General features: G+C 64.3%; 51 protein-coding genes (1 of these 51 cut by a window edge). 24 read left to right on the top strand and 27 right to left on the bottom strand.

Annotation, left to right across the window (positions count from 1 at the left end; genetic code table 11):
• The 4 genes from AC0L20_RS28505 to AC0L20_RS28490 all read right to left on the bottom strand — a co-directional run.
• Positions 1–129: the start of an SRPBCC family protein gene (locus AC0L20_RS28505; RefSeq protein ID WP_473294024.1), read on the bottom strand. It extends 303 nt beyond the left edge of the window; only the first 129 of its 432 coding nucleotides appear in the window; it begins with the start codon at positions 127–129; its stop codon lies beyond the left edge, outside the window.
• Positions 126–452 carry an ArsR/SmtB family transcription factor gene (locus tag AC0L20_RS28500; protein ID WP_027570575.1) on the bottom strand — a complete coding sequence of 109 codons (327 nt, stop codon included), beginning with the start codon at positions 450–452 and terminating at the stop codon, positions 126–128. The genes AC0L20_RS28505 and AC0L20_RS28500 overlap by 4 nt, the downstream gene beginning before the upstream one ends.
• Positions 453–656: 204 nt before the next feature.
• Positions 657–1,118, bottom strand: a complete 462-nt coding sequence (locus AC0L20_RS28495) for a DsrE family protein (protein ID WP_473294023.1) — start codon at positions 1,116–1,118, stop codon at positions 657–659.
• 31 nt (positions 1,119–1,149) lie between these two features.
• Positions 1,150–1,776, bottom strand: a complete 627-nt coding sequence (locus AC0L20_RS28490) for a hypothetical protein (RefSeq protein WP_473294022.1) — start codon at positions 1,774–1,776, stop codon at positions 1,150–1,152.
• A gap of 308 nt (positions 1,777–2,084) precedes the next feature.
• On the opposite strand from AC0L20_RS28490, the gene AC0L20_RS28485 reads away from it, so the two are divergent.
• Both AC0L20_RS28485 and AC0L20_RS28480 read left to right on the top strand, forming a co-directional pair.
• Positions 2,085–3,620: an SUMF1/EgtB/PvdO family nonheme iron enzyme gene (locus tag AC0L20_RS28485; protein WP_456768301.1), complete on the top strand. Its 1,536-nt coding sequence runs from the start codon at positions 2,085–2,087 to the stop codon at positions 3,618–3,620.
• Between the two features lie 17 nt (positions 3,621–3,637).
• The gene (locus tag AC0L20_RS28480; RefSeq protein WP_473294021.1) at positions 3,638–4,081 is read left to right on the top strand and encodes a DUF4399 domain-containing protein; all 444 of its coding nucleotides are present in this window, start codon (positions 3,638–3,640) and stop codon (positions 4,079–4,081) included.
• A 3-nt stretch (positions 4,082–4,084) separates the two neighbouring features.
• Here AC0L20_RS28480 and AC0L20_RS28475 read toward each other — a convergent pair whose 3' ends face one another.
• The 10 genes from AC0L20_RS28475 to pqqA all read right to left on the bottom strand — a co-directional run bounded on the left by AC0L20_RS28475 (position 4,085) and on the right by pqqA (position 14,221).
• The gene (locus AC0L20_RS28475) at positions 4,085–5,140 is read right to left on the bottom strand and encodes a 2-oxoacid:ferredoxin oxidoreductase subunit beta (protein ID WP_473294020.1); all 1,056 of its coding nucleotides are present in this window, start codon (positions 5,138–5,140) and stop codon (positions 4,085–4,087) included.
• Positions 5,141–5,270: 130 nt separating this feature from the next.
• Positions 5,271–7,118 carry a 2-oxoacid:acceptor oxidoreductase subunit alpha gene (locus AC0L20_RS28470; protein WP_473294019.1) on the bottom strand — a complete coding sequence of 616 codons (1,848 nt, stop codon included), beginning with the start codon at positions 7,116–7,118 and terminating at the stop codon, positions 5,271–5,273.
• Positions 7,088–8,887, bottom strand: a complete 1,800-nt coding sequence (locus AC0L20_RS28465) for an FAD-dependent oxidoreductase (protein ID WP_473294018.1) — start codon at positions 8,885–8,887, stop codon at positions 7,088–7,090. The genes AC0L20_RS28470 and AC0L20_RS28465 overlap by 31 nt, the downstream gene beginning before the upstream one ends.
• A gap of 234 nt (positions 8,888–9,121) precedes the next feature.
• The gene (locus tag AC0L20_RS28460) at positions 9,122–9,799 is read right to left on the bottom strand and encodes a hypothetical protein (protein WP_473294017.1); all 678 of its coding nucleotides are present in this window, start codon (positions 9,797–9,799) and stop codon (positions 9,122–9,124) included.
• Positions 9,800–9,815: 16 nt separating this feature from the next.
• Positions 9,816–10,802, bottom strand: coding sequence for a prolyl aminopeptidase (pip, locus tag AC0L20_RS28455; protein ID WP_473294016.1), 987 nt, complete (start codon positions 10,800–10,802; stop codon positions 9,816–9,818).
• A complete protein-coding gene (gene pqqE / locus AC0L20_RS28450) occupies positions 10,792–11,991 on the bottom strand; it encodes a pyrroloquinoline quinone biosynthesis protein PqqE (protein WP_473294015.1) in 1,200 nt (399 codons plus the stop codon). The genes pip and pqqE overlap by 11 nt, the downstream gene beginning before the upstream one ends.
• On the bottom strand, positions 11,988–12,299 hold the full coding sequence (pqqD, locus tag AC0L20_RS28445) for a pyrroloquinoline quinone biosynthesis peptide chaperone PqqD (RefSeq protein ID WP_473294014.1): 312 nt from the start codon (positions 12,297–12,299) through the stop codon (positions 11,988–11,990). Before pqqD ends, pqqE begins: the two co-directional genes overlap by 4 nt.
• A 6-nt stretch (positions 12,300–12,305) precedes the next feature.
• Complete coding sequence (pqqC, locus tag AC0L20_RS28440; RefSeq protein ID WP_473294013.1) at positions 12,306–13,097, bottom strand: pyrroloquinoline-quinone synthase PqqC; 792 nt, start codon at positions 13,095–13,097, stop codon at positions 12,306–12,308.
• Positions 13,094–14,023 (bottom strand): pyrroloquinoline quinone biosynthesis protein PqqB, encoded by a 930-nt coding sequence (pqqB, locus tag AC0L20_RS28435; RefSeq protein ID WP_473294012.1) that lies wholly within the window; start codon positions 14,021–14,023, stop codon positions 13,094–13,096. The genes pqqC and pqqB overlap by 4 nt, the downstream gene beginning before the upstream one ends.
• A gap of 117 nt (positions 14,024–14,140) precedes the next feature.
• Complete coding sequence (gene pqqA, locus AC0L20_RS28430) at positions 14,141–14,221, bottom strand: pyrroloquinoline quinone precursor peptide PqqA (RefSeq protein WP_007595659.1); 81 nt, start codon at positions 14,219–14,221, stop codon at positions 14,141–14,143.
• A 249-nt stretch (positions 14,222–14,470) separates the two neighbouring features.
• Between pqqA and AC0L20_RS28425 the strand changes: the two genes are divergently transcribed.
• From AC0L20_RS28425 to AC0L20_RS28400, 6 genes are all read left to right on the top strand, one after another.
• Positions 14,471–14,728 carry a DUF6894 family protein gene (locus AC0L20_RS28425; protein WP_007613759.1) on the top strand — a complete coding sequence of 86 codons (258 nt, stop codon included), beginning with the start codon at positions 14,471–14,473 and terminating at the stop codon, positions 14,726–14,728.
• Positions 14,729–14,935: 207 nt separating this feature from the next.
• Positions 14,936–16,336 carry an amidase family protein gene (locus AC0L20_RS28420; RefSeq protein WP_473294011.1) on the top strand — a complete coding sequence of 467 codons (1,401 nt, stop codon included), beginning with the start codon at positions 14,936–14,938 and terminating at the stop codon, positions 16,334–16,336.
• Between the two features lie 2 nt (positions 16,337–16,338).
• Entirely contained in the window at positions 16,339–16,815 is a 477-nt protein-coding gene (locus tag AC0L20_RS28415) for a glutathione peroxidase (protein ID WP_473294010.1), read from the top strand.
• Positions 16,812–17,069 (top strand): DUF3297 family protein, encoded by a 258-nt coding sequence (locus AC0L20_RS28410; RefSeq protein ID WP_007613756.1) that lies wholly within the window; start codon positions 16,812–16,814, stop codon positions 17,067–17,069. The genes AC0L20_RS28415 and AC0L20_RS28410 overlap by 4 nt, the downstream gene beginning before the upstream one ends.
• Positions 17,070–17,220: 151 nt before the next feature.
• The gene (gene tarD / locus AC0L20_RS28405; protein ID WP_473294066.1) at positions 17,221–18,390 is read left to right on the top strand and encodes a D(-)-tartrate dehydratase; all 1,170 of its coding nucleotides are present in this window, start codon (positions 17,221–17,223) and stop codon (positions 18,388–18,390) included.
• A 195-nt stretch (positions 18,391–18,585) separates the two neighbouring features.
• Positions 18,586–18,873 (top strand): GIY-YIG nuclease family protein, encoded by a 288-nt coding sequence (locus AC0L20_RS28400; RefSeq protein WP_027519749.1) that lies wholly within the window; start codon positions 18,586–18,588, stop codon positions 18,871–18,873.
• 511 nt (positions 18,874–19,384) lie between these two features.
• On the opposite strand, the gene AC0L20_RS28395 is transcribed toward AC0L20_RS28400, so the two are convergent.
• Positions 19,385–20,737 carry a malonyl-CoA decarboxylase gene (locus AC0L20_RS28395; protein WP_027570588.1) on the bottom strand — a complete coding sequence of 451 codons (1,353 nt, stop codon included), beginning with the start codon at positions 20,735–20,737 and terminating at the stop codon, positions 19,385–19,387.
• Between the two features lie 179 nt (positions 20,738–20,916).
• On the bottom strand, positions 20,917–21,768 hold the full coding sequence (locus tag AC0L20_RS28390) for an AraC family transcriptional regulator (protein WP_473294009.1): 852 nt from the start codon (positions 21,766–21,768) through the stop codon (positions 20,917–20,919).
• A 60-nt stretch (positions 21,769–21,828) separates the two neighbouring features.
• On the opposite strand from AC0L20_RS28390, the gene AC0L20_RS28385 reads away from it, so the two are divergent.
• On the top strand, positions 21,829–23,001 hold the full coding sequence (locus tag AC0L20_RS28385) for an MFS transporter (protein ID WP_473294007.1): 1,173 nt from the start codon (positions 21,829–21,831) through the stop codon (positions 22,999–23,001).
• Between the two features lie 401 nt (positions 23,002–23,402).
• Positions 23,403–25,670, top strand: a complete 2,268-nt coding sequence (locus AC0L20_RS28380) for a cation:proton antiporter domain-containing protein (protein ID WP_473294006.1) — start codon at positions 23,403–23,405, stop codon at positions 25,668–25,670.
• Positions 25,671–25,794: 124 nt separating this feature from the next.
• On the opposite strand, the gene AC0L20_RS28375 is transcribed toward AC0L20_RS28380, so the two are convergent.
• Positions 25,795–28,950: an efflux RND transporter permease subunit gene (locus AC0L20_RS28375; RefSeq protein WP_473294005.1), complete on the bottom strand. Its 3,156-nt coding sequence runs from the start codon at positions 28,948–28,950 to the stop codon at positions 25,795–25,797.
• A 15-nt stretch (positions 28,951–28,965) separates the two neighbouring features.
• Positions 28,966–30,159, bottom strand: a complete 1,194-nt coding sequence (locus AC0L20_RS28370; RefSeq protein WP_473294004.1) for an efflux RND transporter periplasmic adaptor subunit — start codon at positions 30,157–30,159, stop codon at positions 28,966–28,968.
• Between the two features lie 255 nt (positions 30,160–30,414).
• On the opposite strand from AC0L20_RS28370, the gene AC0L20_RS28365 reads away from it, so the two are divergent.
• Positions 30,415–31,218, top strand: coding sequence for an ABC transporter substrate-binding protein (locus AC0L20_RS28365; RefSeq protein WP_473294002.1), 804 nt, complete (start codon positions 30,415–30,417; stop codon positions 31,216–31,218).
• A 36-nt stretch (positions 31,219–31,254) separates the two neighbouring features.
• On the opposite strand, the gene AC0L20_RS28360 is transcribed toward AC0L20_RS28365, so the two are convergent.
• From AC0L20_RS28360 to AC0L20_RS28340, 5 genes are all read right to left on the bottom strand, one after another.
• Complete coding sequence (locus AC0L20_RS28360; RefSeq protein WP_473294001.1) at positions 31,255–32,430, bottom strand: beta-propeller fold lactonase family protein; 1,176 nt, start codon at positions 32,428–32,430, stop codon at positions 31,255–31,257.
• A gap of 155 nt (positions 32,431–32,585) precedes the next feature.
• Complete coding sequence (locus AC0L20_RS28355; RefSeq protein WP_473294000.1) at positions 32,586–33,659, bottom strand: hypothetical protein; 1,074 nt, start codon at positions 33,657–33,659, stop codon at positions 32,586–32,588.
• Positions 33,660–33,700: 41 nt separating this feature from the next.
• Complete coding sequence (locus AC0L20_RS28350) at positions 33,701–34,150, bottom strand: cupin domain-containing protein (protein ID WP_473293999.1); 450 nt, start codon at positions 34,148–34,150, stop codon at positions 33,701–33,703.
• 77 nt (positions 34,151–34,227) lie between these two features.
• Positions 34,228–36,069 carry an ATP-binding protein gene (locus AC0L20_RS28345; RefSeq protein ID WP_473293998.1) on the bottom strand — a complete coding sequence of 614 codons (1,842 nt, stop codon included), beginning with the start codon at positions 36,067–36,069 and terminating at the stop codon, positions 34,228–34,230.
• A 140-nt stretch (positions 36,070–36,209) separates the two neighbouring features.
• A complete protein-coding gene (locus AC0L20_RS28340) occupies positions 36,210–36,842 on the bottom strand; it encodes a cupin domain-containing protein (protein WP_473293997.1) in 633 nt (210 codons plus the stop codon).
• A 218-nt stretch (positions 36,843–37,060) separates the two neighbouring features.
• Between AC0L20_RS28340 and AC0L20_RS28335 the strand changes: the two genes are divergently transcribed.
• The 7 genes from AC0L20_RS28335 (at position 37,061) to AC0L20_RS28305 (ending at position 46,009) form a co-directional block, all read left to right on the top strand.
• A complete protein-coding gene (locus AC0L20_RS28335; RefSeq protein ID WP_473293996.1) occupies positions 37,061–38,752 on the top strand; it encodes a peptide ABC transporter substrate-binding protein in 1,692 nt (563 codons plus the stop codon).
• A 27-nt stretch (positions 38,753–38,779) separates the two neighbouring features.
• A complete protein-coding gene (locus AC0L20_RS28330; RefSeq protein WP_247430993.1) occupies positions 38,780–39,730 on the top strand; it encodes an ABC transporter permease in 951 nt (316 codons plus the stop codon).
• Positions 39,731–39,732: 2 nt separating this feature from the next.
• Entirely contained in the window at positions 39,733–40,608 is an 876-nt protein-coding gene (locus AC0L20_RS28325) for an ABC transporter permease (protein ID WP_473293994.1), read from the top strand.
• A gap of 58 nt (positions 40,609–40,666) precedes the next feature.
• Positions 40,667–41,995, top strand: coding sequence for an NAD(P)/FAD-dependent oxidoreductase (locus AC0L20_RS28320; protein ID WP_473293993.1), 1,329 nt, complete (start codon positions 40,667–40,669; stop codon positions 41,993–41,995).
• A gap of 12 nt (positions 41,996–42,007) precedes the next feature.
• Positions 42,008–42,934, top strand: a complete 927-nt coding sequence (locus AC0L20_RS28315) for a 2-hydroxyacid dehydrogenase (protein WP_473293992.1) — start codon at positions 42,008–42,010, stop codon at positions 42,932–42,934.
• Between the two features lie 9 nt (positions 42,935–42,943).
• Complete coding sequence (locus AC0L20_RS28310) at positions 42,944–44,812, top strand: ABC transporter ATP-binding protein (protein ID WP_473293991.1); 1,869 nt, start codon at positions 42,944–42,946, stop codon at positions 44,810–44,812.
• Positions 44,813–45,082: 270 nt separating this feature from the next.
• Positions 45,083–46,009 (top strand): helix-turn-helix domain-containing protein, encoded by a 927-nt coding sequence (locus AC0L20_RS28305; protein WP_473293990.1) that lies wholly within the window; start codon positions 45,083–45,085, stop codon positions 46,007–46,009.
• Here the strand turns inward: AC0L20_RS28305 and AC0L20_RS28300 are convergent, their stop codons facing one another.
• Together AC0L20_RS28300 and AC0L20_RS28295 are read right to left on the bottom strand one after the other, a co-directional pair.
• Positions 46,010–46,933 carry a catalase family peroxidase gene (locus AC0L20_RS28300; protein WP_473293989.1) on the bottom strand — a complete coding sequence of 308 codons (924 nt, stop codon included), beginning with the start codon at positions 46,931–46,933 and terminating at the stop codon, positions 46,010–46,012.
• Between the two features lie 114 nt (positions 46,934–47,047).
• On the bottom strand, positions 47,048–48,271 hold the full coding sequence (locus AC0L20_RS28295; RefSeq protein WP_027519727.1) for a polyhydroxyalkanoate depolymerase: 1,224 nt from the start codon (positions 48,269–48,271) through the stop codon (positions 47,048–47,050).
• A gap of 183 nt (positions 48,272–48,454) precedes the next feature.
• On the opposite strand from AC0L20_RS28295, the gene AC0L20_RS28290 reads away from it, so the two are divergent.
• Positions 48,455–49,111, top strand: coding sequence for a glutathione S-transferase family protein (locus tag AC0L20_RS28290; RefSeq protein WP_473263018.1), 657 nt, complete (start codon positions 48,455–48,457; stop codon positions 49,109–49,111).
• Between the two features lie 279 nt (positions 49,112–49,390).
• On the opposite strand, the gene AC0L20_RS28285 is transcribed toward AC0L20_RS28290, so the two are convergent.
• Positions 49,391–49,615 carry a hypothetical protein gene (locus AC0L20_RS28285; RefSeq protein ID WP_106945261.1) on the bottom strand — a complete coding sequence of 75 codons (225 nt, stop codon included), beginning with the start codon at positions 49,613–49,615 and terminating at the stop codon, positions 49,391–49,393.
• Between the two features lie 180 nt (positions 49,616–49,795).
• On the opposite strand from AC0L20_RS28285, the gene AC0L20_RS28280 reads away from it, so the two are divergent.
• Positions 49,796–50,152 carry a hypothetical protein gene (locus tag AC0L20_RS28280; RefSeq protein ID WP_473293988.1) on the top strand — a complete coding sequence of 119 codons (357 nt, stop codon included), beginning with the start codon at positions 49,796–49,798 and terminating at the stop codon, positions 50,150–50,152.
• A gap of 9 nt (positions 50,153–50,161) precedes the next feature.
• On the opposite strand, the gene AC0L20_RS28275 is transcribed toward AC0L20_RS28280, so the two are convergent.
• Positions 50,162–51,265: a mandelate racemase/muconate lactonizing enzyme family protein gene (locus AC0L20_RS28275; RefSeq protein WP_473293987.1), complete on the bottom strand. Its 1,104-nt coding sequence runs from the start codon at positions 51,263–51,265 to the stop codon at positions 50,162–50,164.
• A 177-nt stretch (positions 51,266–51,442) separates the two neighbouring features.
• Between AC0L20_RS28275 and AC0L20_RS28270 the strand changes: the two genes are divergently transcribed.
• The 4 genes from AC0L20_RS28270 to AC0L20_RS28255 all read left to right on the top strand — a co-directional run bounded on the left by AC0L20_RS28270 (position 51,443) and on the right by AC0L20_RS28255 (position 55,716).
• Positions 51,443–52,276 carry a GyrI-like domain-containing protein gene (locus AC0L20_RS28270; protein WP_473293986.1) on the top strand — a complete coding sequence of 278 codons (834 nt, stop codon included), beginning with the start codon at positions 51,443–51,445 and terminating at the stop codon, positions 52,274–52,276.
• A gap of 134 nt (positions 52,277–52,410) precedes the next feature.
• Entirely contained in the window at positions 52,411–53,337 is a 927-nt protein-coding gene (locus tag AC0L20_RS28265) for an SMP-30/gluconolactonase/LRE family protein (protein WP_473293985.1), read from the top strand.
• Between the two features lie 122 nt (positions 53,338–53,459).
• The gene (locus AC0L20_RS28260) at positions 53,460–54,053 is read left to right on the top strand and encodes a GNAT family N-acetyltransferase (RefSeq protein WP_473293984.1); all 594 of its coding nucleotides are present in this window, start codon (positions 53,460–53,462) and stop codon (positions 54,051–54,053) included.
• Positions 54,054–54,069: 16 nt separating this feature from the next.
• Positions 54,070–55,716, top strand: a complete 1,647-nt coding sequence (locus tag AC0L20_RS28255; RefSeq protein WP_473293983.1) for a GMC family oxidoreductase — start codon at positions 54,070–54,072, stop codon at positions 55,714–55,716.
• Positions 55,717–56,089: the final 373 nt, after the last annotated feature.

Here is a 56,089-nt window from a genome sequence, read left to right as displayed (position 1 = left end):
GAAGTCGTTCTTCATCAGCCATTCCTCGATCAGATGCGGCTGCGTCAGCGCGCGCCAGATCCGCTCTGCCGGAAAGGCAAATTCGCGCTCGACGACGACAGATCGGGTTTCGGCCGCGGATTCGTTCATTGGTCCATCCTCTTCAGGAGATCGTCGAGCGCGTCGAGCCGGTTCTGCCAGAACCCGGCCATCTGGCTGGTCCAGTCGATCAGCGGATTGAGCGCGCCGGGCTGGGCGCTGTAATGCGTCTGCCGCCCTTGATGCCGGTCGCGCACGAGGCCAGCCTGCTTCAGCGCGCCGAGATGTTTTGAGACCGCCGGCTGGGAAACGCCCGACAGTGCCGTCAGAGCCCCGACCGTCTGTTCGCCCTCGCGGCACAAGCGCTCGAAGATCGCCCGACGGGTGGGGTCGGCGAGCGTCCTGAACAGAAGGTCGTGGGCGGCGACGGGCATATAATCCATAACTTGTAAGTTATGGATGTACTCATAACCGTGGAGTTATGGGTAAGTCAAGAGGTTGTCTCGCCCGGCGGCGCCCCACGTTTCCGTCATTGCGAGCGAAGCGAAGCAATCCAGAATCTTTCCGCGGAGGGACTCTGGATTGCTTCGTCGCGAGGGCTCCTCGCAATGACGGCGGGAAGGCTGCGCAAGCGGCCCCTACGGCCGCAGATAGAGATAACCCTGCGACTGGAGCTCGGCCAAACGGACCACGCCGCCCTTCTCCGCGCTGACGAAGCCCGGCAGGAGATCCGTGAGCGTGACGTTCTGCGCCTTCATCGTGTTGCCGCAGGCGGCAAGCTCGACGCCATCCTTGGAGAAATCGCCGACGCGCTTGCTGATGTCAGGGTTGGCCTGCGCCCAGTGAAACGCCTTCAGCGCCGGCCCGTGGATCACCAGCGCGATCGTCACATGCTCGGGGCCGCCGACGCCGTCGATGTGGTTCTGGATGTTGCCGAGCACGAAATTGACCTTCTCGGCATCGCTCAAATGATAGACCACCTTCAGCTTGTTGCCCGCGCCGGCTTCGGTCGCGGCCTCGGTCGCGGCCTTGGCGCTAGAGGCGCCAAGCGCCGCGCCCAGGCCTGAGATGGCGCTCCACAACATGTTCCGGCGGTTCATGACGATCTCCCTCGATTGCGCCGGACACATATCATTTGTGGCGGAGCGCGGCGAGTTCCTTGCGGTCGGTCACGAGCGAGGCGCATTCCTTATTGTCCGTTCGATCCAGGCGGAAAATCCCGTCATCGGCCCCGGCGACCAGCGACAGTTCGGCATCCTCATCCGGCTTGTTGTTCTGCCAGACTCTGACCCGCGCCAGCCGCACGATCGCCGATTTGTCGTCCTTTGAGAGCGCGACGCCGATGCCGCCGCCCTCGCAGTCGACGCCGCAACCGAGGCGGATCTCGGTGCCGTCCTTGGTCAACACGGTGTGATGACAGGAGCCGCTGGAGTCGAAATCGCCGGAGCGGTGACGATATCTGAAGCCGAGGCGGAAGGCGTTATGGAGCTGCTTGTCTTCGGTGTCCAATTCCGCCGAGATCAGCAGCTTCATCGAGGCGACCTTCTGCTTCGGATGGCGCGCCAGATGCTCGGCATCATAGCGCCGCACGAAGCAGGCATAGGCCTTGTTGCCGGGTGCGCCCGCATACATGCGCGCGTTGAAGGTCTCGGCCTCGGCCTCGGCCTTGCTGGCCTCACGGATATCGTCGGCCTCCTCGGCGTAAGCAGCGCCGCCGAGCGCGGTAAGGAAGACGGCAGCAACGAGAGAAAGCTTCATGATGATGGCCTCGCGTGCAGCGGCTGAGCTGTACGCTGTAGACGCGGCCCGGGTGCGACGCGTTCAACGTCCGCACATCTGACAGGATCATCGCTGGGCGGAGCCAGGTGATCAGTTCCACGCCGGGCTTTAGTCATCGGTGGGGTCATGAAGGTTCATTCGACGTGACCCCTTCGCCTTTCGGAACCTGACGCCCTGCGGTTCTTCCGACATTGCCCGACTTCATCGATGTGATAGCCTTCACAGACGATCGCCTCTGGCGGTTGTAGGCTGGGGGCCTGCCTTGTAAGTTTGTGGAGTCCCCCGCGATGGGCGAAATTCGCAACTTCAGATCCGGGAATGACGAGCCGCCCACGCACGGCCCGATGCCTCGTCGTCTCGCGGCCATCATTGTCGGTGACATCGCTTCCTACAGCCGCCTGATGCAGGCCGACGAGGAGGGCACGCACGTCCGCGTCAAGCGGATCGAGCGGGATCTCATCCAGCCCAGCATCGTCGAACACCATGGAAATCTGGTGAAGACGACGGGCGATGGCTTCATCGCGATCTTCGACAGTCCGGTCGAGGCCGTGCGATGCAGCATCGTCATCCAGCAGAATCTCATCGGCCGCAACGCCTCGCTTCCGAAGGAGACGAGGATCGAGTACCGGATTGGTGTCAATCTCGGTGACGTCATCGTGGAGCCGGATGACGTCTACGGCGATGGTGTCAACATCGCGACGCGCATCGAGGGCATCGCCGAGCCAGGCCAGGTCTTTATCTCCGGCGCGATCTACGAGCAGATCAAGCACAAGGTCGTGTGCGGTTACGAGTCGCTCGGGGACCGCAAAGTCAAGAACATCACCGATCCCGTGCGCGTCTATAAAGTGCTGCCGGATGCAGACGCGGTCGGCAGGACGCGGGGACGGCGCGAGAATGCTCTGATCTTTCTCCTGGGAATCACGCTGTCGGTGATGGCCGCCGGCGTGCTGTGGTATCTGCTGGCTCAGGCGCCGGGCAGGGTGGGCGAGCAGGCCGCCGTCACTACCGTTTCTCCTAACGCTTCTTCTGCCGCATCGCCAAGCCCGCAGCCTCTGCGCGAAGCCGCGCCGCAGACGCCGCAGCCTTCTCCTTCGTCGGCTTCGTTACCTCCGTCGCCCGCTCCAGCGCCAACTCAATCGACAACTGCCGTCCGCGAACCCGAGATGGTCGCCATTCGCGGCGGCAGCTTTGCGATGGGAAGCAATGACGACCCGACCGAGCGTCCTGTCCATCAGGTGACGGTCAGACCGTTCTCGATCGGCAAATATCCGGTGACCGTGCAGGAATGGAACGAGTGCGCCGCTGCAAAGGCGTGCGGCTTCACGGCGATCGGCAAGGACGATGCACCGGTCAGCAATGTGAGCTGGACCGACGCGCAGCAATATGCGGCCTATCTCGCGCAGGCGACGAAGAAGACCTATCGGCTTCCGAGCGAAGCCGAATGGGAATATGCCGCGCGTGGCGGAACGCAGACCAAATATTGGTGGGGCGACAAGCTGCAGCCGGGCATGGCCGGTTGCAAGGATTGCGGTGATCTCGCGGCCGAGCAACCGGCGAAGGTCGGCAGCTTCAGGCCGAATCCGTTCGGGCTCCACGACATGGGCGGCGGCGTCGATCAGTGGGTCGAGGACTGCTGGCACAAAACCTATCAGGGCGCGCCCGGTGACGGCTCGGCATGGAGCAGCGGGGACTGCAGCGCTCATGTCCTGCGCTCGGGCTCCTGGAAGAACGATTCGAGATATGTGCGGCCGTCCAACCGCGACGGCTACGACACCAATGTTCGTTATCCCACGCACGGATTCCGCGTGGCGCTCAGTCCCTAAGTGGTGGAGTTGGTTTGATGCAGATATTTCGTTGCGTCGCGCTGGCGGCGGCGCTTGCATTGCTCCCGGCGGTAGCTTTCTCGCAAGGCAAGACCGCGCCCAAGGACGCAAAGCTCTATTTCATCACCCCGCATGACGGGCAGAAGGTCCGCGGCGGATTCTGGGTCCGGTTCGGCTTGCGCAACATGGGAGTGACCCATGCCGGCGACGAGTATCAGAACGCCGGTCATCATCATTTGCTGATTGACGTCAATGACCCCATCGATCCCAAGGAGCCGATCCTGCAGGACAAGTCGCATCTGCATTTCGGGGCGGGGCAGACCGAAACGCTGCTCGAGCTTCCGCCCGGAACGCACACGCTTCAACTCGTGCTGGGCGATGCCAGGCACTATCCGTTCGAGCCGCCCATCGTGTCGGAGAAGATCACCATACGCGTCAGGCAGCCCGCCACGGCACGGTAGCGATCACCGCAGGCTGGCGTTGAACTTGTCCAGCGCCGCGGAGCCCGGGCAGAGCGTGTCCGCTTCCAGCGTGTTGAGCGGCGTTTCGACCGTGTTGAGATGCTCGTGCAGATCTTCCGCATCAGGATCGACGTAGAGCAGGCCGGTGACGATCTGCCCCTTGGCGGCGTGCTTTTGCAGGAAGGTCTGGGCGCCGAGCCGGTCGTGCGGATCGTAGTCGGCGTCGATCTTGCGTAGCGCGATCCTGCTGCCGTCATGCTGCTCGACCATTTGCACCGTGCCGGGTGCGTAATCCACCGCAATCGGATCGCGGCCGACCAGCACGTCGAGCCGGTTCACCGCGTCATTGTGCTCGCGGACATAGTCGAAGCTCTTGGTCGAGCCGGCGTGGTTGTTGAAGGCGATGCAGGGGCTGATGACGTCGATGAACGACGCGCCCTTGTGACGGATCGCGGCCGCGATCAGCGGCACCAGCTGGGTCTTGTCGCCGGAGAAAGAGCGGGCGACGAAAGTCGCGCCCAACTGCAGCGCGATGGCGACGAGGTCGATGGCGTTGTCGGTGTTGGTGACGCCCTTCTTGGACTTCGAGCCGCGGTCGGCGGTGGCCGAGAACTGGCCCTTGGTCAGGCCGTAGACGCCGTTGTTCTCGACGATATAGGTCATGTTGACGCCGCGCCGGATCGAATGCGCGAACTGGCCGAAGCCGATCGAGGCGGAATCGCCGTCGCCGGAGACGCCGAGATAGATCAAATCGCGATTGGCGAGGTTGGCGCCGGTCAGGACCGAGGGCATGCGGCCGTGCACGGAATTGAAGCCGTGCGAATTGCCGAGGAAATAGTCCGGCGTCTTCGACGAGCAGCCGATGCCCGAGATCTTGGCGACCCGGTGCGGCTCGATCGAAAGCTCATAGCAGGCCTCGATGATCGAGGCCGTGATCGAGTCATGGCCGCAGCCGGCGCACAGCGTCGAGATCTTGCCTTCGTAATCGCGATGGGTGTAGCCGAGATCGTTCTTCTTCAGCCCGGGATGGTGGAATTTCGGCTTTGCAATGTAGGTCATGCGAGCACCTGAAGCTTCCGCGGCGTCATGGCCGGGCTTGTCCCGGCCATCCACGTCTTGGCGGCACGGAAGAAAGGCGTGGATGCCCGGGTCAAGCCCGGGCATGACGGAGAGAGTAAATAACCGGTCATCATGACACGGCCTTGCGGAGCGGGGTCACCTTGAGGTGATCCTGGTGGTCGCCAATGGCTTTTGCGATGAAGCGGGCGGTGATCGGCGAGCCGTCGTAATGTACGATCGGCACCAGCCGTACCGGGTCGATGCCGTTCTCGTTCACGATGAGCTGGCGCAGCTGGCTGTCGCGGTTCTGCTCGACCACGTAGACGAAATCGTGCTCGGCGAGGAAGCTCGCCACGCTCGAATGGAACGGGAAGGCGCGGATACGCAGGCGATCGAGCTGATGCCCGCGCGCTTCCAGCAATCCGATCGCCTCGTCCATTGCAGGCGTAGTCGAGCCGAAATAGATCACGCCGTATTTGGTCGGTCGTTCCGCATTGGCCTGGAGCGGCCGCGGCACCAGATCCTGCGCGGTCTCGAACTTGCGCATCAGCCGCTGCATGTTGTCGGCGTAGGCCGAGCCTTCCTCGGAGTAACGCGCATAGCGGTCACGCGACGTGCCGCGGGTAAAAAATGAGCCCTTGGTCGGATGCGTGCCGGGATAGGTTCGGTACGGGATGCCGTCGCCGTCGACGTCAAGATAGCGGCCGAAATCGCGGCCTTCGTCCAGCATCTCCGCGGTCATCACCTTGCCGCGGTCATATTGCTTGGAATCGTCCCATTTCAGCGGACGGCAGAGCCGGTGGTTCATGCCGATGTCGAGGTCGAGCATCAGGAAGATCGTGGTCTGGAGCCGCTCGGCGAGATCGAAGGCTGCGGCCGCGAACTCGAACGCCTCGGCGGGATCCTCAGGGAACAGCAGCACATGCTTGGTGTCGCCATGCGAAGCATAGGCGCAGGCGATGATGTCGCATTGCTGGGTGCGGGTCGGCATGCCGGTCGAGGGACCGGCGCGCTGGATGTTCATGATCACGGCCGGGATTTCGGCGAAGTACGAAAGTCCAATGAACTCGGTCATCAACGAGATGCCGGGGCCGGAGGTCGCGGTGAAGGCGCGGGCGCCGTTCCAGGAGGCGCCGATCACGATGCCGATCGAGGCGAGCTCGTCCTCGCCCTGCACGATGGCGTATTTCGCCTTGCCAGTTTCCGGATCGTGCCGGTACTTCTTGCAATGCGCGGTGAAAGCCTCCGCCACCGACGAGGACGGCGTGATCGGATACCAGGCGCACACCGTGGCGCCGCCATAGACGGCGCCAAGCGCGGCGGCGCTGTTGCCCTCGATGAAGATGCGGTCGCCGACCTTGTCGGACTTCTTCACCCGCAGCCCTGTCGGGCATTTCAGGTTCTGCAGCGCCCAGTCGCGGCCGAGATGCAGCGCGTGGACATTAGACGAAAGCAGCTTCTCCTTGCCCTTGTACTGCTCGCCGATCAGCTGCTCGATCAGCTTCGGATCCATGTCGAGCAGCGCCGAGAGCGCCCCGAGATAGATGATGTTCTTGAACAGCTGGCGCTGGCGCGGATCGGTGTAGGTCGAGTTGGTGATCGCGGTCAGGGGGACGCCGATTACGGTGATGTCGTCGCGGAATTTGGTCGACGGCATTGGCTTGGTGGAATCATAGAACAGATAGCCGCCGGGCTCGATGCCGGCGACGTCCTTGTCCCAGGTCTGCGGGTTCATGGCGACCATCATGTCGACGCCGCCGCGGGCGCCGAGATGGCCGTCTTCCGTCACCCGCACCTCGTACCAGGTCGGCAGGCCCTGGATGTTGGAGGGGAAGATGTTACGGGGGCTCACCGGAACGCCATGGCGCAGGATCGCGCGCGCAAACATCTCGTTGGCGCTGGCCGAGCCCGATCCGTTGACGTTGGCGAAGCGGACGACGAAGTCGTTTACGCTGCTGATCGGCTTTTTGTCGGACATGTCGAACCCGCTTGAGTCATCTCGATCAAATATTTCTGCATGTCCCAGGCGCCGGTGGGACAGCGCTCGGCGCAGAGCCCGCAATGCAGGCAGACATCCTCGTCCTTGACCATCACGCGCCCGGTCTTGAGGTCGCTGGACACATAGAGATCCTGGTCCGGATGCAGCGAGGGCGCTTTCAGGCGCTGACGGAGATCGCCTTCCTCGCCATTGTCCGTGAAGGTGATGCAATCCATCGGACAGATGTCGACGCAGGCGTCGCACTCGATACAGAGCGAGGTCGAGAACACGGTCTGGACGTCGCAGTTCAGGCAGCGGTGAGCCTCGCCCAGCGCCAGCTTGACGTCGTAACCGAGCTCGACCTCGGTGCGGATGTCCTTCAGCGCGATCACCTTGTCGCGATGCGGCACCTTGTAGCGCTTGTCGTTGGAGATGTCGTTGTCATAGCTCCATTCGTGGATGCCCATCTTCTGCGAGGAGATGTGCACCTCCGGCAATGGACGCTCGGTGACGTCTTCGCCCGAAAGCATCTTGTGGATCGACAGCGCGGCGTCATGGCCCTGCGCCACCGCCCAGATGATGTTCTTCGGCCCGAACGCGGCGTCGCCGCCGAAGAACACTTTTGGATTGGTGGATACGAACGTCTTCGGATCGACCTTGGGCATGTGCCATTTGTCGAACTCGATGCCGCAATCCTGCTCGATCCAGGGAAAAGCGTTCTCCTGGCCGACCGCGACCAGCACGTCGTCGCATTCGATGGTCTGGTCCGGCTCGCCCGAGGGCACGAGGTTGCGGCGGCCCTTGGCGTCGTATTCGGCCTTCACCTTCTGGAAGGTGATACCGGTGAGCTTGCCGTTGTCATGGATGAAAGCCGTGGGCACGAGGAAGTTGAGGATCGGAATGTCCTCGTGCAGCGCGTCTTCCTTCTCCCAGGGCGAGGCCTTCATTTCCTCGAAGCCGGAGCGCACGACGACTTTCACCTCTTCGCCGCCGAGGCGGCGCGCGGTGCGGCAGCAATCCATCGCCGTGTTGCCGCCGCCGAGCACGACCACGCGCTTGCCGATCTTGTCAGTATGACCGAACGAGACCGAGGACAGCCAGTCGATGCCGATATGGACGTTGGCGGCGGCTTCCTTGCGTCCGGGAATGTCGAGCTCGCGGCCGCGCGGTGCGCCGGAGCCGACGAAGATCGCGTCGTACTTCTCCGCGAGCAGCGCCTTCATGCTCTCGATGCGGTGGCCGCCCTTGAAGTCGACGCCGAGACCCAAGATGTAGCCGGTCTCCTCGTCGATGACTGAATCCGGCAGGCGGAATTTCGGGATCTGCGAGCGCATCATGCCGCCGGCTTGCGGATCGCCGTCGAACACGGTGCAGTGATAGCCGAGCGGCGCGAGATCGCGCGCCACCGTCAGCGAAGCGGGACCGCCGCCGACGAATGCAACGCGCTTGCCGTTCTTGGCCGAGGGCCGCGGCAGGCGTTGCGTGATGTCGTCCTTGAAGTCGGCGGCGACGCGCTTGAGGCGGCAGATCGCGACCGGCGTCTCCTCGACGCGTCCGCGGCGGCACGCCGGCTCGCATGGACGATCGCAGGTGCGTCCCAGAATTCCGGGAAACACGTTCGATTTCCAATTGATCATATAGGCGTCGCTGTAGCGGCCTTGGGCGATCAGTCGGATGTATTCGGGAACGGGAGTGTGCGCAGGACAGGCCCATTGGCAATCGACCACTTTGTGAAAGTAGTCGGGGGCCGCAATATCGGTCGGTTTCATTCCTACCCTGTCCGCGCAGGCTCAAAGACCCCGCGGCCTTTTCTTGAGCTTGGCGAACGCTAACGCGCGGCGATCTGGTTTCTGAATGACGTCATTGGGTTAGCTTATTAGAACCGCTCCGAAGTACAACGGCAAATTTCGCGCTTCCCCTCTTTCATGGGAGCTACGCGCGCACAGCATTAACGACCGCGCGCAGTATGTGGCGGTGCAGCATGTTGCGATGCGTCCGGTGGCCTAGTTGCGCGCGATGTCGCTCTTCGCGAGGTCCCAGATCAGGCTGTAGGTGCCGACCGACACGGGAAGCGGGAATGGCGCGGCGGCAGGGCCGGTGAAGCGCGCGGCAATCACGGCCGAGACCGCGCCGACATGCGTGCCGTCGATCAGCACGAACCAGTCGCGCGCGCCTTCGTTGCGGACCGCCGGGATGTCCGCGGTCGCGCCCGACAATTCCGGCTCGCTCTCGAGCAGATGCATCGAGATGATGCCGTCGTGCTTGTCCGGCGCCAGCCTGTCTTGCAGTGCGTCACGCCACGCGGCTGCATTGTCCGGCGTCGGCCGCAGCAGCACGAGGCCGAGCGCCGCGCCGCGTCCGGTACCATTGCTGATCGTGATGCGCGCGACCACCCGCAGCATGTCCTTGAAATGCGCCATGCTCCGCCGCGACCATTCGGTTTGATTGGCGAGCCGCGCCCGGTAGGCGGGACTGTCGAGCACGTCGAGCGTCGCGGTCGAATACAGCGAGAGATATTTGGGATTGGCGGCGTGCGCGACATAGCGCCGCGCTTCGAGAAAGCCCTCGATCGCAACGCGCTCTTCCAGATGCTCGCGATCGTACCAGCGATTGAAATCGGCTTCGGCAGCCGCATCGATGTTCATCGACGTCAGCAGCATGCCCTTCCCGGCGAGTGGCATTTTTCTTGTTGTCCTGTTATCGCGAGATCTTCGAAGCGATATCCGCGATCGACTTCATGACCGCGTCCCGCACGCCCGCATCATAGAGCGAGTGGCCGGCTTCTTCCACGATGCGAATCTCGGAACCCGGCCACGCTTTCGCGAGCGCCTGCGATGTCTCGGGAGGGCACAACAGATCGTAGCGGCCCTGGACGATGATGCCGGGAATGCCGTCGAGCTTGCCGGCGTTCCGCAACAACTGGTTCTCCGTCATGAAGCTGTCGTGAATGAAATAATGCGCCTCCATGAACGGCGTCGCCGGCAATGTGCGCCAGACGTTCAGCGACGCCAGGTCGATCCGCGTCTTTGCCGCCTTGTGCTCCGACAAGACGCGCTCGGTGTCGTACCAGGCGCGCGATGCCGGGCCATGCACGGCCGGATCGGGATCGAGGATGCGGCGATAGTAGGCTTCCACCGGCCGCGCGCGCTCCTCGACCGGCAGCACGCTGAGGAAATCCTCGTAGAGGGCGGGATAGAATTGCGACAGGCGCGAGGTGAAGGCGATCTCGACTTCAGCACGCGTGCCGAGAAACGTCGCGCGGAGCGCAATCCCGGAGACGCGCTCGGGATGGGCCTGCGCATAAGCCAGCGCCAGCGTCGCGCCCCAGGAGCCGCCGACCACCATCCAGCGCGCGATCCCGAATTTCTCGCGGATTTTTTCCATGTCCGCGATCAGATGCTGCGTGGTGTTGTGCTGGCGCGATCCCTTCGGCCGGCTGCGGCCGCAGCCGCGCTGGTCGAACAGCACGGCGTGAAAACGGTCGGGATCAAACAGCCGGCGGTGGTCGGGCTGGCAACCGCTGCCGGGGCCGCCATGCAGATAGACTGCGGGGATTCCGTCCGTGCGGCCGACGCTCTCGACATAGAGCTCGTGGCCGTCGCCGACGTCGAGCGTTTCGGAGGTCAGCGGTGCAAAGGGATCGGCGCGCTTGACTGAGCTGGCCGCGTCGGCGTCAGGCATCATTCCCGGATTCCAGAGTGCCGCCGGCGAAATTGCGATAGACGAAGCGGTTGGTGTCGCCCTCGGCCTCGCGCTCGGCCTGCTTGAAGATGGTCTCGTGCAGCGGCGACAGCGCGCAGGCAGGATCGGTGTTGGCGGCGTCACCGGTCAGCGCAAAGGCCTGGCAGCGGCAGCCGCCGAAATCGATCTCGCGGAATTCGCAACTCTTGCACGGCTCCCTCATCCAGCCGGTGCCGCGATAGCGGTTGAAGGCCTCCGAGTTCTGCCAGATCCAGGCGATCGAATGGTTGGAGCGCACTGATTCGAAGTCGAGCCCGGTGATGCTCTCGGCGGCGTGGCAGGGCAGCACCTTGCCGGCCGGCGAAATGTTGAAGAACTGCCGGCCCCAGCCGCCCATGCACTTCTTCGGCCGCAGCGCGTAATAATCGGGCACGACATAGTCGATCGTGAGCCGGCCCTTCAGCCGCTCGCGCGCCTCCTCGACGATGCGGGTGCACTCGTCGAGCTGCGCCACTGTCGGCATCAAGGCGGCGCGGTTCTTCAGCGCCCAGCCGTAATATTGCACATTGGCGACCTCGAGCCGGTCGGCGTCGAGATCGACCGACATCTGGATGATCTCGGGCAACTGGTGCAGGTTCTGCCGGTGCATCACCGCATTCACGGTGAGCGGCAAATCGAGCTCGCGCGTCCATTTTGCCACTTCGAGCTTCTTGCGGTGCCCGTTTTTGTAACCGCCGACGCGATCGGCGAGGGCTTCTTCAACGCCCTGGAAACTGATCTGGACGTGGCAGAGCCCGGCATCGGCAAGTTCGCTCAGCCGCTCGCGCGTCAGCAGCACGGCCGAGGTGATGAGGTTGGTGTAGAGGCCGACATCGCTGGCATGCTTGACCAGCTCGACCAGATCCTTGCGCGCCGTGGGCTCGCCGCCGGAGAAATGCACCTGGAGCACGCCGATCTCGGCGAGCTCGCTCAGGACCTTCTTCCATTCCTCGGTGGTCAGCTCCTTGCCCGAGCGGTCGAGCTCGACCGGGTTGGAGCAATAGGGACATTGCAGCGGGCAGCGATGGGTGATCTCGAGCAGCACGGCGAGCGGAATGCCGAACGTCTCCGCCGTCGAGCGGCTCTTCTCCAGCACCGCGAGGCTGTCGCTGGCGTCGGGCGGGATGATGGGATTGCCGAGTACATCGCTCATGCCGTCTTCTCCCGGGCCTCCGTGAGAAAGCCCTTGTCGGCGAGATCCTGCAGCATGACGATGACGTCGGCCAGGATCGCCTCGCGCGGCGCGGCGTATTTTGCCGCCAGCTGGTCGGATATGTCGCCGACATTGCGCTCGCCGTCGCAGAGCTGCAAGACCTCGACCGCGATCTCGTCTGGCGCCAGCACGCGTTCGGGCGCCAGGATCACCCAGACTTTTCGCGTCTCGTCATATTTCAGCTTGGCGTGCCGCGGCAGCACCGGCCGGCTGGTCTCACTGACGCTGATGTTGCGCGGCCCGGCCATTGTTCCTCAGCTCGCTTTTTGGTGTTCTTGGGGCACGAACGCGCCCGGCGGAATGTGGCCCTCGACATAGGCGTGCTGGAGCGCGTCGAGCTGCACCCAGAGCACGTTGGTCTTGAAGATCAGCGCGTTGCAGACCGACGCGCGTTGTTCGGGCGTGGTGGCATGCGCCTTGACATAGTCGAGCGCAAACCCGGCGTCGCGCGGCGCCTGTGCCAGCCGGCGCTTGAAGTAGCTCATGATGTCAGGATTGACGAAGTCATAGTGCTCCAGCATTCCGGAGATGCGCTCTTCGTGCAGGTTCGGCGCGAACAATTCGGTGAGCGAGGAGGCGATCGCTTCCAGTGGCGACTTCTCGCGGCAATAATGCACATAGGCTTCCACCGCAAAGCGCGTCGCCGGCAGGATGCCTTCGGTCGATTCCACATAGGCCGTGTCCAGCCCGAGGCCGTCGGTCAGCTTCAGCCAGCGCTCGATACCGCCTTCGGAGCCGATATCGCCGTCATGATCCTCGATGCGGTGGCGCCATTCCACGCGCGTGGCGCGGTCGCGGAAGCGCGAGATCACCACCGCGTCCTTGATCGGGATCGTGCTCTGGTAATAGTAGCGATTCAGCGCCCAGGCCTGGACCTGGCCCTTGTTCAGCTTGCCGCCGTGCAGCATCTTATGGAACGGATGCAGGCTGTGATAGCGCGTCGCACCGATATGGCGCAGCGCCGCCTCCAGCTCCTCGGCGCTGGTGAGCCTGATGTCCTTGCCGATCGAGAGCGCGGTCATTCCAGTCAGCGACGCGGCATTCACAGCACGATCTCCGTTCCGTCAGCGGGTATCTGCCAGCCCGCCGCTTCAGCGGCCTTGCGCTCGGGGGAAGCGGGCAGCAGCGCCGGGTTCGAGTTATTGATATGCAGAAATATCTTCCTGTCGAGTGCGAGGTCCGCGAGCCGCGCGATGGCGCCGTGGTCGCCGGACATCGCGACATGGCCCATGCTCTTTCCGGTCTTGTGGCTAAGCCCGCACCTGATCATCTCGTCGTCCTGCCACACCGTGCCGTCGAAGAACACCAGCGCGGCGCCGTCGATCTCGGCCTTGAGCGCGTCGGTGATTTCGGCGCAGGCGGCGATGAAGTAGAAGCATTTGCCGGTCGATTTATCGGTGATCTTCAGCCCCAGCGTATCGCCCTCGCCGGCGTCGCCGCCCGGATGCGCCTTGCCTTCCAGGTACCAGGCCGATTTGCCCGAGACCGCGAAGGGCAGCACCTCGATGCCTGAGCGCGCCCCGTCCGGCAGCCGCGGCTCGAACGGCTCGTTGATGTCGACCGGCAGGCGCTGCACGTTCTTCTCGTTCAGCACGTTGAAGATGCTGTTCGCCTTCAGGATCGCCAGCACCTTCTCATGCGCATAGACCGTGAAGGGCGAGCCCTCGCGCATCGACAGCAGGCCTGCCACCGCGTCCACTTCGCTGTTGGTCAGGATCACGCCTGCGATCGGCGTATGGCGCAGCGCGCCTGCCTTCGGATGCAGCTGCGGCGTGGCATTCAATTGCTGGCGGAGGTCGGGGGAGGCGTTGATCAAGAACCAGTGCTCGCCGTCGCCACTGAAGGCGACCGAGGCTTGGGTCCGCTGTAGCTCTTGGCCGTTTTCACGGGCCGCCCGGCAGCCCTCGCAGCCGCAATTCCATTGCGGCACTCCGCCGCCGGCTGCGGCGCCCAGGACGACGACGCGAAGCATGATCCGTCTCCTGGAGGGAACGCTGCGAGGTGGGTCTCAGGCCAACACAGTTTCCGTCGTTCGGAAACCTGCCGTGACCGAAAGACCCACCTGCGCTGAACGCAGATCGCCAGCCACTTACTTGCGGGTGGCGCTCACATACATGTTGATTTCCATGCCGCAGGGCACTTCGACGATCTTCGGGGCTTTCCAGGCCATTTCGGCTCTCCATTTTCGAGAATTCGGACGTATCCGCCCAACCCTTAAGTTAGTGCGGGTGGAAAAGTTCGCCAGTGAAATTTTCCCGAGAAAGCCATGTTGCGGCGCGAAAAATGCTGCCGGAACAATACTTGCTGGTGAAGCTGCCTTGCGCCCGGCGCATTCGGTCGCGAACCCTGTCCTGATAAAGCAGTTGTGAGTGCAGTGCAGCTTTCAATCCGGTACAGGCGACCCAACTGGAACTTCGTGATGCCCAGATATTTCTTCAACACCCGTATCGGCGACGAACTGATCGTGGATCCCGAGGGAGAGGATTTGCGCAATCCCGACCGTGCCTGGGAGGTCGCCCGCCAGATGATCCTGGAGGTGCTGAGATCGGAAGGCACCCAGCCGGCCCTGCTCGAGGCCGTCATCGAGGTTACCGACCGCGAAGGCGAGATCGTGCTCGAATTCCCCTTCACCGAGGCATTGCTGGACATCCCGGACCAGTCCGCGACGCGGCACTAGCCCCCGACTCTCTCCCCGTTATTGCGAGGAGCCCTTGCGACGAAGCAATCCAGACTGCTTCCGCGGAGGCAGTCTGGATTGCTTCGCTTCGCTCGCAATGACGGCGAATGAGCCTCACCCGGCATCCCCCGCCCTTCGCCCCTGCGAAATCCGCATGGCTTTGCCGCGTTCCCGGGGCTAAAAGACGCCGGTTAAACGGAGCAAGCCATGCAAGATCTCTGGCGCCTGTCGGCGGCCGACCTCGCCAACCTCGTCAAAACCAAGAAGGTCTCGGCCAGGGAGGCCGCGCAGGCCGGCCTGGCCCGGCTCGACGCCGTCAATCCCAGCCTCAACGCCGTGATCGACCACCGGCCGGAGGACGTGCTCAAGCAGGCCGACGCCGTCGATGCCGCCATTGCGCGGGGCGAGGACCCAGGCCCGCTCGCCGGCGTGCCCGTCACCATCAAGGCCAATGTCGATCAGGAGGGCTTTGCCACCACCAACGGCCTCAAGCTCCAGCGCGACCTGATCGCGCGCGAGGACAATCCGGTGGTCGCCAATTTCCGCAAAGCCGGCGCCGTTCTGCTGGGGCGCACCAATTGCCCGGCCTTCTCCTATCGCTGGTTCACCACCAATCTAGTCCACGGCGACACCAAGAATCCTCGCGACGCCTCGCTGACGCCGGGCGGCTCGTCCGGCGGCGCCGGTTCGGCGGTCGCGGCCGGCATCGGCCATATCGCCCACGGCACCGATATTGCCGGCTCGATCCGCTATCCCGCCTATGCCTGCGGCGTGCATGGCCTGCGCCCGACGCTCGGCCGCATCCCGGCCTTCAATCCGGCCCTGCCGGAGCGCCCGATCGGGCCGCAGATCATGGCGGTGTCGGGACCGCTGGCGCGCACCGTCAACGACATCAGGATTTCGCTTGCGGCGATGTCGGCCCGCGACATCCGCGATCCCTGGTTCGTGCCGGCGCCGCTGGAAGGCCCCGCGCGTCCGAAGCGCGCCGCGCTCTGCCTCAACCCGGACGGCCTGGCCACCGCGCCCGAGGTGAAGGCGGCCGTCATTGATTCCGGCAAGCGGCTCGAGCGTGCCGGCTGGACCGTCGAGACAATCGAGAACACCCCGCCGATGCGCGAAGCGGTCGAGTGGCAGATCAAGCTGTGGCTCGGCGACGGCTACGAGGCGCAACTCGAAATGGCCGAGCGTGAAGGCGATCCCGGCGCGCTGGCGTGCCTCAACGGCAACCGCGGCAGGGTCACGCCGATGGACCAGGCCAATTACGCCAAGGCATTGACCCGCCGCGCCACGTTGACCCGCGACTGGATGCTGTTCTTCGAGACCTATGCCGTGCTGCTGACGCCGGTTTCCGGCGAATTGCCGTTCCCGGATCATCTCGACCGCAAGGACGAGTCTTCCTTCAAACGCGTCTGGGAAGCGCAGTTGCCGCAGATCGCCATTCCCTTCATGGGCCTGCCGGGCCTCGTGGTCTCCACGGGTCTCGTCGGCAGGGCGCCGGTCGGCGTGCACATCGTGTCCGGCCGCTATCGCGAGGATCTCTGTCTGCTCGCGGGCGAGGCGATCGAGGCGGGCGGCGTGCCACCGTCGCCGATCGATCCCGTGGGTTAGCGATGTCCGTGATCTACGACTTCAAGGCCAACTCGCTTCTCGGCGAAGAAGTGCCGATGCGCAGCTTCGAGGGACAGGTGCTGCTGATCGTTAACACCGCGAGCAAATGCGGCTTCACGCCGCAATATCGCGGGCTGGAGGATCTGCATCGCGACCTGTCCCCGCGCGGCTTCTCGGTGCTCGGCTTTCCCTGCAACCAGTTCGGTGCGCAGGAGCCTGGACCGGCGAGCGAGATCCAGGCGTTCTGCTCGACCAATTACGACGTCACCTTTCCCCTGTTCGAGAAGATCGAGGTCAACGGCAGCAATGCGCATCCGTTGTATGAGTACCTGAAACGCCAGCAATCCGGCCTGCTGGGCGCCTCCATCAAATGGAATTTCACCAAATTCCTGGTGGATCGCGCCGGCAAGGTGGTTTCGCGCTATGCGCCGACCGCGCGGCCCGAAGGATTGCGGCAGCAAATCGAGACCCTGTTATGAGCGAGACAATCATGAGCGACGAATTTCCGGACCGCCTCTCGGTCGATCCGAACAGCCCCTTTTACAATGCGGACATCCTGGCGCGGGACGTCGGCATCCGCTTCAAGGGTGTCGAGAAGACCAATGTCGAGGAATACTGCATCAGCGAAGGCTGGGTTCGCGTCACCGCAGGCAACGCCAAGGACCGTCACGGCAATCCGCTGACCATCAAGGTGCACGGCCCGGTCGAGCCGTATTTCAGGGATAAGAAGTAAGAGCGCGCGCTCTCTCCACTCGTCGTCGCGAGCGCTCTCTCCTCGTCATTGCGAGCGTAGCGAAGCAATCCAGGATCTTTCCGCGAAGGCAGTCTGGATTGCTTCGTCGCAAGAGCTCCTCGCAATGACGAAAGTGAAAGGCCAAAACCCCATGTCCGTCCGCATCGTCGACGTCCGCGAGATCACGAAACCGATCTCTTCGCCGATCCGCAACGCCTATATCGATTTCACCAAGATGACGACGAGCCTGGTTGCGGTCGTCACCGATGTCGTCCGCGACGGCAAGCGCGTCGTCGGCTACGGCTTCAACTCCAACGGCCGCTACGGCCAGGGCGGCCTGATCCGCGAGCGCTTTGCTGCGCGCATCCTGGAGGCCGATCCGAAATCGCTGCTGAACGCGGTCGGCGACAATCTCGACCCCGACAAGGTCTGGGGCGCGATGATGATCAACGAGAAGCCGGGCGGTCACGGCGAGCGCTCCGTCGCGGTCGGCACCATCGATATGGCGGTGTGGGATGCCGTGGCGAAGATCGCAGGCCAGCCGCTGTTCCGGCTGCTGGCCGAGCGTCATGGCGTCAAAGCCAATCCGCGCGTGTTCGTCTACGCCGCCGGCGGCTATTATTATCCCGGCAAGGACCTTTCGATGTTGCGCGGCGAGATGCGCGGCTATCTCGATCGCGGCTACAACGTCGTGAAGATGAAGATCGGCGGCGCCGATATCGGGGACGATCGCACCCGCATCGAGGCGGTGCTGAAGGAGATCGGCAAGGACGCGCAGCTCGCCGTCGACGCCAACGGCCGCTTCGATCTCGAGACCGGCATCGCCTACGCCAAGATGCTGCGGGATTATCCCTTGTTCTGGTACGAGGAGGTCGGCGATCCCCTCGACTACGCGCTGCAGGCAGCGCTTGCCGAATTCTATCCGGGACCGATGGCCACAGGCGAAAACCTGTTCAGCCACCAGGACGCCCGTAATTTGATTCGCTACGGCGGCATGCGGCCCGACCGCGACTGGCTGCAATTCGACTGCGCGTTGTCCTACGGCCTGTGCGAATACCAGCGCACGCTTGAGGTGTTGAAAACTCATGGCTGGTCGCCGAGCCGCTGCATCCCGCACGGCGGCCACCAGATGTCGCTCAACATCGCAGCCGGCTTAGGCCTCGGCGGCAACGAGAGCTACCCCGACCTGTTTCAGCCCTATGGCGGTTTCCCCGACGGTGTCCGTGTCGAGAACGGCCACATCACCATGCCCGACCTGCCGGGCATCGGCTTCGAAGGCAAGTCGGATCTCTACAAGGAGATGAAGGCGCTGGCGGAGTAGGGCAACGCGAGGGGCGCGACGGCCGCGCCGCACACTCCGTCATTGCGAGCGCAGCGAAGCAATCCAGAGTGTTTCCACGGAGGCAGTCTGGATTGCTTCGTCGCAAGAGCTCCTCGCAATGACGGTGTCGGCGAAAGTCTCGCAATCATCTCTTGGTTGTGATATCATGAAAGCTCTCCTCAGCTGAGCACGATCATGAAGCAGCCTTGCGTGTACATGTTCGCCAATCGCCGCAACGGGACGATCTATACAGGCGTCACGTCCAATCCACCGCGCCGCGCGTTCGAGCACCGCGAGGGCTTGGTGAAAGGGTTCTCGTCAAAGTATGGCTGCAAGCTTCTCGTCTGGTACGAGCTGCATGCGACGATGACCGACGCGATCACACGCGAGAAGCAGATCAAGGCCGGCAGCCGGGAAAAGAAGCTTGCACTGATCGAGAGCGTCAATCCGGATTGGATGGATTTGTACGAGACGCTAATCTGATTGCACCAGGTGTCACCACACACTCCGTCATTGCGAGCGCAGCGAAGCAATCCAGAGTGTTTCCACGGAAGCAGTCTGGATTGCTTCGTCGCAAGAGCTCTTCGCAATGACGGCGGCGAGAGGGGAACTCTTCGACGGGCGCTTTGGCTGCTGCGGGCGAATTGCTGAGAGTGCGCGAGGTGTCGCCACAATCTCCGTCATTGCGAGCGCAGCGAAGCAATCCAGAATCGTTCTGCGGAAACAGTCTGGATTGCTTCGTCGCAAGGCTCCTCGCAATGACGGCGGCGAGAGGGGGACTCTTCGACGGGCGCTTTGGCTGCTGCGGGCGAATTTGCTGGGAGTGCGCGAGGTGTCGCCACATTCTCCGTCATTGCGAGCGCAGCGAAGCAATCCAGAATCTTTCCGCGGGCGCAATCTGGATTGCTTCGTCGCAAGAGCTCCTCGCAATGACGGCGGAGAGTGCGTCGTCGGCTGCGTTCGCATTGACGATGTGGCGTGAGCCGGACGTCTCCTACGACAACCGCATATCCAGCAGCCGTCGCCCTTCGCCCTTCAAGAGCTTCTTCACCGCGCTCGACGCCACGACCTCGCCGTCATTCGCATAAGCTTCGTGGTTCTTCTCGATGTCGTCGAGGCGGTAGAGGTAGTTGACCATCACGCCGGCGGATTCGCGCACGCCCTTCGGCGAGAGATCGCCAAGCCAGTTGATGCGCTCGAGGCGGGCGCCGTTGCCGAGATGGAAGCGCGCGACGGAGTCGATCAGCTTGCCTTTCGGCGTGCGCGCCTTGAGGAAGTAGTGCGCCGCGAGCGGTTCGATCACGCCACGCAGCAGCGTGGTCGTCTCGGGGTTCTCGAACCATTTGGGATCGTCGAGGCGCTTCAGCACTTCGCGGTCCTCATCCGACAGCGGCAAATCCTTGTCCTGCTTCACCCATGGCATGAAGCCCGGCACCGGCGACAGCGTCACGAAATTGTCGAGCTTGGGCAATTCGCGGCGCAGCTCCTCCACCACCTGCTTGATCAGGAAGCTGCCGAAGGAGATGCCGCCGAGACCGCGCTGGGTGTTGGAAATCGAGTAGAACACGGCGGTGCGGGCGCGCTCGATCGGGACGGAGGGGCGATCGACCGCGAGTAGCGGCGCGATCGCGCCGGGGATCGTCTCCGTCAGCGCCACCTCGACGAAGATCAGGGGCTCGTCGACCATCGCGGGATGGAAGAAGGCGTAGCAGCGGCGGTCGACCGGATCGATGCGGCGGCGCAGATCGTCCCAGTCGCTGATCTCGTGCACGGCCTCATAACGGATGATCTTTTCGAGGATGTTGGCCGGCGTCGACCAGTCGATCCTGCGCAGCACGAGAAACCCCCTGTTGAACCACGAAGAAAGAAGATGCGAGACGTCGCGATCGAGTGCGGCGAGATCGGTGTGCCCGTTCCTCATGTCGAGCAGGTCGGCGCGCATCTTGACGAGATCGCCCGTGCCGCCAGGCGCGCGGTTGAGGCGGCGAATCAGCTCCTGCCGGCGCGGCTCGGAGGCGAAATGAAGCGCGCTGGCATCCTCGTCGGCCGGCTTGGCACGCCATGTCTCGATCGCCTTGGACAGGCGTTCCCGATCCGGGCCGAAATCGCGCACCAGTGCTTCGAAGAAGGCGCGACGTCCCGCCGCATCCAACTCCTGGTAGATGTCGAGCACCTCACGCGCCATGGCGGTGCCCGAAGCTTCGCCCCGGCCCGACAGCAGCGCGCCGCAGAGCTCGATGAGCCCATCGGCGTCCGGCTTGGTGTCAGCAGAATCCCCGCGGCGAAGCAGCGTGCGGCCGCGCTCGGAGATGGTGGTGAGCAGGTCGGAGAAGAAAGCGTTGGCCATCGGGGCTTTCGTGTCGGGTTTGTGCGGTGCGGGAATCTTACACGGGATTTGGGCGGAAGCCGATCACAATCAAGCGGGGGAGTTTGGCAAGTTTAGCGGGGCGGGCGTTTCGAAAACCCAAAGAAAGCTGTCATGCCCCGGCTTGACCGTGGCATCCATTACGCCGCAGCTTTTCGGTTCTAGCCGCGCCGTCCCAGAGTACTGGATCGCCCGGTCAAGCCGGGCGATGACACGGAGTGTGTGGCAAACTCCGTCGGCGTCCGCCCCGTCACCTGACGGAACGCTGCGGAAAATGCCGGCACGCTGGCATAGCCGAGCTGGGTCGCGAGCTGCTTCACCGACACATTGGCATCGGTCGACAGCCGCTGGATCGCCGCCGCGATTCTTGCGCGCTGGCACCAGCTCTTGAAGCTCAGCTGCGTCTCTGTCGAAAACAGCCGCGATAGCGTGCGCGCGGAGGTTCCGACCTCGCGCGCCAGCGCGTCGATGTCGTGCAGGCCGGTGGGATCGTCGAGCACCATCATGGCGGCGCGCCGGCAGCGCGGCTCGTGCGGCAGCGGCACGAAGGTCGCGGAATCCTCGGCCTGGACCAGTTCCAGCATCACCAGGCGCACCAGCAGATCGGTCCGCTCCTCGGTATTGCGCGCGTCGAACAGCGCGAGGATCGCCTGATTCAGCAGCGGCGACACGCGCACCACGAATTCCCTGGTCAGTCCCTCATGGCGCTGCTCGCGCTTCAGCCAGGCGAGGTCGAAATACAGCGTCCGCATCTCGATGTCGGCGAGCAGATCGATGGCGTGCTGGAGCCCGGCCGGCACCCAGACCGCGCGGTCCGGCGGCACCAGCCAGCGTCCGCCGGGCGTCGTCACCTGCATGGTGCCCCTGGCGGCATAGATCAGCTGCGCCTCGCGGTGCAAATGCGGATCGATCCGCATGCCCTTGGGGTAGTCGCGGGCGACCAGATGCACGCCCGCGGGCGAGCGATGGTTGCTCCGGACCGCCCGGAGGATTGGCGTCTCGACGACAGTCATTGGCGGCATCCCGTCATGCCCAAGACATATAACTCATTTCGGAGCAGGAGAGGATTCGGAATGAACAGCCCCAGCCGGGTGATCAGTTTCGTCAACGCGGGCCATTTCATCGACCATTACGCGATGCTGATTTTCGCCGCCGCAGTGATCATCATGGGACCGGCGCTCGGCATGGCTTATTCGGAACTCCTGCCTTATGCGACGCCGGGCTTCGTCGCCTTCGGCGCGGGCTCGCTGCTCACCGGCTGGCTCGGCGACCGCTGGAGCCGTCGCCACATGATGCTGATCTTCTTCGTCGGCATCGGCGCCTCCATGATCTCGGTCGGCTTCGTGCAGACGCAGGCGCAGCTCGGCGCGGCGCTGTTCGCGATCGGCATTTTTGCCTCGATCTATCATCCCGTCGGCACCGCCATGATCGTCTCCTACGCTGACAGGCTCGGCCGCGAGATGGGCATCAACGGCGTCTGGGGCAATCTCGGCGTCGCATCATCGGCGCTGGTCACCGGCGTGATCGGCCAATATCTCGGCTGGCGCTTGGCCTTCATCGTCCCGGGCATCGTCACCATCCTGATCGGCATCGCGTTTGCGATGATGGTCGTGCACGAGGACCGCAAGGGCTCGAAGCAGGCGGCAGCGCAAGCGCGGGTCGCCAAGCAGGACATGTGGCGCGTGATCCTGTCGCTGTTGATCGTGGTGATCGCGATTTCCACCACGTTCAACGCCGTCACCGTGGCGCTGCCAAAGCTGTTCGCGGAGCGGCTCGCCGATCTCACCAAAAGCCCGGCGCTGCTCGGCGTCATCGCGGCCTGTGTCTACGTGTTCGGCGCGATGACGCAGTACACGATCGGCCGGCTGCTCGACCGCTATTCGCTGAAGACGGTGGCGCTGCCGCTGTCCTTCATGCTGGCGCCGTTCCTGTATCTGGCCGCGAGCCTGTCCAATCTGCCGCTGATTTTAGTTTCGATCGGCATCGTCATGGGCGCGTTCGGGCAGGTCACGGTCAACGACGCCATGGTCGGCAAATACACCAGCGAGGAATGGCGCTCGCGCGCCTATGCCGTGCGCTATTTCATCGGCTTCACCGCGGCAGGCGCCTCGGTCGGCCTGGTCGCCTGGCTCTACGAGCAGGGCGGCTTCGTTACCATGCTGCATGCCTTCGCCGCCCTCTGCCTGCTCGCGATCGCAGCCGCGATCATTCTCCCGCGCGAGATCAGGACACCGGCGGCGGTGTGAGGGATCGGCGCGAGGCGCGCGGCTGCCTCCACATCGTCATTGCGAGCGCAGCGAAGCAATCCAGAATCTTTCCGCGGCGGCAGTCTGGATTGCTTCGCTGCGCTCGCAATGACGGGGGATGAGGAGGCACCCTGCGCACACCACCCATGATGCCATCATGCCAGTGTTTTGCCCGACGGAGCAAGCAGCTTTCGGCAAAGACGAAATCTGATTTCGGCAAAGACAAAATTTTATCCAGCCTTTTCAACCTCATCCCTACTGTGCATGGGGTTGTTTTTCGCGTTTTTTGATGTTGCCTCCCGAACCCGCCGCAAGCGACAGGAACCCGCTGCGCCTGCCGCGGGTTCTATCCCCGTCATCCCGGCACCTCGCCGGGCCAGATGAAGGGGGAAAATTCCTGCATGCAGTGGAGCCTGCTCCGACCGGTCGGCCTTGTCGCCGCGGCTCTTGTCCTCACCACCGTTGCGGCCAGTGCCGAGGGCGGCAAATCGGCCGGTCCCTCGGAATTCCTGCTGGTGGCCCAGATCGTGCTGTTGATCGCGGTCGGCCGTGGTCTCGGCGAGATCATGCAGCGCCTCGGCCAGCCCTCGGTGATCGGCGAATTGCTCGCCGGCATCCTGCTCGGTCCCTCGCTGTTCGGTTGGGTCTGGCCTGACGCACAGCACGCGATCTTCCCCAAAACGCCCGAGCAGAAAGCGATGATCGACGGCATCGCCCAGTTCGGCATCCTGCTTCTGCTGCTGCTGACCGGCATGGAGACCGACCTCAAGCTGGTCAGGAAGGTCGGCAAGGCCGCGATCGCGATCTCGATCGCGGGCATCCTCGTGCCCTTCGCCTGCGGCTTTGCGCTCGGCGAGTTCCTGCCGGATGCGCTGTTGCCGAATCCGCAAGCCCGCCTGGTTGCGTCGCTGTTCATGGGCACGGCACTGTCGATCTCCTCGGTGAAGATCGTCGCAGTGGTGGTGCGCGAGATGAACTTCATGCGCCGCAATGTCGGCCAGATCATCGTCGCCACCGCCGTCATCGACGACACCATCGGCTGGATCATCATCGCCGTCATCTTCAGCCTGGCCTCGCACGGCACGCTGGATATCGCCTCGGTGGCGAAAGCCGTGCTGGGCACACTGGCCTTCCTCGCCATCAGCTTCACCATCGGCCGCCGCCTCGCGTTCCAGCTCATTCGCTGGGCCAACGACACTCTCGTCAGCACCGCGCCCGTCATCACGGTGATCCTGCTGATGATGTGCGCCATGGCGCTGATCACGCATCTGATCGGCGTCCACACCGTGCTCGGTGCCTTCGTCGCCGGCATTCTGGTCGGCGAGTCCCCGATCCTGACGCGGCAGATCGACGAGCGCCTGCGCGGGCTGATCTCGAGCTTCTTCATGCCGGTGTTCTTCGGTCTGGCCGGCTTGAGCGCCGACCTCACGGTGCTCCGCGATCCCCATCTGCTGATGCTCACCGGCCTGCTGGTCGTGATCGCCAGCGTCGGCAAGTTCGGTGGCGCCTTCGTCGGCGGAACCGTGGGCGGGCTGAACACACGGGAGTCGCTGGCGCTCGCAAGCGGGATGAACGCGCGCGGCTCGACCGAGGTGATCATCGCCACCATCGGTCTTTCGATCGGCGTGCTCAGCCAGAACCTGTTCACGATGATCGTGACGATGGCGATCGTGACCACGATGGCCATGCCGCCGATGCTGCGCGCGGCGCTGGCGAAGCTGCCGATGAACAAGGAGGAGCAAGAGCGCCTGGAACGCGAAGAGTTCGAGAGGCGCGGCTTCGTCGCCAATCTCGAGCGTCCGTTGCTGGCAGTGGACGAAAGCGTCAACGCCACCTTCGCCGCCCACATCGCCGGCCTGATCGCCGGCATGCGCGGCCTGCCGATCACCGTGCTGCACATCGGCAAGCGCGCCAAGGAGCAGGAGAAGGGTCGCGACGAAGAGGAGAGCCCCGAAGCGGTGGTGAAGAAAGCCGCCGAAGCGGTATCTGCCCATGGCGATGGCGATGTCGGCAGCGTCGATGTCGTCACCCGGGCAAGGCGTGCGGAGCTCGGCGAGTCCATTGCCGACGAAGCGCGCAAGGGCTTCGATCTCCTGGTCATCGGCGTCGACAAGGTTGCTGCCGCCAAGGATCGCTTCGATCGGCGGATCGAAGACATCGCAGCGAAGTTCGAAGGACCGCTCGCTATCGTGGCGGCCAAGGGCAAGCACCTGAAGCAGCCGATGCCCGAGGCGCTCAACATCCTCGTTCCGGTCTCCGGCAGCGGTGTCTCCAAGCGCGGCGCCGAGGTCGCGGTCGCGCTGGCGCAGGCGGGATCAGGCTCGCTCCGGGTGATCTATGTCGCGACGACGCGCGACAAGGGCGCGCAGCGCGGCGCCTCTCGTGGTCTGAGCCACGAGGCCGGCATCCTGAAGGACGCCAGCGATCTCGCCGCCCGCTACGAGGTCGACATCACCACGACCTTGCGCGCGAACCGGGCGCCGGAAGCGGCGATCCTGCGCGAGATCGAGACCACCGACGTCGATCTCGTGGTGATGGGCGTCGATCGCATCCAGGCCGATCACCTCTCCTTCGGCGGCGTCGCCGACGCCGTGCTCAGGCAGGCAAAGGTCTCGGTGCTGCTGGTCTCGAGCGGCGAGGCGCGGCAGGTCCCTGCGGAGAAGGCGTAACGGGGTCTCATTGCCGTCATTGCGAGGAGCTCTTGCGACGAAGCAATCCAGAGTTTCTCCGTGGAAAGATTCTGGATTGCTTCGCTGCGCTCGCAATGACGGCTGTGGTAGATGGTCGCGTCTTTTACTTCGCCTCGGCCACTGCCACCGGCTTCGGCGTCTTCTTCGACGCACGCCAGTTCTCGAAGCGCTGCACCAGCACGAAGAACGCCGGCACGAACAGCACCGCGAGGCAGGTCGAGGCCAGCATGCCCGAGAACACCGTGATGCCGATCGACTTGCGCGCGCTGGCGCCGGCGCCGGTCGCGATCACGAGCGGCACCACGCCGAGGATGAAGGCGAACGACGTCATCAGGATCGGGCGGAAGCGGGCGCGCGCAGCTTCGATCGCGGATTCCAGCACCGGCTTGCCGTCGCGGCCGTGCAGCTCGAGCCCGACCTCGACGATCAGGATGGCGTTCTTGGCCGCCAGCGCGATCAAGAGGATCAGGCCGATCTGGCAATAGAGGTTGTTGTCGATCTTCAGTGCGTTGAGGATCAGCATGGGCCCGAGCAACGACAGCGGCACCGCCAGGATCACCGAGATCGGTGCGTACCAGCTCTCGTACTGGCCGGCGAGCACGAGATAGACCAGCAGCATGGCCAGACCGAAGACCCAGTAGATCTGGTTGGAGACGGCCTTCTCCTGATAGGACATCGCGGTCCATTCGAAGCCGGTGCCCGGCGGCAGCGTCTTGTCCGCGATCTCCTCCATCAGCTTCAGCGACTGGCCCGAGGAATAGCCCTGCGCTGGCAGGCCGATCACGGTCGACGAGGGATAGAGATTGTAGAGGCTGATCAGCGAGGGGCCGGTGGCCGGCGTGATGGTGGCGACGGTGCCGATCGGGATCATGTCGCCGTTCGAGTTGCGCACCATCATGTTGGCGATGTCGCGCTCGGTGACGCGGAAGGCGGGATCGGCTTGGCTGTAGACCTGGAACACGCGGCCGAACTTGTTGAACTGGTTGACATAGGACGAGCCGAGATAGGTCGACAGCGCGGCGAACACCTGGTCCGTCGTGACGTGCAGCGTCTGGGTCTTGATGCGGTCGATCTCGACGTTGAACTGCGGCACCGAGGAGCGGAACGAGGACTGGACGCGTTGCAGCGCGCTCTGGCTCTGGCCATTGCTGACCATCGCGCCGGTGACGGCCTGGAGCTTGGCGAAATCGCTGTTGCCATCGCGCAGCTCGACCTGCATCGAGAAGCCGGCGGCGTTGCCGATGCCCTGGATCGGCGGCGGCGGCAGCACCAGCGTGCGTGCCTCCATGATCACCGCGAGCTTGTCGTTCAGCCCGTACACCAGCGAACGCAGATCCTCGCCCGGTCCTTTGCGCGCGTCCCAGTCCTTCAGGATGATGTAGGCGACACCTGCATTGGCAAGGCTGGCGCTGTTATCGAGCGCGGAGATGCCGGCGATGGTGATGACCTGCTGGACTCCCGGCGTGTTCTTGATCAGCTCGCTCGCTCTGTCGAGCACCTTCTGGGTCCGCTCCAATGCGGCGCCGTCGGGCAGTTGCACGGCGGCGATCAGATAGCCCTGGTCCTCGATCGGCAGGAAACCGGTCGGCACCCGGGACAGGCCGTAGCCGCCGATCCCGATCAGCACCAGCGCGAATGCGACCGAGATCGTGGCATGCCTGCACAGGAAGCCGATCAGCTTCGTGTAGCCACGCTCGACGCGGTTGTAGACCGCGTTGAAGCCGCGATAGAAGAAGTTGCGTTGCTCCGGCGGCACCGTCGGCCGCAGCCAGAGCGCGCATTGTGTCGGCTTCAGCGTCGCGGCGTTGATGGCGGACAGAAGCGCGGTTGCCGCGATCACCAGTGCGAATTGCGAATAGATCCGGCCCGTGAGGCCCGCGAGGAACGAGGCTGGCAAGAACACGGAGATCAGCACGAGCGTGATGCCGACGATCGGCGCGAACAGCTGGTCCATCGCCTTGATCGCTGCGTCATGGCCGTTCATGCCCTGCTCGATGTTGTGAGCCGCGCCCTCGACTACGACGATGGCATCGTCGACGACGATGCCGATTGCGAGCACGATCGCGAACAGCGTCGACATGTTGATGGTGAAGCCGAGCGCCGCCATCGCGGCGAACGCGCCGATGATGGTGACGGGAACGGTGGTCGCCGGCACCAGCATCGCGCGCCAGTCCTGCAGGAACACCAGGATCACGACCAGCACCAGTAGACCGGCCTCGATCAGCGTCATGTAGACCTCGTGCACCGAGGCCTGCACGAATTTGGTGGTGTCGAACGGCGTGTCGTATTTCATCCCTTGCGGGAACGCCTTTGCAAGCTCCGCCATCTTCTTCTCGACGGCCTGCTCGACCTGAAGTGCATTGGCGCCGGGCGACTGGAACACGCCGATGCCGGTGGCCGGCTGCTTGTTCAGGGAGAATATCTGGCTGTAGGTCTGCGCGCCGAGCTCAACCCAACCGACGTCGCGCACCCGCGTGACGTCACCGCTGGTGCCCGATTTGACGATGATGTTCTCGAACTCGGCGGTGTCGTCGAGCCTGCCGTTGACGTTGAGGGTATACTGGAACGCCTGTCCCGGCGGTGTCGGTGGGGCGCCGACCTGGCCGGCGGAGACCTGCTGGCTCTGCTGCTGGATCGCCTGGATGACGTCCTGCGGCACCAGGCCACGGACCTGCAGCTTGTTCGGATCGAGCCACACCCGCATCGAATACTGGCCGGCACCGAACACGGTGACGTTGCCGACGCCGGGCAGGCGCGAGAGTTCGTCGCGGAGGTTGATGGTGGCGTAGTTGCTCAGATAAAGGCTGTCGAACGTCTTGTCGGGCGAGGTCAGCGTCACGAACAGCAGGATCGACGTCGATCGCTTCTGCACGGTGACGCCCTGGTTCTGCACGGACGACGGCAGTTGCGACAGCGCGCTGGAGACGCGGTTCTGCACCAGCACCTGCGCGAAGTTGAGGTCGGTGCCGATCTTGAAGGTCACGGTCAGCGTATAGGTGCCGTCGGAGCCGCTGTAGGACTGCATGTAGAGCATATCCTCGACGCCGTTGACCTGTTGCTCGATCGGCAAGGCAACCGTGTCGATCACGGTCTTGGCGCTCGCGCCGGGATAGCGGGTCGTGACCTGCACCGTCGGCGGCACCACGTCGGGATATTGCGCGATCGCGAGGTTGAACAGCGCGACGCCGCCGATCAGGATCATCAGCAGTGCGATGACGTTCGAGAGGACCGGCCGTTCGATGAAGAACTTTGAGATCACGGAAGGCGCTCCTACTTACTTGGCAGACGCCTGCGGCTGCTCGATCTTTGTCACCTGCGGGTCGATCTTCTGGCCCGGAATCACGCGCAAGAGCCCTGCGGTCACCACGCGATCATCCGGCTTCAAGCCGCTTTCGATCACGCGCAGGCCGTTGTCCACGGGACCGATCTGCACCTTGCGTTGCTCGACAACGTTGTCGCCGTTGACGACGAGGAGATAGCGGCCGCCCTGGTCGCTGCCGAGCGCGGTGTCGGGCACGAGCAGGGCGTCCTTCTCCTGGGTGAAGGGCACGCGGACGCGGACGAAATAGCCGGGCAGCAGCACCCGCTTGTCGTTGGGCACGAGACCGCGCACCGCGAGCGTGCCGGTCGATTGGGTGAGGGTCGGAGCGACATAGTCGAGCTTGCCCTCATGCGGATAGCCGGCCTCGGTCTGCAGGCCGACTTGAATTGGAAATTGCTTCATGTCGGCGGCGGTGAGCCCCCGGCGGGCGGCCTCGGCGCGGATGCGCAGCACGTCCTGCTCGTTGACGGTGAAGTTCACATAGATCGGATCCATCGCGACGATGGAGGCGAGTTGAGTCGGCGAAGAGACCCCGACGAGCTCGCCGATCGAGACCATATGCGCGCTGACGACGCCGTCGAATGGTGCGCTCACCTTGGTGTAGCCGTAGTTGACTTCGGCGAGGCGGGTATTGGCCTGGGCTTGCTGGAGGTTGGCCTGTGCGTTGTCGCGGTTCGAGGTCGAGCTGTCCAAAGTCGCTTGCGAGACGGCTTGCCGCTGCACGAGATCGCTCTGCCGCTTGAAGTCGGCTTCCGCCTGCCGGAGCGAGGCCTGCGCGCCGGCCTCGGCCGCCTGCGCCTGATCGAGCTTGAGCTTGTAGGTCTCGGGCTCGATCGTGAACAGCTGGGTGCCTTGCTTGACGAAGGCGCCGTCCTGGTAATCGATCGATTGCAGGAATCCCTGCACGCGCGCAACGAGATCGACATTCTTGACCGGCGCGGTGTTGCCGGTGGCCTCGACATACCGCGTCACCGGGCGCTGCACCGGCGCGGCGACGTCCACCTTGGGCGGCGGCGGGGCGACGAACGTATTCTTGTCCTCACAGCCGGCGAGCGCGGCCACGGCCATCGCGGCGGCCAGTGCCCGCCCGACATGTCTCCGCGCTGCGTTGCGTCGTGCGGGAGATGCGGGATTCGCGCAGGTCATTCGGTGGCCCCCGGTTGCTGTCTGTCGGGGCGGGAGGCTATCAACAAATGCCCGGACGTGGAACACCATAGCCATGGCAGTCGTCGGCCTTGCACTGCAGACCGCGCTGTGGCCTTTGACAGTTTTGCCATCACAAACCGCTTTCCATCGCGCGCACGATCGACCAGAATTATGTCAAGGGCCCTGCGGCGGCACGCGAAACAGTCGGGACGAACAAGAGAAGAATAAAAGAAGAAAAGGTCGGGAGATCATGACATGCCCACGTCTCTCCAGTCGGTCCTTAAGTCGGTCCTTGCCGGCCTCGTTCTCGCCGCGGCCGTTGCCATGCCCGCGCTAGCCGATGGTCTGAAGGACGAGATCGCACCGACCGGCAAGCTGCGGGTCGCGATCGCAATCAGCCCGGCTGGCGGCGCGTTCTGGTCCACCAAGACCGAAGCCGGTTATGCCGGCGTGCCCGTCGATCTCGGCAGGGAGATGGCCGCCCAGCTCGGCGTCCCCGTCGAATATGTCGTGCACCAGAATTCCGGCCAGATCACCGATGCGGCCGGCAAGAACACTTGGGACGTCACCTGGCTCCCCAAGGATCCCGAGCGCGAGACCAGGATGATGTTCGGCCCGATCTACGAGGTCGCGGACGCCACCTACATCGTCAAATCAGGCTCGATCGTCACCAATTTCGCCACGCTTGACCAGGGGGGCATCAAGGTCGCCGCCGTCAACGCCACCACCACGATGCGCGGCGCGGTCGCGCATCTGAAAAATGCAAAGGTCACGGGCTATCAGACCTATGACGAGATCTTCGGGCTCCTCAGCAGGGGCGAGATCGACGCCTTTGCGCTGTCGCGCGACCAGCTTAACAAGATGGTGCAGAAGATCCCGGGCACGCGCGTGCTCGACGAGACCTTCAAGAAGACCGTCACCGCCGTCGCAGTGCCGCTCGGCCATAGCCATGCATTGGCGTTCGTGAGCAAATTCATGAACGACGCGGTGACGAACGGCACCTTGCGCAAGGCCTATGACAACAATGGCCTGAAGGACACGCCGATCCGCACCGAATAGGACGGCGGCGCAAGATGGCTGCGCCGCGCTCCGGCCCTACGGTTCCGCGGTGCGGATGCCCGCGGGGCTCACCTGCATCTTGAGCGTGGATGTCTTGTTCAGCGCTTTGCCGTCGAACGAGAAGGCGATCAGCTCGTTTTCGACCATGCACTGGGCCACGACATATTTGGAGTCCTTCGACCACACCATGCCCTGGCACCAATGGCCGATCTTCGCTTCCGTCACCGGCGTAAGGTCAGTGCCCGAAATTTTGTAGACCTTGAGCAGGCCGAAATCGTTGAAGAACGGCGAGGCAGACGGCTTGTTCGAACCGTTCATGACGGTCACGGCCACATGGCTGCCGTCCGGGGACATCTTCACGGCTTCCGGCGTCTGCCCGACGGTGACTGTCGTGACGACGCGGATCGGTTTCGCCGTCATGTCGATCAGGCTGATCGAGTCGTTGTCACCGCTGCTGGCGCCGACATTGCCGACGATTGCCGTAGCGCTGCCGGTGAGATCGATGTCGTAGGGGCGGATGCCCGCGGAGAGATCGCGCTTGGCGTACTCGACCTTGCTCCCGTCCACGGTCAGAAGCGAGATCTTGCTGTCTCCGTCGCGGGTGACCAGCGCGGTCGCGCCGTCATGGGAAAAGACCGCGTGGCTGGGTCCTGATTTGGCGTCGCCGAGCTGGATCTTGCCGGCCGGCGTCAGCGTGCTCCCGCTGATCGTGAAGACCGAGACCGTGCCTTCGCTGCGGTTCGCGACCAGTGCCAGCGTGCCCGCGCGGTTGATCGAAACGCCGGCAGCGCCGGCGCCTGCTTGCAAGGTCGCCAGCACTTTGGGCGGCGTGGATTTCAGGTCGATGACCGAGAGCTTGTCGTCGGGCACCGTCTTCGTCGGATCCGCAGGATCGAGCTTCATCGCGCCGGTGACGAGGGCGAACGCACCATCCGGTGCAATTGCCACGCTCGGCGGCGGGCCGACGACGCTGGCGGGGGCGGGCACCTCGCCTAGAAGTTTCAAGGCACCGTCGGTGAAGTCGATGACGCTCACCGTGTCGGGCAGCGGCTGCTTGCGCACCACGGCGGTGCCGTTCTCGAGCACCATCTTGCCGTCATTGGCCGTGACGACGATCTCGGCATGCGCGGCGAAATTGGCCAGGCCCGCCAGGGATGTTGAGATCAAGGCCCATGCGGCACGGTGCGTGCGCTTGCGAAGAGCGGCTGTCATGTGTCCCCCCTGGATTTGTTCTTGTCCGGAGAAGCTAAATGCACCGGGCGCAGGACGCAATGACCAGGCGGACCGTTTTGCCTTTGAAGACCCTGATGGACGGCTACAAGGCGGGAGCTAGCCTCTCACCCGCGTGCCACGCGGCGAGCAGCCCCTCAGCGCGGCTTGATCTCCGCATACTTCGCCATCGCCTTCTCGAACTTCCGCTTGAACAGCCACATCGCGCCAAGGATTTCCCGGAAGCTTGCCGAGCTGCGCGCCCGGTCGGCCTGTCCGAATGCGAAGATGCTGTTGTTGCGCAGGTGCTTCATGATCGTCGGACTGGACACCCTGTAGTTCAGGAGATCGCCGGACTTGAGCGCCGACCGTGTCGGCGTGGGTACGATCTGGATCAGCTCGAACAGCTTCATCTGGTCGATCGGGTCGGGCAGCGTCTTCACGATTCCCGGGATCTCCCGGAAAACATCCGCATGCGCGTTCATCAGCCCGTCGCGCACGTTGGTCCAGTGATTGAAACGATGATCGGTGCCGCTGGCGCGTGCCTCCTCTTTATCGTCGCGCGCGCTCAACCCGGGATCGGCCGCCGCGATCTCGGCCTTGATGGTCTCCCATTTCCTGCGGCCGTTGCGGTCCTCGGACGGGCCGGTCTGGAAGCTGCCCATATAGGTGTTGGAGCGCCCGTTGCGGACGTTCTGCTTGCCGTTGGTCTCGGCAAAGAACAGCCCGAGGCTGATCCGGCCCGCGGCTTCGGCGTGGTCAGGCGCAAGCCCCTTGGCCCGCGCGATCGCAACCGCGAGATCGACCACGTCCTTGAACGGCGTCGCCGAGTTCTGCGCGCCGGCCGGCGGCGCTTCCATGATCTCGAACAGCTTTGAGTATTCGTCGACCAGCGGCTCGATGTCGGCATCGAAATAGGCCGGAGGTATCTCGAACTTGTTGGGCCTGCCGATCCGCGACGGCATGACGTCGGTGAGATCCTTGTAAGCACTGATCACGGCGACGCGTGCCAGATACAGCGCCTGGCCCGGCAGGTTCGGCAGCGGCTGCTTGGCGTCGATCTGGCGGCGACGCTCAGACAGAATCGCCTTGAAATCGCCGAGCGCACGCTCGTAGGTCGCAACCGCCTCCGATTGCCTGGCGGTGAGCGTTTGCGCCCGGCTCGGGACCAATGTCGCAAGGACCAGCCCAAGCGCCGCGATGATTGCGAGGAGTTGACGTCGTGCAGGCATGGCCGGTTCCCCCAACGATTCGTCGGTCGGGGGATCGTAGCCTAGTCGTTGGCTTCGGGAGGCAGGAAGTCGACCTCGTGCAGCGCCGAGATGCGCACGACCTCGGCCGGGTCGGTCAGGTCATGGAGCTGGTTGAACAGCGCCTCCAGCTTCTGCATCGGCGAGACCCAGAACAACGCACGGGCCGGTTTGTCGGATTTGTTGAAATAGCCGTGCGGGATGCCGCGCGGCAGGCGCACGAGGTCGCCGGCGTGGGCCTTGACCCATTTGCCGTCGAGCTTGAGGTCGAGCGTGCCTTCCTGCACCAGGATGAATTCGTCCTGGGTCGGATGGATGTGCACCGGCACGAACTGGCCCGGATCGCTGTTGGTCTCGAACGCGAAGGTGGACTCGGTGACGGCCTTAGGGAAGTAGACCTGGCCGAGGATGTTCCAGGTCTTGCCGCCATAGCCCGTACCAACAGCGGTGATGCCCTTTTCGAGTGCAGTCATGGCTCGCCTCCAATGGGATTGTAACTGAGACGGAGTGTTGCGCAGCAGCCATGCGCTGTCCATGCGCAAGACTCGCACTAACGCCTGTCGCGTTCAGCCGCCTGCCTGCGCAGAAAGCCTTCGAGATCGGCCTGCACGGAATAGGGCGTCGGGATCGGATCGCCCGCGTCGTCGACGGCGGTGTCGAGAGAGCGGCGCAGCATGCGAGCGAGCTCGGCCTTGCGGTAGGGCTTTGTCAAAAGCGGCGCGCCCTTGGTGGCGCGTCCCTGCGCATGCGGGGCGTCGTAGGCATAGCCCGACGTGAACAGCACCCGCAGCGAGGGGCGCGCTGCCACCATCTCGTCGGCGAGCTCTCGTCCATTCAAGCTGCCGGCCATCACGATGTCGGTGAAAAGCAGGTCGAAGGGCGTGCCTTCGGCCGCGATGGCGAGCGCCTCGGCCGCATTGGCGGCCGGGATGATCTTGTAGCCGAGGCTTTCGAGCTGGACCGTAACGTACTGGCGGACGTCGCGGTCGTCCTCGACACAAAGGATGGTTTCCGTCCCGCCCATGACCTTGCGCTCGTCATAGCCGGTGGGGCGAAGCGTGCTCGCCTCCGCCTTCGGCAGGTAGATCGTGAAAATCGTGCCGCGTCCTTCTTCGGAAGCGACCTTGATGCCGCCGCCGGACTGCTTGATGAATCCGAACACCATGCTGAGCCCGAGTCCCGTGCCCTTGCCGACGTCCTTGGTCGAGAAGAAGGGATCGAAGATCCGCTCCAGAATGGCTGACGGAATGCCGGTGCCGGTGTCGGCTATCTCGATCTCGACATAGTCGCCGGCATAGCCGGCCCCGACCGCCACGGCCTCGCGGACGCCGAACACGACGTTGCGCGTCGTCAACGTCAGTCTGCCGCCGTCCTGCATCGCATCGCGGGCGTTGATCGCGAGGTTGAGAAGTGCCGAGCTCAATTGGCCGCGATCGACCAGCGCGAGCCAGATGTTGCCGTCGAGCCGGGTCACGATCTCGATCTTCTTGTCGAAGGTTGCCCGAAGCAGCTTTGCGAGCTCTTCGAGCAGTTCGTTGACGTCGCTCTCGGCCGGCTTGAGCGCCTGCTTGCGGGCAAAGGACAACAGGCTCGAGGTCAGTGCGGCGCCGCGGTCGGCGGCGTCGCTGATCAGCTTGGTGATGGTCGCGAGCGGCGGATTGTCCTTCACGGCGTCGGCGAGGATCTCGATCGTGCCCGTGATCACGGTGAGCATGTTGTTGAATTCGTGCGCGATGCCGCCGGTGAGCTGGCCGATCGCCTCCATCTTCTGGGCCTGGATCAGCTGCTCCGCGGCGGCGCGCTTCTGGGTGACGTCCTTGACGAAATTGTTGATGAGGGTGCGCCCCCCGATGTGGAGCGCCGTGCTGGAAGCCTCGATCAGGATCTCGTCGCCGTCCCGGTGCAGCAGGGTCGCTTCGAACCGGATGCCGATCGGCGTATCCGACAATTCCGGCAGCAGCCGCATCATGCGTTGCCTGAAGCCGTCGCGCAGCGGCTCGGCGATGAGGAGGTTGACGACGTCGGTGCCGAGCGCCTCCTTGCGCGTCCATCCGGTCAGGGCCTCGGCCTGAAGGCTCCATTCCAGCACGATGCCGCTCTGGTCGGTCTGAATGAAGGCGTCGAGCGCGGTCTTGATGACGGCTTGCGTCATCTGTGCGCTGGCCTGCGCCTGCTCGGCCAGTTGCGCGGCGGCACGTTTTTCCTGCGCCGTTTCGATCGCGCGCGTGCACAGACGAGCGAGCAGGACGGCAATGGCGCCGCTTGCGAGCAGGGCGACGATCTGGGCAATGCCGAACCCGGCGCCGGTCGCGGCATAGGAGACGAGGAGAGCCGCCGCGGTCACGATGACCTGCGCGGTCATCGCGAGTGTCAGAAGCCCCCTGAGTTTCATGGTCTCACACCAACGCGTCAGTCGCGGCCCCCGTGTCCGCCCTGTCAATGACCGGCTCCACGTCAGCGACAGATGTGAGCTACAGATTCCGCGCGGCGGCGTCGAGGGGCAATTTGCGGTGGTGCCGGTTTGGCGGCGCTTCAACCTGCCGGCGAATCGGTCTGGCGCAGCGTGGTCACCCAGATTACGCGGGCCGTCTGCTGGGTCGGGTTGTCGAACATATGCGGCACGATGCTCGGAAAGCGAAAGCTGTCGCCGGCCTCGAGCAGATGGGCCTGGTTGTCGAGCCACAGCCGCAGGCTTCCCGAGAGGATATAGCCCGCCTTCTCGCCAGTGTGCTGCAGGAAATCGGTGCCGGACGAGGCGCCGGGATTGAGCGTGAGCTCGTAGAGTTCGAGCTGGCCTTTGTCCGCCGGCGTCAGCGCTTCCTTGACGACGCCGCTGGCGGTGAGCCGCAGCAGGCGCCGGCTGTTCTTGCGCACGATGTAGCGCTGCACGTCGGTGGGATCGGTGGTCTCGAAGAAATAGGAGATGGGAACGTCGAGCGCGATGCTGAGCAGGCGCAACGTGCGTATCGACGGCATGGCGCGCGCGCGTTCGAGCTGGCTGATCATCCCGTTGGAGAGGCCGGTCTTGTTGGCGACGTCCTGGATCGACAGGCCTGCACGTTGCCGCAGCAGCCGCACGGTCTCGCCGAGGCGCTGGTCGACGGCATCGTCGGCTTCGGGCGCCGGGGCATCCTTCGGATCGTTGATCTCGCCGCGACCATCCATGTCGCTCTCCCATGCATCATTTCAGCCCCGGACAACGACGGTCCGGAGCTTCAGTCGGAGTGAATAGGTCGCGCATCCTAGCAATGCGATTGACAGCTGTATTTAGTCGTGATGAACTTTTGGTAGAAAAATTTAGAAGCACTAAAGCCCACTCCTGTCCCTTTGCCGGGGATCTCGGGCGCGGGAGACGGTGCCGCGTGCGAAAACGGAGAGTGGTCATGGCGGACGACACCGGGAAGTTCGGCGTTGGAGCACTGCATCTCGGCAATCCGAATCGCCGTCAGATCTTTCAGCTCGGCGCGGGCGCCGCGGCGGGATGGACGCTTTCGGGCAGCGCATTCGCGCAGACCGAACGCCCGACCAATCCGCCGGACAAGCCGCGCGGACAGGTGATCGCGGCGCTGTCGCAGGAGCCGACGGTCTTTCATCCCCTGATGCCGGGCATCGAAGTCGATCAGGGCATCTGGTGGCAGGTGTTCTCGCCGCTCTGGTTCATCGATCCCGACGGCAAGTTCGTTCCCGACCTCGCCCGCGAAGTCCCGACCCTCGAGAACGGCGGCCTGTCGGCCGACGGCCTGACCTGGAAGATCAAGCTCCGCAGCGACGTGAAATGGCACGACGGCACGCCGTTCACGGCCGACGACGTCAAGTTCTCGCTCGAGCTGATCAACAATCCCGATTTTCGCGCGCGCAGCCGCGTCGGCCATAGCCTCGTGAAAGACATCAAGGTCGTCGCGCCCGACGAGATTCACTGGCGCATGGAAGCTCCCTATTCGCCCTACGTGTCGATCCTGGGATCGCTGACCTTTATCGTGCCCAAGCACATCCTGGAGAAGGTGACCGATCCGAACGCCTCGCCGTTCCACAACGCGCCTGTCGGCACCGGACCGTTCCGCTGGGGCGAGCGCGTGCCGGGTGACCACATTCAGTTGAATGCCCATACCGGCTATCACGGCAAGGGGCCGTACGTCGAACGCGTGGTGTTCAAATACATTCCCGATCTCACCGTCCTCTACACCCAGTTCCGCACCGGACAGGTCGACTACACCGGCCTGCAAGGCATTCTGCCGAACTTCGTGCAGGAGGCGAAGACCCTGAAGGGCCGCAAGATCTTCGTCTCCTCGACGTCGTCGGTGGAGCACATCGCGCCCAATCTGGAGTTCGGCGCGTTGGCGGACCGCACCGTGCGCGAGGCGCTTTATCTCGCGATCAACAAGCAGGCGATCATCGATGCGCTGAACTACGGCTTGCCGACGCAGACCGAAAGCTTCGTGCCGCAACAGGCCTGGTCGTTCCAGCAGGGACTGCCGCAGCACAAATACGATCCGGCCAAGGCCAACACGCTGCTCGATGCGGCCGGTTGGGTCCGCGGCGCCGGTGGGGTGCGCGAGAAGGGCGGCGTCAAGCTCGAATTCGCCAATTCCACGACGTCGGGCAACGCGGTGCGGGAGCAGACCCAGCAGTTGCTGATCCAGGACTGGCGCGCGATCGGTGCCGCGATGCGCGTCAACAACATGCCGGCCGCCGTGATCTGGGGCGACTTCTGGCAGCAATCGAAATTCAACTCGGTGATCGTGGGGGTGAATTTCATGCTCGGCAGCGACCCCGACGTGACGCCCCGCTTCGGCTCCGGCGCCATTCCTGCCAAGGGTGGCCGCGGCTACAACACCTATCAGTATCGCAACCCGGAGGCGGATCGGCTTCTCGCAGAAGGTGCCAAGCAGTTCGATCTGGCGCAGCGCAAGACGACCTATGGCAATCTGCAAAAGCTGATCCGCGACGACCTCGCGATCCTGCCGCTGTTCCAGGGCTTCATCGCCGAAGGCGTGAAGGAAGGGCTGCAGGGTTTCCGCCCCAACATCAACATGTCGATCAACTGCTGGAACATCCGCGAATGGTATTGGGCCTGATGGTTCAGGTGCGCGAGATCGCCTGAGATGGCCCGTTACGTCGCCAATCGCCTGGCGCAGGCGATCATGCTGCTGGTGATCGTGTCCGCGATCGGCTTCGCCATCCTGCATCTGGCGCCGGGCGGCCCGCTCTCGCAATTCGCGGCGTCCGCGCAGATGACCCAGGAGGATCTCGATCGCGTCACCCGGCAGCTTGGCCTCGATCGTTCGCTGCCGATCCAGTATCTCGACTGGTTCGGCCGGATGCTGAGGGGCGATTGGGGCCGCTCGTATCGCGACGGCGAGCCGGTGCTGGCGGTGATCTCCTCGCATCTCGGCGCGACCCTGGAGTTGATGGCGACGGCGACCATCATCGCGGTCCTGCTCGGTTGCTGGATTGGCGTGCTCGGTGCGCTGCGCCGCTATTCGCTGTTCGATTCGCTGGCGACCGTCGGCGCCATGATCGCATTGTCGATCCCGACCTTCTGGTTCGGCCTCGTCACCATCTATGTGTTCTCGGTGAAGCTCGGCTGGCTGCCGGCCGGCAACCGGCAGACCGTCGGCGACGGCTCACCGCTCGATCTCCTCCATCATCTCATTGCGCCGGCGCTGGTGCTGGCGCTGGTGGAGACCGCGATGTGGGGCCGCTTCATGCGCTCCTCGATGCTCGAAGTCATCAACCAGGACTACATCCGCACCGCGCGCGCCAAGGGCATGCCGGAATGGCGAATCCTTACGGTTCACGCCTTGCGGAACGCGCTGCTGCCGATGATCACGGTGGGCGGCCTTCAGTTTCCGACGCTGCTCGGTGGTGCGCTGGTCGCCGAGACCGTGTTCACCTGGCCTGGCATGGGCCGGCTGTTCCTCGATTCCATCGGCTACCGCGACTATCCGGTAGTGATGGGCATCCTGATGTTCTCGGCGATCATGGTGCTGATCGGCTCCCTCCTCGCCGACATCCTTTATGCCGTCGTCGATCCGCGCATCCGGGTGGGCTAGGGATGACGACTGCCGCCCTCTCCACCGATCAAGTTGCGCCGGGCCAGGCGGCGTGGCGGCGCTTCCGCCGGCATCGGCTTGCGCTCGCGGGCGCGTTGATCATTCTGCTTCTCATCCTCGGTTCGGCATTCGGCCCGTATCTCCTGCCGTTCGACGACACCTATATCGACATCATGAAGCGGTTCGCGCCGCCGCTGTCGGGCGCGCACATCCTCGGCACCGACGAGCTCGGCCGCGACGTGCTGGCGCGGCTGATGATGGGCGCGCGTATCTCGCTGTCGATCGGCTTCGTCGCGATGGTGATCGCGATGGCAGTGGGCATCGCCGTCGGCGCCTTTGCCGGCTTCTATGGCGGCATGGTCGGCGCGGTGCTGATGCGGCTCGTCGACGCCATGCTGTGCTTTCCGACCATCTTCCTGCTGCTCGCGCTCGCGGCGCTCATCGAGCCCGGCTTCGTCACCACCACCGTGCTGATCGCGGCAACCGCCTGGATGTGGGTGGCCCGCGTCGTCGAGGCCCAGGTGCGCTCGCTGCGGGAACGCGAGTTTGCGGTTGCTGCACTCGCGTTCGGCTCGTCGAACCTGCGGATCATGTTCCGCGAGCTCGTGCCCAACGCGGTCGCGCCGATCGTGGTGGCGGCGACGCTGAACGTCGCCAAGGCAATTCTGCTGGAATCCTATCTCAGCTATCTCGGTTACGGCATCCAGCCGCCGGCCGCGAGCCTCGGCAACATGCTCAACAATGCGCAGATCTATCTCACCAGTGCGCCCTGGCTCGCGATTGCGCCGGGCCTCGCCATCACGCTGGCGGTGACGAGCTTCAACTTCCTTGGCGACGGCCTGCGCGACGCGCTCGATCCGCGAATGAACATCCCATGATCTGCAAACGAGCGACGAGCCGAGCTGTCTCGATCGAACTGAATTTCTGGAGTGTCCCATGTCCCCGCCGCTCACCCGTATAAACAGTGACGAGCGCCTGCCGGCGCAGGTGGATGTCGTCGTCATCGGCGGCGGCGTCATCGGCGTGTCCGCAGCCTATCATCTCGCGAAGAAGGGCCTTTCCGTCGCCCTGGTCGAGAAGGGCCATGTCGGCGGCGAGCAGTCGAGCCGCAATTGGGGCTGGTGCCGCCAGCAGGGCCGCGCGCGTGAGGAGATCCCGCTCGCCCGCGAGGCGCTGCGGCTGTGGGAAGACATGCAGAACGACGCCGGCGTAGATGCCGGCTTCCGCCGTACCGGCGTGCTGTTCCTGACCAAGAGCAAGGACGAACTCGCCAGCTGGGAGCGATGGGCCGCGACGGCGCGCGAGATGCAGGTGCACTCCACGGTCCTGACGCCAGCGGAGGTCGCCGAGCGCCTGCCCGGCAACGCCGAAAAATGGGTCGGCGGATTGCACACGCCGAGCGACGGGCGCGCCGAGCCCTCGATGGCGGTGCCTGCGCTTGCGACCGCCGCGCGAAAACACGGCGTCACCATTCATCAGGGCTGCGCCGCGCGTGGGCTAGAGACACAGGGTGGGCGCGTGAGCGCCGTCGTCACCGAGAAGGGCACCATTCGCACGCAATCGGTGCTGCTGTCCGGCGGCGCGTGGTCGTCGCTGTTCTGCCGACGCCACGGCATCGAGCTGCCGATCGGCCTCGTCAACGCCACCGCGTGCCGGACCACGCCGGGGCCGGAGATCACCTCCGGCGCGCTCGGTACCGACTTCTATTGCATCCGCCGCCGCCTCGACGGCGGCTTTACGCTGGCGCTTCGCAATCGCGGCACGGTCGAACTGTCGCCCGATCTGTTCCGCTACGCGCGGACCTTCTGGCCGACCTATCGTCATCGCAAGAACGGATTGAAACTGTCGTTCGGCAAATCCTTCTTCGACCAGCTCATGCGCGGCACGAGCTGGAGCTTGGACAAGCCGTCGCCGTTCGAGACCGAGCGCGTGCGCGACCCCGCGCCTGACATGTCGCTGGTCAATGCCGCGCTGGCTTCGCTGATCAAGTCGAACCCTGAATTGAAGGACATCGAGATCGCGGAAGCCTGGGGCGGTACGATCGACTGCACGCCGGATACCATTCCGGTCATCTCTCCGGTCGATGCCATGCCCGGCTTCTTCCTGGCCACCGGCTTCTCCGGCCACGGCTTTGGCATCGGCCCTGCGGCCGGCAAGCTCGCCGCCGACATCGTGACGGGCGCGACGCCGCTGGTCGATCCGGCGGCCTACAGCCACAAGCGCCTGATCGACGGCCGCCGGCTCGCGCCGGTCAGCCCGTTCTGAGGATCTTGCGGCATGACGGTTCTGTACAAGGCCAACATGGTTCGCGGCGCGGAGTGGGCGGGCTTCTTCGCCCAGCGCGCGCCCGATGTGCCATTCCGGCTCTGGCCCGACATCGGCGATCCCGCCGACGTCCGCTATCTCGTGGCGTGGGTGCCGCCGGACGACATCGCGACGACGTTCCCAAATCTCGAGCTGGTCTTCTCGGTCGGTGCGGGTGTCGACCAGTTCGACGCGTCAAAAGTTCCGCCGCACATTCCGCTGGTGCGCATGCTGGAGCCGGGCATCGCGGAGACCATGGTCGAATACGTCACCATGGCGGTGCTCGCCCTGCATCGCGATCTCCTGCACTTCATCGGCCAGCAGAAGGCGCAGGTCTGGCGCGAGATCCGGATCACGCCGGCCAAACGTCGTCGCGTCGGCGTGATGGGCCTCGGCCAGCTCGGCCAGGCCGTGGTCGAACGCCTCACGGCGTTCGGCTTTCCGCTTCTCGGCTGGAACCGCTCGCCGCGCGAGATCGACGGCGTCACCTGTTACGCGGGCATGGAGACGTTGCCGGATTTCCTTGCGCAGACCGACATTCTCGTCTGCCTATTGCCTCTGACCGACGAGACCCGCGGCATCCTGAATGCGGATCTGTTCGCGCGCCTACCGCGCGGCGCGTCGCTGGTCAATGTCGGGCGAGGCCCGCATCTGGTCGAAGCCGACTTTCTCGCGGCGCTCGACAGTGGCGCATTGTCGGGTGCCGTCCTCGATGTCGCCGAGCCGGAGCCGCTGCTTGCGGGTCACCCTTTCTGGAGCCACCCGCGCATCCTGGTCACGCCGCACAATGCCAGTATGACGACGCCGGATACGGCGGTCGATTTCGTGCTGGACGTGATCGCACGCCACCGCCGCGGCGAGGATTTGCCGGGGCGTGTCGATCGTAGTCGTGGCTATTAGGACATCGGCATGAGCATGGGCGCAAGCGGAGCTGATCAAGTCGCGGACCACGCTCAGTCGCCGGTGCTGTCGGTTTCCGGCCTGACGACGTCCTTCCTCCGCGAACGGCAATGGAGTCCCGTCGTCCGCGACGTGTCGTTCGATATTGCCTCGCGGGAAACCGTGGCGATCGTCGGCGAGTCCGGTTCGGGCAAGAGCGTCACCGCGCTCTCGATCATGTGGCTCATTCCGAAGGAGAACGGCCGGGTCGAAGGCAGCGTCCGGCTTGCCGGTCGCGACCTGCTGACGCTGCCCGAAGCGAGCATGAAGGATGTTCGTGGCAACGACATCGCCATGATCTTCCAGGAGCCGATGACGAGCCTCAATCCGGTGCTGACCATCGGCTTCCAGATTGCGGAAGCACTGATCCAGCACCGCGGTCTGTCGCGCGCGGCGGCGGAGGTCGAGACCATCCGCCTGCTCGACCGCGTGCGGATACCTGCGGCGAAATCGCGCTTCCACGAGCATCCGCATCGCTTCTCCGGCGGCATGCGCCAGCGTGTGATGATCGCGATGGCGCTGGCCTGCAAGCCGAGGCTGCTGATCGCGGACGAGCCGACCACCGCGCTCGATGTCACGATCCAGGCCCAGATTCTGGAGCTCCTGAAGGAGCTTCAGCAGGAAGAGGAGATGTCGATCCTCTTCATCACCCACGACATGGGCGTGGTGGCCGAGATCGCGGACCGCACCGTGGTGATGTATGGCGGCCAGGCGGTGGAGACTGACGCGACCGCGCGTATCTTCGCAGCCCCTTCGCATCCTTATACAAGGGCACTGCTCGCGGCCGTGCCCCGCCTCGGCTCGATGGATGGGCGGACGCGGCCGATGCGTTTTCCGATCGTCGACAAGCTAACGGGGACCTCGGACGAGCCGGCGGAGACGCCCGACACGGTCTCGATTGCCGAGCGACCGCTGCTCGAAGTCTCCAATCTCACGACGCGCTTTCCAATCCGCTCAGGCCTGTTCGGCAAGCTCTCGGGCCGCGTCCACGCGGTCGAGAACGTCTCCTTCACCTTGCGCGCCGGGGAGACGCTGGCGCTGGTCGGCGAATCCGGCTGCGGCAAGTCGACGACGGGCCGCTCCATTCTCAAGCTGACGGAGCCGGACAGCGGCACCGTTCTGGTCGACGGGCAGGATGTGCTGGCGATGAATGCCCGCACCTTGCGTGATTTTCGCAAGCAGATGCAGATCGTGTTCCAGGATCCGTTCGCGAGCCTCAACCCGCGCATGTCGGTGGGTACGGCGATTGCGGCCCCATTGCTCGCCAACGGGCTCGCAACGGCGTCGCAGGCGCGGGAGAAGGTCGCCGACCTGCTCGTTCGCGTTGGTCTCACCGCCGACATGGCCGCGCGCTTTCCGCACGAATTCTCCGGTGGCCAGCGCCAGCGCATCTGCATTGCCCGCGCGCTCGCGCTCGGACCGAAGCTGATCGTCGCGGACGAAGCGGTCTCGGCGCTCGACGTTTCGGTCAAGGCGCAGGTCGTCAACCTGATGTTGGACCTTCAGGCCAGCATGGGACTTGCCTATCTGTTCATTTCCCACGATATCGCGGTGGTCGAGCGCATGAGCCATCGCGTCGCGGTGATGTATCTCGGCGAGATCGTCGAGACCGGTCCGCGCGCGGCCCTGTTCGGAAATCCGCAGCATCCTTATACGAAGAAGCTGATGGCGGCCGTGCCGGTGCCCGATCCAGCGCGCCGCGGCACCAGGCGCGAGGTAGCGAACGACGAGATCAGAAGCCCGGTGCGCGCGCCGGATTACCAGCCGCCCGTTCGGCAATATCGCGAGGTGTCGCCGGGCCACGTCGTCCAGGTCTGGGGCGAGGAATGGTCCGCCTGACGTGCGCAGGCCGCAATTCATTTCCAAAATGCACGATGAAATCGCGCAGCAATCTGTCGGGCAGGTCAACGGTGTTGTCCTTCGCCCTGCCGGGCCTGTGACATCACGCTGAAATCACAATGAAATCATCGCGGCGCGGCCCGGTGCGACGGCCGGCCGCGCCAGCTTCGTGCTATGCGCTGCAGCTGGACCGTCGGCCGGCGATCTCCGATAATGCGCGGATCTCGGGAAGGCCGGCGAAGACGTGCCTTTACGGATGGATTTACTAGAATGACACACGCAGGCGTCTACGGGCAGAGGCTCGGGCAGGGCCTTCGCTCGAAGCAAGCACCGGTCCTGATCACGCGTTCGCTGCACAGTGCCGAGCTTGCGGTCACCGAAGTCCGCAACGACGATCCGACACCGGATATTTCCGGCTCGCTGGCTGCGGAAGATGCCTATCTCCTCAGCCTGAAACTCCGCGACTATCCGGATTGCGAATGCTGGGAGGAGGGCCGCTGTGTCAACAAGGCGGATGTTCGCGCAGGTGCGACCTATCTGTACGACCTCAAGCGCGACCCGCGCTATGTGATCGACAAGCCGTTTCACTCGCTCTTCTTCTATTTGCCGCGCTCGGCGCTCAACGGTGTTGCCAGGCATCCGGGCGGGCCGCGGGTTGGCGAGCTCAGCTACGAGCCCGGTGTCGGTCATGACGACGCGGTCGTTCGACATGTTGGCGCCTCGTTGCAGCACGGACTGCGTCGGCCCGACGAGACCAACCAGCTTTTCGTCGATCACATGATGCTTGCGCTCACCGCCCATGTCGCCCAGACCTATGGCGGGCTGAAGCCAGCCGCAGAACCGAGCCGCGGCGGTCTCGCGCCATGGCAGGTGAAGCGTGCATGTGACCGGCTCGATTCCGATCTCTCGGGCAAGATCGCGCTACAGCTGATCGCAACCGAGCTTGGCCTGTCAGTCAGCCACTTCTCACGCGCATTCCGGATCTCCACCGGCCTGCCGCCGCATCAATGGCTGCTCCAGCAGCGCGTCAAGGCGGCCAAGCAACTGATGACAGTCCGCGACCTGCCGTTGTCCGAGATTGCCATCTCCGCCGGATTTGCCAATCAGAGCCATTTCACGCGGGTGTTCTCGTCCATCGTCGGCGTCAGTCCGGGCGCGTGGCGCCGCGAAACGGATGGCGGACGGGAAAAGATCTAGTCAGCGCCGCGTTTCCAGCGAATAGGTGTAGGCCGTGCGGCGCGCCGCAAAGATCTCGTCCGGCGGATGGCCGATGCCGTCGGCAAGATTGGCGGGATTGAAGATGGAGCCGTCGCAGGCCTCGTTGGCCTCGAGGCTGGTGATGACGATCGTCCCTAGCCGCACCTGCTCACGGTTGTCCTCGTCCGGCCATCGCAGGGTCACGTTCATGGTGGGATCGCCGGGACGGTCGAGCAAAGCCACCACGTTGAAGCGGACATCGCCGGCTGCGATCCTCCGCGCGAGATCGTCATGCAGGAAATCGGCTGACTTTGTCCTGGCTTCGTCTTCGCTCAAGGTGACGTCGCCACCGACAGGCGCGACCTTGAACTTGATGAAGCGAGTCTCGCCCTTTGCGTTCGTCGCGGGAAAGGCGTGTACGCCCCAATAGGTCGTGCCGGCAAAACTGCCGGGCAGCCGGCGCGCCGCGATGTACTTCGCCTGGTTCAGTGTTTCAGGATTGGCCGCGGAAAAAGCCCGGACCTTCTCGCTGTCGGGCTTGCCGTCCGCGCCCGGAATGCGCGCCTCGAGGAAGGCGAGCATCTGGTCGAGCGTCCGTGCAAAATGCACCGGAGCGCTTTCCAACAGGATGTCCGAGCGATGCGCGTCGTCGCCAAGCCTGAAGCTGAAGCCGCGCAGGACGAGATTGTTGCTGTCGGTCACCCCGGGATTGCCGCCGCCGACGGAGAAACGCGCCAGCACGCGCGAGGGCTTGGTGAAGCTCAGCGATCGCGTGATCTCTGCCGCGCGGTCGGACGGGGCATAGGTCCCGCGCACGCATCGACCCTTGGCGAAGCTCGCACGCACCTTTGGCGGATTGCCTGCGACCGCCTTCAATGCATCGACGATCGCGGCGGGTGTTACAGCGAGGGGGAGTTCGGACATGGCTTGGCCTCCGGCGCGAGCGGCATGTCCGTGTGTTAGGGTTGGTGCAGCGCCGGCGTCTTTCCCAAAGCCGCGCTGCCTTGTCCGATCCTGCTGAAGAAATTTGGCGGAGCTTCAGGAGTTCACGTGCACGAAATCCCGCAGCAGCGGATAGATTTCGTTGTTCCAGCGCTTGCCCGAGAACACGCCGTAATGGCCGACGCCGGCCTGCATGTGGTGCACACGGCGGTAGGCGCGCACGCCGGTGCAGAGGTCTTGCGCGGCCAGCGTCTGGCCGATCGAGCAGATGTCGTCCTTCTCGCCCTCGACCGTCATCAGCCCCATGCGGCTGACGGCCTTGGTGTCCACCGGACGTCCCCGATGCATCAGCTTGCCCTGGGGCAGAAGATGCTCCTGGAACACGTCGCGCACGGTCTCGATATAGAATTCCGCAGGCAGGTCCATCACGGCGAAATATTCGTCGTAGAAGGTCTTGATGCTGGCCGCCTTCTCCTTCTCGCCCTTGGCGATGTGATCGGCGAGATCGATGTGCTGCTTGATGTGGCGCTCGAGATTCATCGAGACGAAGGCGGTGAGCTGCACGAAGCCGGGATAGACTTTCCGCAAGGCACCGCGGCACTGCATCGGCACGTAGTTGATCAGGTTCTGCTCGAACCAGTCGATCGGCCTGCTCTTGGCGAATTCGTTGACCCTGGTCGGCAGGATGCGCGTGTCGATCGGCCCGGCCATCAGCGTCAGCGTCGCCGGCCGCGAAGGATGGTTGCCCTCGCACATGATCGCGGCGGCCGCGAGCGCCGAGACCGAGGGCTGGCAGATCGCGACCATATGCGGGCGCGGGCCCAATTGGCCGAGGAAGTCGATGAGATGCTCGGTGTAGTCGTCGAGCCCGAAACGGCCCTCGCTGCGGGGAATGTCGCGCGGATTGTGCCAGTCGGTGATGTAGACGTCGTGGTCCTGGAGCAGCGTCTTCACGGTGCCGCGCAGCAGCGTCGCGAAATGGCCGGACATCGGCGCCACCAGCAGCATGCGCGGCTGCTCGCCCACGCCTTCCTTCTTGAAACGCAGCAGCGAGCCGAACGGGGTCGCGTAAGCGATCTCCTCGGTCACGGCGACCTCGCGATTGCCGACCATGACGCTGTCGATGCCGTAGGCGGGGCGGTGGTAGGTGAGGGTGGAGCGGGAGATCAGCTCCAGCGCGGCCGACAGCCGGCCGACGACCTGATCCGATAAGCCCTGCGGCACCAGATTGAGGAATTTGAGCGCGGAGGAGGCCCCCGACCGCCACGGCGCCGTCAAGTCCATATGGTTCTGAAAGGCCTGATAATACATCGACATCATACTGAAAAGCCCACCTGTCCCCGTCCTGTTATGCAATATCGAAGCCAAACCCGGGATGAGCCGCTCTCAAGATTGGCACGTCGCTTGCTGCTCTTTTCGCGGGAAGCACAGGCGGTGCGCACTCCCGCAGCCCGGGCGGGGTGCAAGTCTTAGGCGTGAGTCACAGGCGTGAGGGAAGGCCACATGGCGAAGGCGACACTGACCATCAGCAGCAAGAACTATTCGTCCTGGTCACTGCGTGGCTGGCTGCTGACGAAATTTTCCGGGCTCGATTTCGAGGAGATCGTCACCGCACCGGACGACGCGTCGGCGCGCGCCGAAATCCTGCTGTTGTCGTCGTCGATCCTGGTGCCGTGCCTGCGGCACGACGGCGCGATCGTCTGGGATACGCTGGCGATCGCCGAATATCTCAACGAGGCGATGCCGGATGCCGGGCTGTTGCCCGCGGATCGCGTCCAGCGCGCGCATTGCCGCTCGATCTGCGGTGAAATCCATTCCGGCTTCACCACCTTGCGCGCCTCGCTGCCCGTCAACCTGAAGGGGCACTTCCCCGGCTTCAAGATCTGGTCGCGCGCGCAGGCTGACATCGATCGCGTCTGGGCGATCTGGCGCGACTGCCTGGATAAATCGGGCGGTCCCTTCCTGTTCGGCGAGACCCGCACCATGGCTGATGCGATGTACGCCCCGGTGGTGACGCGCTTCGTGACCTATAACGTCAAGCTCGAGCCGCAGCTGCAGGCCTATGCCGATACCATCATGGCCATGCCGGAGATGAAGGAATGGATCGCGGCGGCAAAGGACGAGCCGGCTGAGATCGAGGAGCTCGAGGTCGAATATTAGGCAGGCCGGGTGCCATCTGCCTGTTTTGGGAGCGCGCATCCAACCGCCGCACCCCCGCAGTCATGTCATTGAAGCCGTTAACTTTTGACGCCCGCGGCCGGCTGGGCTGGCTCACGCGCTGCGCAGATATTGTGTGCGCGCGCTGGCTGGTTGCGACATCTAGCCGTGAACAGGCGCGTACGGGGGCCTGCGGCTGATTCGGACGTGATTCGTTCGGGCCGCGTTCCGAAGGTTAAGCCGGGACGCGGCCCCGTAGCATTTTGAGACAGAAATCAGTGCTCAGGCCACGCCCGAATGCTTCATGCGTGGGACGCGCCAGCCGATGACGGTTGCTTCGACTGCGACGCCGGCTGCGTGGTTCTGCCAACGTCCCTCGACATAGCGGCAGGCGAACGGCAGCTGATACGTCCCGCTGTGGTCCTCGCACAGCACTTCGACTACAAGGCCAGGCGGCGGTTCTCCGGCGCCGTCGAATTCAGCCAGTCGTCTGTCGCGCGTTGCCATCAGAAACTCCCCTAAACAAAGCCGCAGAAGGAGCGCCCATTTCCTCCGCGTGCAGATCATCGCTCCCCGTCCGAGGGAACAGCGCAAGCTCAACGCGAGAATGCGGTGCGAGTGTGGTAGCCTCGACAGGCTGCGTGCAAAAAGCGCACATTGCCGTGATTGATTTGACGAGGAACCTGCATGCTGCTTCGAAGCGCCGGCGTCTGTTTCGCGATGTCACTGCTCGCCACGCTGGCGATTGCGCCGGTCCGCGCGCAGGACGTGCCCGGCATCGAGATCTGCACCGTCGAGAAGACCATGGAGCGCCGCACCAGCTGCCTCCAGAGCAACGTCGACTTCCTCCAGAAGACGATCACCAAGCTCAACCTCGATCACCAGCAAAAGCTGGACGCCGCGGCTCGCCAGATCGATGCGTTGAAGACGACCGTGGCCGGCTTGCAGAAGATGCTCGGCGATCTCCAGGCCGCGCAGGCGAAGACCGCGGAGGATGTGAAGAAGAAGCAGGACGCGCCGCCGCCGAAGGATGCGGCGAAATAGGAGCCGCGCTCAAGCGACGCGATATCGCTCCATCACGCTGCGGTCGGGCTCATAGCCGAGACCAGGCCCGGTCGGCACCGCGACATGGCCGGTGCCATCGACGTCGGCGCGGCCGCCCCACAGGCAGGCCTCGCGCTTCAGGTAAAACATCTCGACGAAGCCGTCGTCGCGTCCCGCCAGGAGATGCAAGGTCGCCAGCAGGCCGGGGCCGAAATACGGGGAGTGCGGAACGATCTTGACGCCGAGCCGATCTGCGAGCGCCGCAACCTTCAGGAATTCCGTGATGCCGCCGACCTTGATCACCGACGGCTGGGCGTGGCTGACCGCGCCCGCATCCATCATCTGGCGGAATTGATATTCCGTGCAGGCGTTCTCGCCGGCGGCGACGCCGAGCCCGCCCTTGCTGCGGACCTCGGCGAGTGCCGTAAAATCCTCCGGCGGCCAGACCGGCTCCTCCAGGAACATCGGCTGCGCGTCCCGGCATGTCCTGGCGAACGCGATCGCCTCTTCGCCCGACAGCGGGCAGTTCATGTCGACCATCAGCGGAATGCCGGGCCCGATCGCCGCGCGCGCGGCAAACACCGCCGGTGCCGTGGTCTCGTGCAGCTTGATGGCGCCGTAGCCGAGCGCGAGCGCCTTCTTGCACTCGGCGGCGATGTTGTCGGGCGAGCCGATCCGCAACAGGCTCGCATAGGCCGGAATGGCCGGGCGCCGGGTGCCGCCGAGCAGCCGGTGCAGCGGCACGCTCTTGATCTTGGCGGCGAGGTCCCACAGCGCGATGTCCAGCCCGGAGATCGCGAACATGGTTATGCCGTAACGCCCGAACAGATGCAGATTGCGCTGGATCTGCTCCATCACCGCGGCAATGCCGGCGGCATCGGGAACCTCCAGCCCACGGGCCTGCGGTGCGATCATTTCCTCGACGGCACTGCGCGTGGTGCGCGGACAGACATAGGCGAAGGCATCGCCCCAGCCGGTCAGCCCGGCGTCGGTGCTGACCTCGACCATCACCATGTCGAGGGCGGTGATGGCAGAGGCGCCCTGACGGAAGCTCGCGACACCGGCGTCATAGGGGATGCGGATATGGTGCGCGCGCACATCGGTGATCTTCATGACGCGGTTCCTCCTGCTTTCTCGTGAGCGGTTTCAAGGACGTCCCGAGTGTAGCCATGAACGCCCGGACGTTGCCAGTGGCTGGTCCGGCGTTATCCTCTTGCGGGACCGCAACACCGATCAAGCGAAACCTGCGGACTTCCGTGCATCATGGTCGCGCTTCGAACGAGAAACGCCATGAACCCAGCCCAGCGCGCGCTCTGGTACGTCGAGAGCCACCTGGCCGAGCCGATGACGCTCGACGAGATCGCTGCGATATCGGGCGTGTCGCGGTTCCACATCGTGCGCGCGTTTGCCGCAGCCACCGGCGTGCCGGTGATGCGGTACGTGCGTGCGCGGCGGCTGAGCGAAGCGGCGCGCAGCCTTGCGAACGGCGCGCCGGACATCCTCTCGCTGGCGCTGGAGGCGGATTACGGCTCGCACGAAGCATTCACTCGCGCGTTCCGCGACCAGTTCGGCACCACGCCCGAAGCGGTGCGCGCCGCGCAATGCACCGGCCATCTCGAGCTTCAGGAGCCGATCCTCATGGATTCAACCATCGCAGACAAACTCGCCACCCCGCGCTTCGAAACCACAAAGGCCTTCCTCGTCGCAGGCATCAACGAGCGCATCTCCTGCGACAACGGCGCGGCCATTCCTGGACTGTGGCAGCGCTTCCACCAGGAGGTCGCCGACATTCCCGCGCGCGTTGGACCGGTCGCCTATGGCGTCTGCTGCAACGGCGACGATGCCGGCAATTTCGACTACATCGCCGGCGTCGAGGTCGCCGATTTCTCCGAGCTGCCCCGCCGCTTCGGGCGTATCCGTATCCCCGAGCAGCGCTATGCGGTGTTCACCCACGCCGACCACGTCGCCTCGATCAGACGCACCGTCACCGCGATCTGGAATCAGTGGCTGCCGGCCTCCGGCCTGAAGGCTGCCGATGCGCCGAACTTCGAGCGCTACGACGAGAAATTCAATCCCGCCACCGGCAATGGCGGCCTGGAGATTTGGATACCCGTGCGAGATTAGCGCGCAACGCTGGCATACCATCCCGCTTGCTTGGCAAGCCCCGGCGACTTTGTCATAACCACAGGCAATCTTGCGTGTGGGGCCCGTGCCGGACATCCCGTGCAAGTCATAACAAGCAGCCGGGAGGGTCCCCCATGTCCAACGTCCGCGTTCTCGCCACCGACCTCGAATTTCCCGAAGGGCCGGTCGTGATGCCGGACGGCTCGGTGGTGCTGGTGGAAATCCGCGGCCAGCGCCTGACCCGAATCCATCCCGACGGGCGCAAGGAGATCGTCGCGAAGATTCCGGGCGGCCCGAACGGCGCAGCCCTCGGCCCTGACGGCAAGATCTACATTTGCAACAATGGCGGCTTCTCCTGGGTCCCGACCCGCAACATGATCATGCCGGGTCCGCAGCCCGACGATTATCTCGGCGGCTCGATCCAGCGCGTCGATCTCCAATCGGGAAAGATCGAGACCGTCGTGACGAAATGCGGCGAGCACGATCTGCGCGGGCCGAACGATCTGGTGTTCGACAAGCAGGGCGGCCTCTGGTTCTCCGATCTCGGCAAGCGCCGCGCGCGCGAGATGGACGTCGGCGGCATGTATTATCTCAAGCCTGGCATGAAAGAGATCGTCGAGGTCGTGCACGGCATACTGCCGGCGAACGGCATCGGCCTGTCGCCGGACGAGGCCACCGTCTACATCGCGGAGACGCCGACGGGCAGGCTCTGGGCCTACGAGCTCTCCGCGCCCGGCACGCTCAAGCCGCGCGACGTGATCTATCGCGGCGAGCGGGGCAAACCGATCTGCGGCCTCGGCGGTTACCAGATGTTCGACTCGCTGGCGGTCGAAGCGAACGGCAATGTCTGCGTCGCCACCCTCGTCTCCGGTTGCATCTCGGTGATAGCGCCCGATGGCACCTTGGTCGAGCAGGTCCCGACCGGCGACCGCGTCACCACCAACATCGCCTTCGGCGGCCCCGAGCTCAAGACCGCCTACATCACGCTCTCAGGCAAGGGCGAACTGATCGCCATGGACTGGCCGCGTGGCGGTTTGCCGCTCAATTTCCTAAACAAGTAAACGGTGCTAGTGACCGTCATTGCGAGCGAAGCGAAGCAATCCAGGAATGCGTCCGCGGTGACAGTCTGGATTGTTTCGTCGCTTCGCTCCTCGCAATGACGTGACGCAAGGAGAGATATTCAATGCCCTGGCCTGATCCCATCACCCTGCGCGGACAGCATGCCGCTCTGGAGCCGTTGTCGCATCAGCACCGCGAGGGGCTGATCGAGGCCGTGAAGGACGGCGAGCTCTCCACCATCTGGTACACCGCGATTCCGACGCCGGACAACATGGGCAAGGAAATCGACCGCCGGCTCGGTCTTCAGGCCGCGGGCTCGATGCTTCCCTTCACCGTGTTCGATGGCAGCGGCAAGATCGTGGGCATGACGACCTACATGAACATCGATGCCGCCAACCGCCGCGTCGAGATCGGCTCGACCTGGTACGGCAAGAGCGCGCAGCGCGGTCCGCTCAACACGCAGTGCAAGCTGCTGCTGCTCACCCACGCCTTCGAAACGCTGGACTGCATCGCGGTGGAATTCCGCACCCACTTCTTCAATCACCAGAGCCGCCGCGCCATCGAGCGCCTTGGCGCCAAGCAGGACGGCATCCTGCGCAGCCACCAGGTCGCGCCCAACGGCACGCTCCGGGACACCGTGGTCTACAGCATCACCGCGGCCGAATGGCCGACCGTGCGAATGCATTTGAATTATCAACTCAACGACAAGCCGCGCTAGAGGCGGCCGAGGCACCATGGACAGATTTGATTATGTGATCGTCGGCGCGGGCTCCGCCGGTTGCGTGCTCACCAGCCGGCTGAGCGAAGACCCTGCTACCAGTGTCTGCGTGCTCGAGGCGGGCCCGAGCGACTGGCATCCCTACATCCATCTGCCGGCCGGCTTCATCAAGACCTTCCACATGAAGAGCATCAACTGGGCCTACCAGCAGGAGGTCGGGCCCTGGACCGGCGGGCGCAGCATCTACGCGCCGCGCGGCAAGACGCTCGGCGGCTCGTCCTCGATCAATGGCCATATCTACAATCGCGGCCAGCGCATGGATTTCGACACCTGGGCGCAGATGGGCAATCGCGGCTGGGGCTATGCCGACGTGCTGCCCTACTTTCGGCGGCTGGAGAAACGGGTCGGCGAGGGCGAGGACGTTTACCGGGGCCGCGACGGCAATCTCACCGTTACCACCATGAACTGGCGCGATCCGCTTTGCGAAGCCTTCATGGAAGGCGCGGTCTCGCTCGGCATCCCTCGCAACCCCGACTACAACGGCAAGACCCAGGAAGGCGTCTCCTATTGCCAGCGCACCATCGATAGGGGCTTGCGCGTCTCCGGCGCGACCGCGTTTCTCAAGCCCGCGATGAAGCGTCCGAACGTGCATGTCCACACCCACGCGCACGCGACCGAGATCATCTTCGAGGGCAAGCGCGCCGTCGGCGTGCGCTACATGAAGGGGGGCTCTGGCGGCACGCCGGTGGAAGTGCGCGCCAACAAGGAAGTGATCCTCTCCGGCGGCACCTATAATTCGCCGCAGCTGCTCCAACTCTCCGGCATCGGCTCGCCAGATCTGCTGGGCGCCCACGGCATCGCCGTGCGTCACGCGCTTCCGGTCGGCGAAGGCCTGCAGGATCATTACGCCCCGCGAACGGTCGCGCGCGTCAAAGACATCAGGACCATCAACGAGCTTCGCCGCGGCTGGCGTCTCTGGGTCGAGGCGATGAAATGGGCCACCGCGCGCAAAGGCCTGCTGTCGCTGTCGCCGACCATGGTCTATTGCTTCTGGCATTCCGGCGAGAGCGCCGACAGCTCCGACCTCCAGCTCACCTTCACGCCGGCGTCCTACAAGGAAGGCGTACAGGGCCAGCTCGAGGACGAGCCCGGCATGACGGTGGCCTCCTGGCAGCAGCGCCCCGAGAGCCGCGGCTATGTCCGGATCCGCTCGTCTGATCCGTTCGCGCCGCCGATCATCCAGACCAACTATCTCGACGCCGAGCTCGACCGCCGCGTCATCGTCGGCGGCATGAAGCTCGCGCGCCGGCTTTTGAAGAGTGCGCCGCTGTCGCCTTACTACGCCTACGAGGATTTCCCGGGGCCGAACATCAACACCGACGACGAGTTTTTGGCCGCCGCCACCGAGCGCGGCACCACCACCTTCCACCCCGGCTGCACGTGCCGCATGGGCCCGGCGGATTCCACCTGGGCGGTGGTCGACGACCAGCTCCGCGTTCACGGGCTGCAAGGTCTCCGCGTCATCGACGCCTCAGTGATGCCGCGCATGATCTCGGCGAACCTCAACGCCTCCACCATGATGATCGCCGACCGCGCCTCGGACCTGATCCGCGGCAAGCAGCCAATGGAAGCCGCGCGCGTGCCGGATGCGGCGGTGGCGTAGCAAGGTCTCGTGCCCCGGACGCAGCGCACCGCTTCCCCAGCGATGCGAAGCGTCATTCGGTGCCGCGGTGCGCTGCGGAGCAGGGGCCCATCTCACGACCTTCGTGCGTCTTCTGGGGCCCGGCTCTGCGCAGCAGCGCTTCACGCTGCAGCGCGTCCGGGGCACCTGAGCGCGTTGTCTTGCTCCGTCATTGCGAGCGCAGTGAAGCAATCCAGTCTGTCACCGCGGAGGGATTCTGATTGCTTCGCTGCGCTCGCAATGACGATGTGGAGAGAGTGAGAAATTGTCTCCCCAACGTCGTCCTGGCGAAAGCCAGGAGGTGGATTCACACTCGAAGTGCAACAGTTGAGAGGAGAAGGCCTCTGCCGGGGTT

Source organism: Bradyrhizobium sp. Kon58, assembly GCF_055807455.1.
This window is presented reverse-complemented; position numbering and strand designations above follow the sequence as displayed.

Bases quoted from the DNA above. Each gene is read 5' to 3' on its own strand.
- AC0L20_RS28500 (WP_027570575.1), bottom strand. From the start codon at position 452: ATGCCCGTCGCCGCCCACGACCTTCTGTTCAGGACGCTCGCCGACCCC.
- AC0L20_RS28495 (WP_473294023.1), bottom strand. From the start codon at position 1,118: ATGAACCGCCGGAACATGTTGTGGAGCGCCATCTCAGGCCTGGGCGCG.
- AC0L20_RS28490 (WP_473294022.1), bottom strand. From the start codon at position 1,776: ATGAAGCTTTCTCTCGTTGCTGCCGTCTTCCTTACCGCGCTCGGCGGC.
- AC0L20_RS28485 (WP_456768301.1), top strand. From the start codon at position 2,085: ATGGGCGAAATTCGCAACTTCAGATCCGGGAATGACGAGCCGCCCACG.
- AC0L20_RS28480 (WP_473294021.1), top strand. From the start codon at position 3,638: ATGCAGATATTTCGTTGCGTCGCGCTGGCGGCGGCGCTTGCATTGCTC.
- AC0L20_RS28475 (WP_473294020.1), bottom strand. From the start codon at position 5,140: ATGACCTACATTGCAAAGCCGAAATTCCACCATCCCGGGCTGAAGAAG.
- AC0L20_RS28470 (WP_473294019.1), bottom strand. From the start codon at position 7,118: ATGTCCGACAAAAAGCCGATCAGCAGCGTAAACGACTTCGTCGTCCGC.
- AC0L20_RS28465 (WP_473294018.1), bottom strand. From the start codon at position 8,887: ATGAAACCGACCGATATTGCGGCCCCCGACTACTTTCACAAAGTGGTC.
- AC0L20_RS28460 (WP_473294017.1), bottom strand. From the start codon at position 9,799: ATGCCACTCGCCGGGAAGGGCATGCTGCTGACGTCGATGAACATCGAT.
- pip (WP_473294016.1), bottom strand. From the start codon at position 10,802: ATGATGCCTGACGCCGACGCGGCCAGCTCAGTCAAGCGCGCCGATCCC.
- pqqE (WP_473294015.1), bottom strand. From the start codon at position 11,991: ATGAGCGATGTACTCGGCAATCCCATCATCCCGCCCGACGCCAGCGAC.
- pqqD (WP_473294014.1), bottom strand. From the start codon at position 12,299: ATGGCCGGGCCGCGCAACATCAGCGTCAGTGAGACCAGCCGGCCGGTG.
- pqqB (WP_473294012.1), bottom strand. From the start codon at position 14,023: ATGCTTCGCGTCGTCGTCCTGGGCGCCGCAGCCGGCGGCGGAGTGCCG.
- pqqA (WP_007595659.1), bottom strand. From the start codon at position 14,221: ATGGCCTGGAAAGCCCCGAAGATCGTCGAAGTGCCCTGCGGCATGGAA.
- AC0L20_RS28425 (WP_007613759.1), top strand. From the start codon at position 14,471: ATGCCCAGATATTTCTTCAACACCCGTATCGGCGACGAACTGATCGTG.
- AC0L20_RS28420 (WP_473294011.1), top strand. From the start codon at position 14,936: ATGCAAGATCTCTGGCGCCTGTCGGCGGCCGACCTCGCCAACCTCGTC.
- AC0L20_RS28415 (WP_473294010.1), top strand. From the start codon at position 16,339: ATGTCCGTGATCTACGACTTCAAGGCCAACTCGCTTCTCGGCGAAGAA.
- AC0L20_RS28410 (WP_007613756.1), top strand. From the start codon at position 16,812: ATGAGCGAGACAATCATGAGCGACGAATTTCCGGACCGCCTCTCGGTC.
- tarD (WP_473294066.1), top strand. From the start codon at position 17,221: ATGTCCGTCCGCATCGTCGACGTCCGCGAGATCACGAAACCGATCTCT.
- AC0L20_RS28400 (WP_027519749.1), top strand. From the start codon at position 18,586: ATGAAGCAGCCTTGCGTGTACATGTTCGCCAATCGCCGCAACGGGACG.
- AC0L20_RS28395 (WP_027570588.1), bottom strand. From the start codon at position 20,737: ATGGCCAACGCTTTCTTCTCCGACCTGCTCACCACCATCTCCGAGCGC.
- AC0L20_RS28390 (WP_473294009.1), bottom strand. From the start codon at position 21,768: ATGACTGTCGTCGAGACGCCAATCCTCCGGGCGGTCCGGAGCAACCAT.
- AC0L20_RS28385 (WP_473294007.1), top strand. From the start codon at position 21,829: ATGAACAGCCCCAGCCGGGTGATCAGTTTCGTCAACGCGGGCCATTTC.
- AC0L20_RS28380 (WP_473294006.1), top strand. From the start codon at position 23,403: ATGCAGTGGAGCCTGCTCCGACCGGTCGGCCTTGTCGCCGCGGCTCTT.
- AC0L20_RS28370 (WP_473294004.1), bottom strand. From the start codon at position 30,159: ATGACCTGCGCGAATCCCGCATCTCCCGCACGACGCAACGCAGCGCGG.
- AC0L20_RS28365 (WP_473294002.1), top strand. From the start codon at position 30,415: ATGCCCACGTCTCTCCAGTCGGTCCTTAAGTCGGTCCTTGCCGGCCTC.
- AC0L20_RS28360 (WP_473294001.1), bottom strand. From the start codon at position 32,430: ATGACAGCCGCTCTTCGCAAGCGCACGCACCGTGCCGCATGGGCCTTG.
- AC0L20_RS28355 (WP_473294000.1), bottom strand. From the start codon at position 33,659: ATGCCTGCACGACGTCAACTCCTCGCAATCATCGCGGCGCTTGGGCTG.
- AC0L20_RS28350 (WP_473293999.1), bottom strand. From the start codon at position 34,150: ATGACTGCACTCGAAAAGGGCATCACCGCTGTTGGTACGGGCTATGGC.
- AC0L20_RS28345 (WP_473293998.1), bottom strand. From the start codon at position 36,069: ATGAAACTCAGGGGGCTTCTGACACTCGCGATGACCGCGCAGGTCATC.
- AC0L20_RS28340 (WP_473293997.1), bottom strand. From the start codon at position 36,842: ATGGATGGTCGCGGCGAGATCAACGATCCGAAGGATGCCCCGGCGCCC.
- AC0L20_RS28335 (WP_473293996.1), top strand. From the start codon at position 37,061: ATGGCGGACGACACCGGGAAGTTCGGCGTTGGAGCACTGCATCTCGGC.
- AC0L20_RS28330 (WP_247430993.1), top strand. From the start codon at position 38,780: ATGGCCCGTTACGTCGCCAATCGCCTGGCGCAGGCGATCATGCTGCTG.
- AC0L20_RS28325 (WP_473293994.1), top strand. From the start codon at position 39,733: ATGACGACTGCCGCCCTCTCCACCGATCAAGTTGCGCCGGGCCAGGCG.
- AC0L20_RS28320 (WP_473293993.1), top strand. From the start codon at position 40,667: ATGTCCCCGCCGCTCACCCGTATAAACAGTGACGAGCGCCTGCCGGCG.
- AC0L20_RS28315 (WP_473293992.1), top strand. From the start codon at position 42,008: ATGACGGTTCTGTACAAGGCCAACATGGTTCGCGGCGCGGAGTGGGCG.
- AC0L20_RS28310 (WP_473293991.1), top strand. From the start codon at position 42,944: ATGAGCATGGGCGCAAGCGGAGCTGATCAAGTCGCGGACCACGCTCAG.
- AC0L20_RS28305 (WP_473293990.1), top strand. From the start codon at position 45,083: ATGACACACGCAGGCGTCTACGGGCAGAGGCTCGGGCAGGGCCTTCGC.
- AC0L20_RS28300 (WP_473293989.1), bottom strand. From the start codon at position 46,933: ATGTCCGAACTCCCCCTCGCTGTAACACCCGCCGCGATCGTCGATGCA.
- AC0L20_RS28295 (WP_027519727.1), bottom strand. From the start codon at position 48,271: ATGATGTCGATGTATTATCAGGCCTTTCAGAACCATATGGACTTGACG.
- AC0L20_RS28290 (WP_473263018.1), top strand. From the start codon at position 48,455: ATGGCGAAGGCGACACTGACCATCAGCAGCAAGAACTATTCGTCCTGG.
- AC0L20_RS28285 (WP_106945261.1), bottom strand. From the start codon at position 49,615: ATGGCAACGCGCGACAGACGACTGGCTGAATTCGACGGCGCCGGAGAA.
- AC0L20_RS28280 (WP_473293988.1), top strand. From the start codon at position 49,796: ATGCTGCTTCGAAGCGCCGGCGTCTGTTTCGCGATGTCACTGCTCGCC.
- AC0L20_RS28275 (WP_473293987.1), bottom strand. From the start codon at position 51,265: ATGAAGATCACCGATGTGCGCGCGCACCATATCCGCATCCCCTATGAC.
- AC0L20_RS28270 (WP_473293986.1), top strand. From the start codon at position 51,443: ATGAACCCAGCCCAGCGCGCGCTCTGGTACGTCGAGAGCCACCTGGCC.
- AC0L20_RS28265 (WP_473293985.1), top strand. From the start codon at position 52,411: ATGTCCAACGTCCGCGTTCTCGCCACCGACCTCGAATTTCCCGAAGGG.
- AC0L20_RS28260 (WP_473293984.1), top strand. From the start codon at position 53,460: ATGCCCTGGCCTGATCCCATCACCCTGCGCGGACAGCATGCCGCTCTG.
- AC0L20_RS28255 (WP_473293983.1), top strand. From the start codon at position 54,070: ATGGACAGATTTGATTATGTGATCGTCGGCGCGGGCTCCGCCGGTTGC.